This is a genomic window from Halanaerobium polyolivorans (assembly GCF_020711195.1).
GTDB lineage: Bacteria > Bacillota > Halanaerobiia > Halanaerobiales > Halanaerobiaceae > Halanaerobium > Halanaerobium polyolivorans.
Genome location: NZ_JAJFAT010000017.1, coordinates 1 through 47,543, shown reverse-complemented (window position 1 = coordinate 47,543; position 47,543 = coordinate 1). Strand labels below are relative to the sequence as shown.

The 47,543-nt window shown below is 27.6% G+C and carries 41 protein-coding genes and 1 riboswitch; of the genes, 33 read left to right on the top strand and 8 right to left on the bottom strand.

Annotated elements, in window-relative coordinates; all coding sequences use genetic code 11:
- The first annotated feature begins 72 nt into the window (after positions 1–72).
- The 5 genes from LJ207_RS10725 (at position 73) to LJ207_RS10705 (ending at position 10,031) form a co-directional block, all read left to right on the top strand.
- Positions 73–1,320: a DNA methyltransferase gene (locus tag LJ207_RS10725; RefSeq protein ID WP_369414186.1), complete on the top strand. Its 1,248-nt coding sequence runs from the start codon at positions 73–75 to the stop codon at positions 1,318–1,320.
- A gap of 15 nt (positions 1,321–1,335) precedes the next feature.
- A complete protein-coding gene (locus tag LJ207_RS10720; protein WP_229346501.1) occupies positions 1,336–4,707 on the top strand; it encodes a DEAD/DEAH box helicase family protein in 3,372 nt (1,123 codons plus the stop codon).
- A 20-nt stretch (positions 4,708–4,727) separates the two neighbouring features.
- Positions 4,728–7,562, top strand: a complete 2,835-nt coding sequence (locus tag LJ207_RS10715; RefSeq protein ID WP_229346500.1) for an ATP-dependent DNA helicase — start codon at positions 4,728–4,730, stop codon at positions 7,560–7,562.
- 221 nt (positions 7,563–7,783) lie between these two features.
- Positions 7,784–8,920 carry a DUF6765 family protein gene (locus tag LJ207_RS10710; protein ID WP_229346499.1) on the top strand — a complete coding sequence of 379 codons (1,137 nt, stop codon included), beginning with the start codon at positions 7,784–7,786 and terminating at the stop codon, positions 8,918–8,920.
- Positions 8,921–9,140: 220 nt separating this feature from the next.
- Entirely contained in the window at positions 9,141–10,031 is an 891-nt protein-coding gene (locus LJ207_RS10705) for a type IV toxin-antitoxin system AbiEi family antitoxin domain-containing protein (protein WP_229346498.1), read from the top strand.
- Here LJ207_RS10705 and LJ207_RS10700 read toward each other — a convergent pair.
- Both LJ207_RS10700 and LJ207_RS10695 read right to left on the bottom strand, forming a co-directional pair.
- A complete protein-coding gene (locus LJ207_RS10700; RefSeq protein WP_229346497.1) occupies positions 10,026–10,934 on the bottom strand; it encodes a nucleotidyl transferase AbiEii/AbiGii toxin family protein in 909 nt (302 codons plus the stop codon). The genes LJ207_RS10705 and LJ207_RS10700 overlap by 6 nt on opposite strands.
- Positions 10,935–11,148: 214 nt before the next feature.
- Positions 11,149–12,387: a MurR/RpiR family transcriptional regulator gene (locus LJ207_RS10695; RefSeq protein ID WP_229346496.1), complete on the bottom strand. Its 1,239-nt coding sequence runs from the start codon at positions 12,385–12,387 to the stop codon at positions 11,149–11,151.
- 719 nt (positions 12,388–13,106) lie between these two features.
- Here LJ207_RS10695 and LJ207_RS10690 point away from each other — a divergent pair.
- The 4 genes from LJ207_RS10690 to LJ207_RS10675 all read left to right on the top strand — a co-directional run bounded on the left by LJ207_RS10690 (position 13,107) and on the right by LJ207_RS10675 (position 16,220).
- Complete coding sequence (locus tag LJ207_RS10690; RefSeq protein WP_229346495.1) at positions 13,107–14,540, top strand: DNA primase family protein; 1,434 nt, start codon at positions 13,107–13,109, stop codon at positions 14,538–14,540.
- A gap of 271 nt (positions 14,541–14,811) precedes the next feature.
- Complete coding sequence (locus tag LJ207_RS10685) at positions 14,812–15,276, top strand: hypothetical protein (protein WP_229346494.1); 465 nt, start codon at positions 14,812–14,814, stop codon at positions 15,274–15,276.
- Complete coding sequence (locus LJ207_RS10680; RefSeq protein ID WP_229346493.1) at positions 15,277–15,939, top strand: hypothetical protein; 663 nt, start codon at positions 15,277–15,279, stop codon at positions 15,937–15,939.
- Positions 15,936–16,220, top strand: coding sequence for a hypothetical protein (locus LJ207_RS10675; RefSeq protein WP_229346492.1), 285 nt, complete (start codon positions 15,936–15,938; stop codon positions 16,218–16,220). Before LJ207_RS10680 ends, LJ207_RS10675 begins: the two co-directional genes overlap by 4 nt.
- Positions 16,221–16,590: 370 nt before the next feature.
- Here LJ207_RS10675 and LJ207_RS10670 read toward each other — a convergent pair whose 3' ends face one another.
- Positions 16,591–16,809, bottom strand: a complete 219-nt coding sequence (locus LJ207_RS10670) for a DnaB-like helicase C-terminal domain-containing protein (protein ID WP_229346491.1) — start codon at positions 16,807–16,809, stop codon at positions 16,591–16,593.
- A 156-nt stretch (positions 16,810–16,965) separates the two neighbouring features.
- A riboswitch (SAM riboswitch) is annotated at positions 16,966–17,066 on the top strand.
- 86 nt (positions 17,067–17,152) lie between these two features.
- Between LJ207_RS10670 and LJ207_RS10665 the strand changes: the two genes are divergently transcribed.
- From LJ207_RS10665 to LJ207_RS10655, 3 genes are all read left to right on the top strand, one after another.
- On the top strand, positions 17,153–17,584 hold the full coding sequence (locus LJ207_RS10665) for a hypothetical protein (protein WP_229346490.1): 432 nt from the start codon (positions 17,153–17,155) through the stop codon (positions 17,582–17,584).
- A 336-nt stretch (positions 17,585–17,920) separates the two neighbouring features.
- Entirely contained in the window at positions 17,921–18,652 is a 732-nt protein-coding gene (locus tag LJ207_RS10660; RefSeq protein WP_229346489.1) for an FtsX-like permease family protein, read from the top strand.
- A 1-nt stretch (position 18,653) separates the two neighbouring features.
- Positions 18,654–19,310: an ATP-binding cassette domain-containing protein gene (locus tag LJ207_RS10655; protein WP_229346488.1), complete on the top strand. Its 657-nt coding sequence runs from the start codon at positions 18,654–18,656 to the stop codon at positions 19,308–19,310.
- 147 nt (positions 19,311–19,457) lie between these two features.
- On the opposite strand, the gene LJ207_RS10650 is transcribed toward LJ207_RS10655, so the two are convergent.
- From LJ207_RS10650 to LJ207_RS10630, 5 genes are all read right to left on the bottom strand, one after another.
- The gene (locus LJ207_RS10650) at positions 19,458–19,949 is read right to left on the bottom strand and encodes a hypothetical protein (protein ID WP_229346487.1); all 492 of its coding nucleotides are present in this window, start codon (positions 19,947–19,949) and stop codon (positions 19,458–19,460) included.
- Between the two features lie 296 nt (positions 19,950–20,245).
- Positions 20,246–21,472, bottom strand: a complete 1,227-nt coding sequence (locus tag LJ207_RS10645) for a HEAT repeat domain-containing protein (RefSeq protein WP_229346486.1) — start codon at positions 21,470–21,472, stop codon at positions 20,246–20,248.
- 280 nt (positions 21,473–21,752) lie between these two features.
- Entirely contained in the window at positions 21,753–22,013 is a 261-nt protein-coding gene (locus LJ207_RS10640; RefSeq protein WP_229346485.1) for a hypothetical protein, read from the bottom strand.
- A 67-nt stretch (positions 22,014–22,080) separates the two neighbouring features.
- On the bottom strand, positions 22,081–22,686 hold the full coding sequence (locus LJ207_RS10635) for a recombinase family protein (protein WP_229346484.1): 606 nt from the start codon (positions 22,684–22,686) through the stop codon (positions 22,081–22,083).
- A 625-nt stretch (positions 22,687–23,311) separates the two neighbouring features.
- Positions 23,312–24,421: a GntR family transcriptional regulator gene (locus tag LJ207_RS10630; protein WP_229346483.1), complete on the bottom strand. Its 1,110-nt coding sequence runs from the start codon at positions 24,419–24,421 to the stop codon at positions 23,312–23,314.
- A 480-nt stretch (positions 24,422–24,901) separates the two neighbouring features.
- On the opposite strand from LJ207_RS10630, the gene LJ207_RS10625 reads away from it, so the two are divergent.
- The 21 genes from LJ207_RS10625 to LJ207_RS10535 all read left to right on the top strand — a co-directional run.
- Positions 24,902–26,161 (top strand): PTS transporter subunit IIC, encoded by a 1,260-nt coding sequence (locus tag LJ207_RS10625; RefSeq protein WP_229346482.1) that lies wholly within the window; start codon positions 24,902–24,904, stop codon positions 26,159–26,161.
- A gap of 204 nt (positions 26,162–26,365) precedes the next feature.
- Complete coding sequence (locus LJ207_RS10620; RefSeq protein ID WP_229346481.1) at positions 26,366–28,309, top strand: alkaline phosphatase family protein; 1,944 nt, start codon at positions 26,366–26,368, stop codon at positions 28,307–28,309.
- A 120-nt stretch (positions 28,310–28,429) separates the two neighbouring features.
- The gene (locus LJ207_RS10615; protein WP_229346480.1) at positions 28,430–29,482 is read left to right on the top strand and encodes a TRAP transporter substrate-binding protein; all 1,053 of its coding nucleotides are present in this window, start codon (positions 28,430–28,432) and stop codon (positions 29,480–29,482) included.
- 220 nt (positions 29,483–29,702) lie between these two features.
- Complete coding sequence (locus LJ207_RS12535; RefSeq protein ID WP_369414185.1) at positions 29,703–30,182, top strand: TRAP transporter small permease; 480 nt, start codon at positions 29,703–29,705, stop codon at positions 30,180–30,182.
- On the top strand, positions 30,183–31,472 hold the full coding sequence (locus tag LJ207_RS10610; protein ID WP_229346479.1) for a TRAP transporter large permease: 1,290 nt from the start codon (positions 30,183–30,185) through the stop codon (positions 31,470–31,472).
- 39 nt (positions 31,473–31,511) lie between these two features.
- Positions 31,512–32,393, top strand: a complete 882-nt coding sequence (locus tag LJ207_RS10605; protein WP_229346478.1) for an NAD(P)-dependent oxidoreductase — start codon at positions 31,512–31,514, stop codon at positions 32,391–32,393.
- A gap of 41 nt (positions 32,394–32,434) precedes the next feature.
- Complete coding sequence (locus LJ207_RS10600) at positions 32,435–33,877, top strand: lactate racemase domain-containing protein (protein ID WP_229346477.1); 1,443 nt, start codon at positions 32,435–32,437, stop codon at positions 33,875–33,877.
- A 167-nt stretch (positions 33,878–34,044) separates the two neighbouring features.
- Complete coding sequence (locus LJ207_RS10595) at positions 34,045–34,842, top strand: HAD-IIA family hydrolase (RefSeq protein ID WP_229346476.1); 798 nt, start codon at positions 34,045–34,047, stop codon at positions 34,840–34,842.
- Positions 34,843–34,960: 118 nt separating this feature from the next.
- A complete protein-coding gene (locus tag LJ207_RS10590) occupies positions 34,961–36,628 on the top strand; it encodes a SulP family inorganic anion transporter (protein WP_229346475.1) in 1,668 nt (555 codons plus the stop codon).
- A 91-nt stretch (positions 36,629–36,719) separates the two neighbouring features.
- The gene (gene larB, locus LJ207_RS10585) at positions 36,720–37,484 is read left to right on the top strand and encodes a nickel pincer cofactor biosynthesis protein LarB (RefSeq protein WP_229346474.1); all 765 of its coding nucleotides are present in this window, start codon (positions 36,720–36,722) and stop codon (positions 37,482–37,484) included.
- Between the two features lie 104 nt (positions 37,485–37,588).
- The gene (gene larC / locus LJ207_RS10580) at positions 37,589–38,356 is read left to right on the top strand and encodes a nickel pincer cofactor biosynthesis protein LarC (RefSeq protein WP_229346473.1); all 768 of its coding nucleotides are present in this window, start codon (positions 37,589–37,591) and stop codon (positions 38,354–38,356) included.
- A 106-nt stretch (positions 38,357–38,462) separates the two neighbouring features.
- Entirely contained in the window at positions 38,463–39,020 is a 558-nt protein-coding gene (locus tag LJ207_RS10575; protein ID WP_229346472.1) for an ECF transporter S component, read from the top strand.
- A gap of 25 nt (positions 39,021–39,045) precedes the next feature.
- On the top strand, positions 39,046–39,465 hold the full coding sequence (locus LJ207_RS10570; RefSeq protein ID WP_229346471.1) for a DUF1893 domain-containing protein: 420 nt from the start codon (positions 39,046–39,048) through the stop codon (positions 39,463–39,465).
- Between the two features lie 916 nt (positions 39,466–40,381).
- On the top strand, positions 40,382–40,624 hold the full coding sequence (locus LJ207_RS10565) for an AbrB/MazE/SpoVT family DNA-binding domain-containing protein (protein ID WP_229346470.1): 243 nt from the start codon (positions 40,382–40,384) through the stop codon (positions 40,622–40,624).
- Between the two features lie 180 nt (positions 40,625–40,804).
- Positions 40,805–41,404 carry a GIY-YIG nuclease family protein gene (locus tag LJ207_RS10560; RefSeq protein ID WP_229346469.1) on the top strand — a complete coding sequence of 200 codons (600 nt, stop codon included), beginning with the start codon at positions 40,805–40,807 and terminating at the stop codon, positions 41,402–41,404.
- A gap of 397 nt (positions 41,405–41,801) precedes the next feature.
- Positions 41,802–41,930 (top strand): hypothetical protein, encoded by a 129-nt coding sequence (locus LJ207_RS12375; RefSeq protein WP_255666874.1) that lies wholly within the window; start codon positions 41,802–41,804, stop codon positions 41,928–41,930.
- A gap of 1,200 nt (positions 41,931–43,130) precedes the next feature.
- Complete coding sequence (locus tag LJ207_RS10555; protein ID WP_229346468.1) at positions 43,131–43,304, top strand: helix-turn-helix domain-containing protein; 174 nt, start codon at positions 43,131–43,133, stop codon at positions 43,302–43,304.
- A gap of 24 nt (positions 43,305–43,328) precedes the next feature.
- Entirely contained in the window at positions 43,329–44,093 is a 765-nt protein-coding gene (locus LJ207_RS10550) for a ParA family protein (protein ID WP_229346467.1), read from the top strand.
- Positions 44,086–44,571 carry a hypothetical protein gene (locus tag LJ207_RS10545; RefSeq protein WP_229346466.1) on the top strand — a complete coding sequence of 162 codons (486 nt, stop codon included), beginning with the start codon at positions 44,086–44,088 and terminating at the stop codon, positions 44,569–44,571. Before LJ207_RS10550 ends, LJ207_RS10545 begins: the two co-directional genes overlap by 8 nt.
- Positions 44,572–44,636: 65 nt before the next feature.
- Positions 44,637–45,602 (top strand): hypothetical protein, encoded by a 966-nt coding sequence (locus tag LJ207_RS10540; RefSeq protein WP_229346465.1) that lies wholly within the window; start codon positions 44,637–44,639, stop codon positions 45,600–45,602.
- A gap of 287 nt (positions 45,603–45,889) precedes the next feature.
- Positions 45,890–47,543: DNA methyltransferase (locus LJ207_RS10535; RefSeq protein ID WP_229346464.1), on the top strand; the 1,654-nt coding region annotated here is incomplete at its 3' end.

The following is a 47,543-nucleotide window of genomic DNA, read 5'->3' as shown; positions in this document are numbered from 1 at the left end:
TTCCTCCAATTTAGTTTGGTATTATCTTATTATATCATGTCCGAGAAAAAACTGTTTAATTAATTATACCCGATCCATGAGTTATCAAATCTAATTCAATTATGTAATAATATTTATGGTGAGGATAACTTTGTTAATAGCATTGTTTGGAAGAAAACAAATAGTCCTAAGTCTCAAGCATCTAATTTAGGTAATCAACATGAATTTGTTTTAGTTTATGCTAAAAATATAGAAAATATTAATTTTAATAAAAATATTGGTGTTATTGGTGAAGATTATAAAAAAGCATTTAGACATAACGATAATGATGGTAGAGGTCCATATCAAACTGTAGCTTTAATTGCAGGTGGGGCACAAAGATCGGAAAACAGAAGTCAATTTGAATTTAAAGGAGTAACGGAACAATGGCTTTATAAAAAAGAACAATTAGAAAAATGGTGGGATGAAAATAAAATATATGAAACTAATAATGGTAATTATAGACTAAAAAAATATTTGAAAAATGTAGAAGGGAAGTTAATATCAGATATATGGATCGATAATGAAATAAAACCTTTACAGGGAGGTACTTCTGAGTATTTAGGGTTTGACACTCAGAAACCAAGGTCTCTTATTAAAAGGATAATTAAATTAATAGATAAAAAAGATATAACTATATTAGATTTTTTTGCTGGATCAGGGACTACAATTGATGCAACAATTTCTCAAAATAAAGAAGATGGTGGTAATCGAAAATATTTAGCTGTTGAGATGGGGAATCATTTTGAGAGTATTATGATTCCAAGAATTAAAAAGAAATTAAGTAATTCTTTATTTAAATATCAAAAATTAGAACAGTATGAAGACACTCTAGAAAATATAAAGTTTGAGTCTAATAATCTAAGATTAATCAATGATTATGATGATTATATAATTAAATACATGCTTGATTATGAAACTAAGTCATCAGTCCTGAATATTGATAAATTTGATGACCCCTTTAACTATAAAATAACTATAACAGAAAATAAGGAAAAGATTGATAAAAAAGTAAATTTAATGGAAACTTTCAATTATTTAATTGGACTCAAAGTGAAAACATTTGATGTATATAATCAATTTAATAGAAAATATAAAGTTATAAGTGGGAAGAAAGATGATGAAAGTGTATTAGTTATCTGGAGAAAAACTATTGATTTAGATTTAAGGGCAGATAAAGAATTTATTGAAAACGAACTAAATATTGATGATTATAAAAAAGTTTATATTAATGGAGATAACTATGTAGAAAATTCTTTACTAATAGAGGAAAGCTTTAGGAAGTTGATGCTTAATGATTAAAGGATTGGTGAGATAATGCAATTACAAGACAGAGAAATTCTAAACAAATATCTTTTGTCATTATTTGGAGTTGAAGAATTTATAAGTAATGAGGGTAACTTTAAAACATTGAGGCAAGCTGCACAACCAGATTTAATAGATGATGGTTTTGATGAAGAAGGAAAAAGTTATATACTTCAAAATTTATTGATGGTTAATTTTGAAATTGAAGATGAATTATTTAATAAATTAGAAACTTATGATAGCAATATTAAAGAATATGTCGAGCATATTAGTGAAAATAGAGAAAACCTGATAGACTTAAAATATTTTCAGTATTTTGCTGTTTTATTCACTGAAATATTTTTGGATAGATATTTTAACAGTAAAGAAAAATTACTAATTGATATAAACAAATTTGTAGATAAAGAAAATAAAAAAATAAAAAAAGACAAAAGAAAATATTCATATTTTGAAGAAGACGATTTAAATAAATTAGCATATTATATGGCTACTGGTTCAGGAAAGACTCTTATAATGCATATAAATTTTCTTCAGTTTTTAAAGTATAATAAAACTAAATTAGATAATATTATACTCATCACTCCAAATGAGAGATTAACTAAACAACATATAGAGGAATTTAAAGTAAGTAACATTGATGTTGATCATCTAAATAATATGGGTGGAGGATTAATTGGAGATAAAGATATTTATGTAATAGAAATACAAAAATTAAAAGAAAATAAAACTGGTGAAGGTGAAAGTGTAGAAATAAGTACTCTGGAAGGTAATAATTTAGTATTTGTTGATGAAGGACATAAAGGAATGCAGGGGGTAGAATGGAAATCTAACAGAGAAGCATTGGCTAGAGATGGCTTTTTGTTTGAATATAGTGCTACTTTTGGCCAGGCTATTGATGATAAAATAGATAGATCAGAAAAGATTAAAAATGAATATCCCAGATATAATGAAAAAGTTGAGCTTTTAGGGCTTGATAAAGAAATTAAAGAAGAAATATTTAATATAAATAAAAATAATACTTATATAAACATGTCAAAATATCAGCTAGATAAAAAGTTAGATAGTATGGAAATATCTGATTATAAGAAAAGTCAGATCAAGGAGTTCCATGTAAATTTATTAGAAGAGTATTCTAAAGCTGTTATTTTTGATTATTCATATAGATATTTTTATCATGATGGTTATGGTAAAGATTATAATATTTTAAATTTAAAAGATTCGCAGCTTAAAGAATATAACTTTAGATATATGCTGGCAAACTTATTATCATTTTATGAGCAGAAGAAATATTATATTGAAAACAAAAAAACAATCAAAAAATATAATTTAGAAAATCCACTGTTAGTTTTTGTTGGTGATACTGTATTAGCTCCAAGTGGAAGTATGGCCAATATTGATAAAAGAAGTGTTAGTGATATAGAATTTGTTATTGAATTTATTAAAAATCTAGTTGATAACAAAGAAGAGATAATAGCCAATATAAATAATATTTTAAATAAGAAAAGTGGATTTGAAGATGAAAATGATAGAGATATTTTTGATGATAAGTTTAGATATTTGAAATCAAAAAATACTGATGTAAGAAAAATTTATAATGAAATCTTAGAATTAATTTTTAATACATCTAGTATAACTGGAGAATTAGAAATATATAATATTCAGGGCGGAGATGGTGAGATTGGTCTAAAATTAAAGGGGTCAAAAGATTATTTTGGATTGATCAATATTGGTAACTCATCTAAATTAATTGATAAATTTGAAGATAATAATTACAGAGTAAAAGAAGATGAGTTTTCTGATTCTCTTTTTACTGACTTAAATGAATCTACTTCAAAAGTAAATTTATTGATTGGGTCAAAGAAATTTACTGAAGGCTGGAATAGTTATCGTGTTTCAAATATTGGAATTCTTAATCTTGGTCGTAGCAGAGGATCACAAATAATCCAGTTATTTGGCCGAGGAGTCCGTATAAAAGGATTAAATGGTTCATTAAAGAGAAGTGAAGCTTTTAATGATGTATTTCATCCTGATTATATTAATCTTCTAGAAACGCTTAATATATTTGGTATAAGAGCTGATTATATGGAGGAGTTTAAAAAATATTTAGAAGAAGAAGGAATAGAGGATAAAGACGATAAAGAGATTGTTCTTCCTATTAAAGAAAATAATGAGTTTTTAAATAAAAAACTTTATACGATAAAGGTAAAAAAAGATGCTAATTTTGTTGAAGAAGAATTAATTGAATTAGAGATAAATAATAATATCTCTATAGAAGTGGATCTAAGACCTAAAACTGAAATAGTTTCAAGTTTAGATTCAGATATTGATTTTAAAGAAAAAAGTCAATATGATTATTACTATTTCAATCAAGAACAGTTAGATTTAATGGATTGGGATGAAATTTATTTAGATTTAATTAGACATAAGAAAAAGAAAAATTATAAGAATCTATTAATAAAAAAAGAAAAACTAAAAGAGATTTTAGATAGTAAAAATTATAAAGTTCATTGTGAAGAAGACACTTTAAAAATGAATAAGTTTGCTGACTTAGAAGAATTACAAGATATAGTCGAAAAAATATTGAGGAAATATGTTACTAAATTTTATAAAACATCTCATAAGCACTATCAAGATGAAAAATTAATTTATGAAACACTAACCAAAGAAGATTCTAATTTTCAAGATTATGTGGTAAAAATAGACAGAAAAAATTACAATTTAATAGATGAAATTGAAGATTTAATTCAAAAAGAAAAAGAAATTTTTTATTCAACTGACTTAAATAATAATAACCAATTTAATAATATTTATTTTGATAGACATCTTTTCCAGCCGTTATTATGTAAAAGTGGTGAAATCAAAACCACACCACAAGGTTTAGAAGAAAGTGAGGAAGTATTTATAAATCTTCTAAAAGAATATTTGGAGAGTGATGGAGCAAGAGATATCATAGAAAACAAAGAAATATTTTTATTAAGAAATCTAACTAGAAGCAAAGGTGTTTGCTTTATGGATGATGTTGATAGGTATTATCCAGACTTTATGCTTTGGATAAAAGATAATCAAAAACAGTATTTAAGTTTCATTGATCCTAAAGGGATTCATAATTTAGGTGAGATAAGAGAGCATCCTAAAGTACAATTAGCAAAAACCATAAAAGAACAAGAAACTAAAATTGCAGCTAATTCGATTACTGAAGATGATATAATTTTAAATTCATATATTATGGCCTACAGTGAATTTGAGAGTTCAAATAAACATTATAATCTCACTAGAGAAGAATTTAATGCTTTAAATATATTCTTTATAGATAACCAATCATTAAATAAATATAATTCCAGACCTATTGATAAATTATTTAGATCAATACTAGAAGTAAATTAATTTCAGGGAGGAATAAAACCATGAATGATATTTATAATTTACTAGATTTTAAACCAAATAAGGAGCAGCAAAAAGCAATTGAGACTACAGAAGGACCTTTATTAATGATTGCAGGTCCTGGTTCAGGAAAAACTCAAAGTTTGATTTTAAGAACTGTAAATTTATTAGCTAATAAAAAGGTACCAGCCAAAGATATTTTAGTATGTACTTTTACAGAAAAAGCTGCTCTTCAACTAAAAACTAGAATAGCTAATATGATTGATAATTTGGATTATAAAATTGATACTAGTGATATAATGATTAATACCATTCATGGTTTTTGCAATGAGATTTTAAGAGAATTTACAGATGTTCATCCACATTTGGATAGAGGATTCGAAGTTTTAGATGAAGTAATGCAGAAGTTTTTCATTAATGATAACTTTAAAAAAATATTGAGAGATTCAACTGATGAATCAAGAAGAAAAAAATATCTTAATAAGTGGAAATATAAATGGAGAACTATAGAAGGATTAATTAAATATTTCAATAAATTGACCCAAGAGTTAATATCGCCTGAAGAGTTAGTATTTAGTGGTGATAAATTTTTTGAAGAATTGGGTTATGCGTATCAAAATTATCGAGATTTACTATCTGAAAAAAATTATGTTGATTTTGCTTTTTTACAATATTATCTCAATGATTTATTGGAAAATAAAAAAACAGAGGAAGAATTAAAAAATAGATTTAAATATATAATGGTAGATGAATTTCAAGATACTAATTATATACAAGAAAAAATAATCTATAAATTGATTGAGAAAACCAACAATATTTGTGTTGTTGGTGATGAAGATCAGTCATTATATAGATTTAGAGGTGCTACTGTTAGAAATTTATTAGAATTCCCTAAACATTTTCCAGAAGCTGAAAAAGTTAATTTAACTATAAATTATCGTTCACACCAACAAATTATAGATATTTATAATCGTTTTATGAAATCACTTAAATGGGGTAATGCAAGGTTTAATAAAACAATAAAGCCCTGCAGACAAAATAGGATGCCCTTGTATAATAGTGTATTTAAAATTGACGAGTTTGATAAAGAAAGACAAGCAAAAAAAGTAGCTAATTTTATAGAAGATTTAAAAACAAGAGAAGTTATCAATGATTATAGTGAAGTTGCAATTTTAATTGATTCAGTTAAAGGTAAATACTCTGATTCTTTTATAAATGCACTAGGCAATAAAGGAATAAGAAGTAATTGTCCTAGAGCTAAAAACTATTTCAATTACGAGGAAATAAGATATATCTTGGCTTCATTTATTTATATATTTAAATTTGATAAAGAAACTGTTTCATATGCAAATGATTGGAGATTATATTTAGAAGAAATAAAAGCTGAACTTACTGAATTACTAAAAAAAGATAAATATTCAAACTTTTCAAATTGGCTTGAACAAAAGAAAGCATATTACAAAGAAATTGTTGAGAAGAAAGAAACAACAGATGAAAATTTATTAGATTTAATGTACCAGATGTTTGAGTTTGAACCATTTAAAAGATATTTAGATGATAATAGTTTATCTAAATACAATTTAGGAATAATGTCAGATTTACTAGCTAAATTCAATAAATTTTACTTAAAAGAATCACAAATCATTACTTTTAGGAATGCTGAATATATACCACAAAGATTATTTCAGAGTTTCTTTTATGTACTTCATCGTACAGGATTAAATGAATATGAAGATCGGGAAAAGATATTAATAAAAAATCATGTTTCAATAATGACAATCCATCAAGCAAAGGGATTAGAATTCCCTGTAGTTATTGTTAGTAACTTGGGTAAAAGGACTATGCAAAGTGGTAAGCTTGACAAAAAGTTAAAAGAATTTAAACACAGAGATAGTTTTGAAGCTGAACATAAAATCAACGATTTTGACTATATGAGAAAATATTATGTGGCTTTTTCAAGAGCAGAAAACTTTTTAGTTTTAAGCAAATATAGAAAGAATGCTAATCCGAAGGTGCGGCCAGTATATAATATGGTGAAAAATTTAGAGGAAATAGAAAAAAATGATTGGAATCAAGTAAAAATACATGCAAAAGAAAACAGCAAGCTGAAGAAGCAATATAGTTTAACTACTGATGTATTAGTATATGATACATGCCCCAGGCAGTATAATTTTTATAAAGAATCTGGTTTTACTTCAAGTCGTAGAGGTGGAGCTTTATTTGGTAGTTTAGTGCATGAAACAATTGAAGATGTAAACAAATATTATCTTAAAGATAATAGTGAAGAACTCAGTGATGATAAGGTTCAAGGTTGGTTTGAAAATAATTATGATAATTTAAGAGAACATATGCAGCAAAGCTTAGCTCCTAATATAAAAAAAGAAGCATTAAATCAAATTATTAGATATTATAAAAATAATCAAGACTTAATAGGGAAAATTAGTGAGTCTGAATTGAATATTAGTATAGAAAAACCAGATTATTTTATAAGTGGTAAAATAGATATAATTATTGATGATGATGGGAAATATAAACTGGTTGATCTTAAAGCAACTAAACCAGAGGAATCTGAAGAGAAGTTAGAACAATATAGGCTGCAGCTTGCAACTTATGCTAATTTATTAAAAGACAAACATGGAATCGATATTGAAAATGCAATGATATATTATACTGGAGCTAAAAATCAGAAAGAAGCAAAAATGAATATTTCAATAGAGGATAAAGATTTTCAAAAAGCTAATGATAAATTTGATAATATAGTTCGGAAAATAAAAAATGAAGAGTTTATTCTTAAAAATTTACCACCAAAGAAAATTTGCAGCGAATGTGATTTCAGATTTTTTTGTAATCAATATTAATATCAAAATATATTTGTTATATGATAATTACTCCAAGTAATTTTGGGATACTGTAGGTTCTATTATTCCTGATCTGCAGGATAAAAGGGAATGGCTTAAGATTAATGGTAGAAGGCTTGAGTTTTAGTTTTTCAATCGGGTTGTTTAATGTATGAAATTTAGTGAGTATTTTAATGTACAGTTTTTTTAAAACTATTTTCATAGAAAAGGAGTGTTTTAAAATGCAAATTGATGCTCATTATTATGCAGTTTTAGCATTAAGTAGATTTATTGGTTTTAGAAAGGATATCGCTCACAAGATATCTTACGCGTCGCAATTTGTTGATGATGCTCGAGTTAATTTAGTTACTCTATCTGATCATAATGATCCTTCGCTATTAAAGAAATTAAGCGAGACTCCACCTCTTTTTAACGCAGCTACTGCTCATAGTTATTTTGAAGTTAATACTTTAAGTTATGCTGCAATGGTCAATAATACTGCAGCGTTTCATTTTGTTCCAGGTTGTGAAGGAGAAAGCTTTGTTAAAAAGATGCGTTGTAAAAAAGAATCCCCAATTATTCTTGATATTTTAAAAGAAGCAAAAAATGATGATGACCCTGTTAAGTTTGGCTTAACATTACATGCCTATGCAGATACTTTTACTCATCAAGGATTTTCTGGCATAATAAGTAAAGTCAATGATGTAGATAAAGATAGAGCTTTTAATCAAGTCCATTTAGAATATATATATTTAATAAAGAATCGAATGATAAAAGAATTTTTGATAAAAATAAAAGATGTATTCTCTAAAGAAAAGCAAGATAAATTCATTCCTGCCTATGGACATGGACAGGTTTATTCTTATCCTGATATACCATATTTAGAATGGAAATATCGCTTTGATGCATCTGTTGATTTTTCTAAGAAATTTGAAGAAACTAGAATACATAATGTTGATAGATACAAAAAAGCATTTATGAAAATAAAAATTAATTTAGAAGACTTTTTGGAAAACAACCCAAAATTTAAAGATGATAATGTCTCTGGAGAATTTAACTTTGAAGATTTTTTTGAGGTATTATTAAACAAAGATATATTAGAGCAAAGAATAGAAGTCTGGCAGGAATACTTATTAGATGAAAATTTATTATCAGCAGATGATAAAAAAATTATAGAATATGATGAAGATTTATGGTTAAGAGATGCTTTTGAAGATTTTATAAGTCAAGATTATAAAAAAAGGGTAGTTTATGATGCATATTTAGCTGATAATTTTTTTGAAACAGATTGGTATAATTATTATAAAGGGATACATTGGTACAAAAATTTATTTTTTAAATCAGCCCAAAAACATGGTTTAGCTATACCTAATAAATAAATACTTTTGGATAGATGTAAATTAAAATCATGAACGAATATTTAATTCTAAATTTTTTCATTATATATAGTATATATACTATATATAACCTATAGTAATTAAAGTATAATATATTCAATTAAGCTTGTCAAATAAGTAATAACATGGTATAATTTAACCAATACAACCTAAGTATCTATAAGTATATATACTTATAGATACAATAAATGAGGTGAAAAACATGTCTAGAAGTAGATTTGAAACGATGAAGATTATAAAAAAAGAGATAATTAATGAGTTTGATGAAAAATTTAATAGGGGAGATATTGTTTTATTTAAAGACATCAATGATATGCTTAAATATAATAAAATTTTTTCTATCCTACCTAAAGCCACCAGGGTAAAAGACCTGATAAATTTTTTAGCTGAAAATAATATCCTGATTCCCTTCAAACATCAGATATCTAAAAATCAATCAACAACCAAATATGCTTTTAGAGAGATTTATAAATATAAAACACCGCTAAATTTAAGAAAAAACTCATTTTTAAGTCATTATACTACCATGTATCTTCACAACTTAACTGAAAATATACCAAAGAATAGTTACACTAATCAAGAACAATCAAAAAAACCTTCAAATAAGAATTATGATCTGCAGCAGAAAAATATTGATAAAGCATTTTCTAAACCAATGAGGAAAACAAATCACATAGCTTTTTTTGGTGATTTTAAGGCATATATGCTGAATGGAAAGAATACAGAAAGATTAGGAATAACTGAAATAGAAGTTGATGGAGATAATTTAGCAATAACAGATATAGAAAGAACTTTACTTGATATAAGTATCAGGCCTGGCTACGGTGGAGGAGTAGAAGAAATATTAAAAGCATATATTAATGCTAAAGGACAAATATCAATTAATAGACTTTTAGCTTATTTAAGAAAAATGGATTATATTTATCCTTATCATCAGGTTCTGGGGTTTTATTTAGAACGAGCTGGATATAAAGAAAGCCAGTTAAAGCTTTTAGAAAGCATGGATATTGAATATGATTTTTATTTAAATTATAATATGAAAAATCCATCTTTCTCAGAAAGATGGAAATTATACTATCCTCAGCATTTATAAATTTTTAGTTATTAATTCAACTTTATTTAAGACATAATCGAAATAGAAATCATAATTTTTTAGTTGATCTGAATTAAAAACTGTATCAATAACGGCTGTAAAACTGTCTTTATGAAATTCCCTATAATTTTCTAAATTATCCAGTATTGAAAGAGGAACTTTTTTAATTTTAAAAATTTCTTTTAGAGCACTGATGCTTTTTTTAGAAGTTAAGTTTATTTCAGAGAAATTTTCTAAAATAATATAGATATCAAAGAAATCCTGGGCACGGCCTCTTGGTTTGTGAGTTTCGATTATTTCAGTATATTCTTCAGTCTGCTGACAGATTGCTCTTAATTTCTCTAAGACTATCATTAGTGGAGAATAGACATATATGTGGTAATCATCTAAAATTTTGAGTTCTCTTTCCTTAACATATTCATGTCTGCTAATATCTACCGTGAATTTACGCTTAAATTCCCTGTTAAAGGGGATAGCCTGCCTGCTCATATTATTTGTAGTTGTATCATTATCTTCTTTAAGATCCTGCCATTTATCGAGCTCTAGAGCCTTAAAAGATAGTTGGTATCCTCCCCAAAAACCTTCCTTATCTGAATCCATTTCTTGAGGTTTTTTCTCTAACTTAATATCAAAAGCTTTCAGATCATTTTCTTTAAAAGTCCTTTCAAAAGATTTTGCTAAAATACTTTCTACTTCTTCTAATTTAAAATCCAGTCCTTCAAATGAATTTTCCATAGAAATATCAATATCGATAGAAGATCTCTGATTTAAATTATAAATATAATTTAGTGCATTACCACCTTTGAGAGCAAAAAGCTCCATTAAGACATCAGAGGCAGCAAACATTGATATTATGGTCAATCGTCTTATTTTATCAACTTTATCTTGATCGAAGTTTGGCATAATTATATTACTCCTAATTAATTATAGTTTTCTTCTGAGATAATTATATAAAGTTGGGTCTTGAAATAAAAAATAAAAACATATATTACTTCATTAACATTCTTTTTTGCTAATACTGCTCTTAAGAAGGAAAACCCTGAAGTATGTTAAATCCCCTTGTAATAGACAGAATCTGGTTTATTATAAAGGGATTTTTTTATTTAACAAAAACTGTTCAGACCAAATTCAAGCCTTTTTCTCTGAGCATTTTTTGGATTTGAAAGTTGAGCAGTTCAAAAAACATCATTTCATTGACTACAGCTTCAGTTCCTCCAAATTCATCCCCGATATTAATTTTCAAGTCAACACCTTCCAGTTGAACTATTTCTTCTTGACATTCCTTTATTTTTAAGATAGCGATATCAAAGTTGAATCCTTTTGCTTTCTTAATGATCCGAATTAAGCTTTGATCGCAGCTAGTTGAGCAAACAATAATAAGTAGATTGCTATATTTAGAAAGTTTCGATGCTAAAGCACTATTGAAGTTAGAAACACTATGCTCTTTAATCATCTGCAACAGTTTGCTTTTTCGGAGTTCAGACCTCTTTCTTATTCCGTCAATATTATCTAAGCATATTTTTTGGGAATTACAGTAGGAATTCACAAATCCCATGGTATTAAGTCTACGATGTAGAATATATTCTGTCATTTTATTATCATCGTAGATTAAAATATTATCTGCCGCATAAAGATATTCAAAAAAACTTTCAGCAGCAGATTTAAAAACCTCCCATTTTTCCAGGTTTTTTTTGAAAGCTTCATATTGGTTTCCCCAAGATTCAATGTTTTCGCTTGGAAAAGTTAAGTTACTTATATTCTTGGCGATATTTTTTTCAGAATAGCTATCCTTGGGCAGTTCGATATCAAATTCTTCTGTTTTGGCTTGGGCATCTTGGCTTAACTCGTTACTCAAAATTTTTTTAAAATCAGAAAAACCATCGAGATGCAGCTGGTTTTGCACAAATCTAATTAATGTGCTGCTGCTAATAGAAAGATTATCCGCGATATCATCTGCAGTAGAGTTAATAACTTTTTCTGGGTTATTTTTTATATAGGCCGCTATATTTTTTTGGATATCTGTTAGAAGATCTTTGTTAAGGTATGTATTGATGATGTCCATAATGGTGTAATTTTTAGAATAAGCAGAATCCGTTTTTTGAAGAGAAGCTAATTCAGCTTTCAGACGATCCTGAAAATCTTTAAACCCTTCTAGATTAAGTTCATCCACCAACCTAACAACCGTGCTCTGACCAGATTTAGTTTCTTCTGCTAGTTGCTTAATAGTAATAATAGAAGCTGAGTATGGATATTTCAAAATATAATCAGCTATCTTAGTTTGCGTCTTCGTCAATGAACCATTTTCGAGAACATTTTCTATCCTGGCGAAAACACCAGTAGTATTATAATCCGTCATAACGATCCCTCCTGCTAAAAATATATCATAAAATAGCTTATAAAGCAATAAACACACTAAAAAGAATATCAATTGAATTATTTTAAGCAACAAGGCTTGACATTTTTACCATATAATGCTACAATAAACTCATTACGAATCAAATAATCCTTAATTTATTTCAAAAACCAGGAATTAGAATAGTTAAAAATTCTAAAGATGTTTTAAATGAATCAAAAAGAGGTTCATGGTTCAACTACAGCAGAAAAAGCTAAATCACGGTTATAAATAGCAAAATTTAAATAATAAGGGGGATCCTGAGAAGTTAAGCATTGATAAGAGATATGACGAAAGAATAGCAATTTGAGTCAGTTTAATTTAAGAGTGCAAGATTAAGGGTTCATGATTAATACGGTTTAAAAGTATTGTTAATTAAGAGATTAAGAACTGGTTACTAAATTTTTTAAATTATAATTTAGACTGATAATCAGTAGATTACAGAATTACAGTTATAATCTGTATTAGTGATAATCAATTGATTATTTAAATGGTTTAGATGATTTAAATTAAAAGAAGTTACAGAATTACAGGTAAATAGACGGTTTTAGTTTGGTTATTGGATTAAGAAGTATATTTTTTAAGTTACTAACTTCTTTAAAAACTGTAAAACTGTAATTTTAACCAACAACCCAGTAATTTAGGCTTCTTTAAAAAATTAATATTTGGAGGTAATTAAAAAAATGAGTAAAAGTACAGCTATTAAAGGTAAGAGTTTCGACTACAGAAGTAAATTGATTAATGAAATTAAGAGTGTTAAGAAGTTAACGTTTAATCCCAGGGATATAGGCTTAAAAGTATTAAAATACCTGTCTGAAGATAAGGGCATAAAATATAAATATGTAACAAAGAAACAGTTATTTATGAGATATGAGAACGGAGTTTGGAAAGAGGAGTATGTCAAAAAGAAAGGTTGCTATTTAAGGAAGGTAGTAACAGATTTTTTAGCTGATATATCTTACAGGTTCAACCGAAGGAGCAAGGTTAATGAGGTAGTAAGAAATATCATGCATGAAGTAAGCGATGTTAGTAAAAATGATGATGTGTTTGATCCAGCAAATCAACCTAAAAGACTGATAAATTTTAAAAACCTGATATTCGATGCTGTGAATCAAAAAAAGCTACCCCATGACTCTAAACATCATTTGATATATCAGTTACCAGTTGATTATTCAGACAAGGCAGAATGTCCTTTGTGGGAGAAAACTCTTAAGGAATGGATTAATGATGAAGATACAATACTATTTCTTCAAGAGTTTATCGGCTATATGATGACCACTTATAACTGCACCCACAAATTTGTGATATTTTATGGTGGTGGATCTAATGGAAAAAGTGTATTTCTTAATATTGTAGAAAGTTTGTTGGGGGATAGTTATCATAGTATGGGATTAAAGAGATTCACAGAAAGAACTCGATGGACTGCACACGATTTGGTTGGAAAACTTGCAAATATTTGTTCCGATATCGATTATGTAAAATTCAAATATACAGGCCTGATTAAAAAATTGAGTGGTGGAGATTCAGTTGAAGCAGAAATCAAAGGCGGGGAAACATACAATTACGAACCAATCATCAAATTGTTGTTTTCTGCAAACAAGCTACCAGAAGCTAAAAATTTGACCCATGGCTTTTACAGAAGGTTGGAGATAGTCAATTTTCCTAACAAGTTTTCACCTAACATGGAAAATTATGATCCCCAATTAACCAGCAAATTAAAAACTGAATTACCTGGGATAGCAAGATGGGCTATTAATGGCTTGATTAGATTTTTAGAAAATGGGAAGCAATTTACCATTTCTGATACTATGAGAATAGACCTATTGAATTATATGGATCAAAAAAATGTATTCAGTGAGTTTTTAGAAGAATTTGTTGTAGAGACTGATGATCCAGATGATTATATTGTCAGCAGAAACCTATACAATATTTATAAGGATTGGGCAGAGAGAAACAATCTTGATGTGAAAACCATAGGAAAGTTAACCAGCTATATTAAAGACAACAAAATAGGTTTAAGTGAACAAGACAGCAGTAATTATGGTGCTAAAGTTAAAAATATTGATGGTAAATCGAAAAGATGCTATATAGGAATAAAGTTAAAGAAACAGAAATAAGTTTGAAAGCCTCCAGGATAAAATTCTGGAGGCTTCTTGTCGTAATCAGAGATTATGGTTGAAATTAACCTGGAGGTCATTGGTGGGTCAATCTGCCCTGCTTTTAATTATTCAATTTGTTTAAGCATAGCAATTATAAAACTGATTCCGATTAGAACCAGCAATGGAGTGCAGCAAATCAGCAGTTTCATTTTGACTTATTAAGCTTTATTCTATTAATAGAGAGCATATATACAGGTTGTTAAAGCATAAAGGGGGGTTAGTAAAAGTTATGAAGAAAAATAAGATGGGACTTAATATAGATAACGGAGTGTATTACCAATTCAAGGCAGCCTGTAATCTATATAATCTCTCAATTAGCGATGGAGTTGTATATTCCCTGGTTTTATTTCTACTAGAAAACGGACTGCCACTTAATCCAGATAAATTAGATAATAAGCTGCAGAATATGGAAGATGTGTTCTTGCATGTGGAGATCAGCCCCAGGGAAAAACTGTTTCAGAAGCAGAGTAATGTGGTTCAGATGGATAGGTGGGCAGAAAATGTTATTGATATTATTTCGAAGTATAATAGGATTCCCAAAAAAACGGTAACTGAAGAATATGCATGTCATTATATTTCACAGAAGTTGATAAATAAATTTCTTGAAGATAAGTATTCTAACTGGGAAAAGGCTAAGAAAGAAATTAAAGAAAAGATTAATTTAATAAAAAACAAAAATAAGGAGCTGGTTTAAGTGAAAATTAAAAATTATGTTGAATGGTTTAGAAATTTAGAAGAAGGTAAGAAAGAGTACTCTTTGAACTATCTATTAGGAAAAGAAAAAACACATAGAGATTTATCTCATGAAGAAGGCAGTAAACTCTATCACCTGCAGGCGGGAACAAAGAATCTGATTGATCAGGGTTATAGCAAAAGTGAAGTATTAAATAAATTGGTGTCCTACGGTTTAAATGATGAAATAGCTGAGATCATCTATGGTAACGCCGTAGAACACAGATCGATGCTGGCCAATGCTCAATTAATTAATAATATTGACAGCCAATTATTTTCTGATTTTGTTGCTTTTATCATAGATGATTATTTAATGCCTGGTTATTATAATTATATGAATCCTGATTCTTTTAGTGATTTGGATAAATTTAAGACCGTAGAACATGCCGAGAGAATAATGATAGTTGTAAGATATAAAGCACTGGAAGTTCTAAGAAGAGAAATTATTCTGCCAGAGTTATGGGAAGAATTAATTGATCATTTTCAGCTTGAGGAACCAAAAGCAAATATCTTTGTAAACCTGATTGACCAGCATTTAGATGAACTGGAAAAGACATTTATGGTAAGAATGCTTTTGAATATAGAAAGAGAATTAAATAAAAATAATGAGGAGGAAGTTGCGTGAAATCTGTAATAGATGGTAAACTGTATGATACTGAAAAAGCAGAATATATTGCTGGATGGGATAATGGTAAGCTTAACTCTAATCTGGATATGGTAACTGAAAAACTATACCAAACAAAAAAAGGAAACTTTTTTCTCCATAGAGAAGGAGGAGCCCGATCTATTTATGATGGAGAACCCGCTATAAAACTTTTGTATGAGGAAGAAGAAGTCAAAGAGTGGTTGGAGAACAGAAGACAGGCAGAAGCATATATAGAACTCTTTGATCCAGAAGAGGCATAAAATTAATTTATAAAAATATACAAAATTACCATATTTTTCTTGACAAAGGTAAGCGGAAGTGGTATAATATATTTAGAGTTAAAGATTAAGTGTTTTTATATCCACCGCAAAGGGGTTTGAAATCAGTCTAGTTATTAAGATTTCAAAAATATATCCATCATAAAAAGGGTTGAACTAAATTTTAGTTCATTGAAGCTTAAAGTTTAAATTATATATCCATTAATAAGAAGGATTTAACTCAAGAAAAAAGTGTTTAAACTTTAATGTTTTAACTATATATCCACTACAATAAGGATTCAACTAAAATTATTAGTTCAAAATTTAATCTTTAATTAGAAAGCCTCCTGAGTGATTGGGAGGCTCTTTTGCTTTATAAAGACTCAACACCAGGCAGTAGCTCTTCCTCCAGTGATTTTTTGGAGAAGATGCTATTGGTTTTATCTTTAATTTTATCCTTAGCTTTTTCTTCAACTTGATTTTTGGATTTATCAGTTTCTTCCCAACCACGAATATAAGTCTTTTCAAAATCAAAGTATAATTTTACTGATCCCGTCTCGCCATGCCTGTTCTTATCTATGATTAGCTCCATTTGGTCATTATCTTGGAGATTCTTTTTTTAAGCTGATGATTATTCAAAGATGATTACTAAAGTATTTGAAGAAGCAGAAAAGAGAGAAGATGATTGAATTATTATTTTGTAAATCTTATTATTCATGATAAGATGTAACTATAAATAAATATTTTATTCTTATTAAGAGTGGTGGAGGGAACAGACCCTGTGAAACCCAGCAACCCCTATTAAGGAAGGTGCTAATTTCTGCAGCAGTATATGCTGGAAGATAAGAAAAGATGCTAATGAATGACTAATGAGCTCTTCTCTTATATGAGAAGGGTTTTTATTTTTTTAAACTTTAAAATTAGGAGATGATAAAATGTTTTTAGATATAAAAGAAGATATTTTTAATTTAAATGAGGAATATTCAAATTTAAAACTTTATGAGGTTGAAATCAGATTAATTGAAATTGAAAAGAAAATAGTAAGGATATTAAATGAAGAAAATTTATTAATAAAGCCTTTAGTAAAAAATTTTAAAATTTATGTTAAGGAAACTAAAGATGATATATATCAGGAAAGGGAAAAACTAAGAGTGAAATCACTAATTGAACTTAAAAATAAAATTACTGATGTTATTGAAGAACATAAAAGAAGTAAAAATTATCATAGAAACCTTATAAGGTCATTAAAGCAAAAGAATTTAGAGGGTTCAACAAGAAAAGAAAAGTATTCTACTAATTTAAAAATAACTTTATTAGAAGAAGGATATTCAGAAGAGGAGATAGAAGGATTTTTCAGAAGAAGTTAGTGCTAATATAGATATTTAATTAATTATAAAAAGATATTTAATAATTAAAAACTTGTGAAACCTCCAGGATAATAATTTGGAGGCTCTTATCGTCAAAAGTTTTTTTCTCTTTGGGATTTATACATACTTTTTATTTTAAATGGCTGTTTATGTATTATATTAAGTATTATTTTGAATTATATATTTTTAAATTAAAATAAAATGTAGAGAATTGTTTTTATATAATTATTTAATATAAAAGGGATAATAACAGAATATAGACCTGTTTTGGCTTTAAAAAATAGTGATTTTAACATATTTATGGAACAATTAAATTTAAATTTAATTTCTGGAGAAATGCCTGAGTCAAATACTAGAGATATTATAATAAGTGATAATATTGCTCAAAAGAAAGGGCTAGAGGTAAGTGATTATGTTGGTAATGCAATAGATAGTGAAGAATTTCTTTGGGGGAGATTTAAAATTTCAGGTATATTTGAAGGTAATTTAGATATAGCTGTAACTTCTTTGGAGTATTTTGAAAGAAGGTTAGGTAGAGAATCTTCCCTTTTAGTTTTGCCAAAAAATAATTTGTCAGAAATGAATAATTCATTGATAAATTTAAGAGATAATAATTACAACATTGAAACTAAAAAAACCTTAATAAAAAATAATAATAAAAAGAATAGAGATTTATTAAATTTAATTTATATACTTATAGCTATTTTAACAGTTTCTTTAACTATTATTGTTGGTCTCTATATTTCATTATATTTGAAAACTAGATTAAGAGAGTTTGCCTTATATTATTCTAGGGGTATATCTAAATCTAATATAGTAAAGTTTGTCTTAAAAGAATTATTTTTAATAACATTTATGAGTCAAATTTTAGGTGTTATAGTTTCTTATTCTATTTTATTTATTTTGAAGGAGATAGTTTTCAGTGAATTGATATTTTTAGCTCAAATTTCTATGTTTGATATATATCTTATTCTACCATTATTTATTTCTATAATTTTAGTATCGTTTATTTTAACATTTAATAATCTTAAAACTGAAAAACTTGAAAACATAATAATGGGAGGGTAATATGAATAGAATTTTGATAGAATCGCTCTCTTATAAGAGAGAAATCAACGACAAATATGTTTTTGAAGATCTTAACTTAGAAATAAAAAAAGAAAAAGGAATAATCTTGATTTTGGGTCCATCTGGTGTTGGTAAAAGTACATTTTTACATCTACTTAATGGACTTTTAAAAGCAAATAAAGGCTATATTGAAATAAATGAAGTAAATATAACAGATTCTAGTTCTTTTGATTCCAATAAATTTTGGTCTGAAATATGTAATTTGATGTATCAAAATTTTCCATTAATTAATTGGCTAACTTGTAAAGAAAATTTGGATTTGGTTACAGGTAAAAAAAATATAAAAAAGATGTTAAGAGAATTAAACATAAAAGAAATATATAATAAATATCCCAACGAAATTTCTTTTGGTCAAAGACAGAGAATAGCATTAATCCAATGTTTTTTGATGAAACCTAAGATAAAATTATTAGATGAACCAACTTCTGCTTTGGGATATGATGACAAAATAAAAGTTATTAAATTGATTAAAAATATTACTGATAAGTACAATGAGTTATTTATTATTGCTACTCATGATAGAGATTTAATTAAATATGCAGATGAAGTATATGAAATTCGAAATCAAACATTAAAAACAAATAAAGTATCTTTTTAAACTTTTAGCCTGCAAAATAAATTTTATTTTGCAGGCTTTTTCTAATTTTAGTATAAGATTAATCTGCTCCTAACCCTACTTTTGTGAAGATTATAAACTTATTATAATTAATTATTCCGTAAGTATTTACTTTGGTTTTTATTCAAATCAAAAACTATTTGCTTTATGAAACTCGTTAATAAAAGCCTCAATATTTTTTTCAATAGCTGACATAATAAAACTTCTATCTCCTTCACCAACAGTTCCATCATCCCAAGCGGTACTATCCACTACATAAAAGCCTTCTTCTTTAGGTTTTTGAAAAAATGTACTTCTGTAAAAAGAAACTTTTGTATGAAAGATAGGAGCTGCATTATCTCTTATTGTTTGAACATATACAGAAATATAATATTTTCCATTATACTGATTTAAAGGGTCTATATTATTTCTTCTCAACATGTTTTCAGCTTTATTTCTTAAATTTTTTTCAGTTATGTTGACTTTTTCATTAACCTCATTAACAATATGAACATATACTTGAGGTTTTTCTACTTCAAGACCATATTCTGATTTAGTAATATTTTGAGCTTTTACTGAATTTAATCCCATCAAAATTGTTATTAATAATATACAAATAAATAATTTTTTTAAATATTTCATATTTTCCTCCTCTTAAATTTCATAAAACATAGATTTTGTATAATTAAAAATTTTATTGATAAATTAAAGTTAATTGAATAAATCTAATAAACAATTATGCCTTAATCTTTTACTCATTCGAGTTTTTGTATAAAGAATTGAATAATTTTTTTAAAATAATTTTTGGTATTTCAGCATTAATATCCTTTAATTACCCTTTTATATCTTTAAAATTTTTTGATCACATTGAGACTAGGATAAATTTTATAGTCTATTAATAAGAATAATTTATCCCTATATCTATCATAATATTATTTTTATCCCCTTTTAAAATTAGAATTTATTGAAACTGCTTTTCTGATAATTTCATCTTCATCATTAGATAATTTTTCTAAAGTTTCAACAGAAGTTTTATGGCTTCTAGCGACACTAACTCTAACATATTCATTTTTATCATCAGCAAGATAATCTAAAGTTTCTATTGCAGTATTAAAATTTCTAGCAACATTTTTTCTAACTTCATAATTCTCATCATCAGCTAATTCATCTAGAAGAGGATAAAGAGTTCTAGGATTTATAGCAACACTTGCTCTAACATTATAATCTTCATCATGAGCTAGTTTTTGTAAAATATCAAAAGAAGTTTTGGGATTCCCAGCAACTCCTTCTCTAACAAGTTTTTTATCATCAACAAGTTGTTTAAGTAATTCAACAGGAGTATTGGGATTAAAAGCAACACCACCTCTAACTATACACTTTTCATCATTAGTAAGTTTCTTTAAAATAAGATAAGGAGTATTAGGATTTTCAGCTATTTTTGCTCTAACATTTTTTTTATCAACAGTTAATTTCTCTAAAATATCATTATAATAAGGAATATTAAGATTTCTAGCAACTCCTTCTCTAACCCTATCTTCATCATCTTCAGCAAGTTCACTTAAAATATTATAAGGTGTGTTCGGATTTCTAGCAACTTTTTCCCTAACCCTATTTTCAGCATCTTTAGCAAGTTTACTTAAAATATTATAGGGAGTATTAGGATTAAAAGCAACTCCTTCTCTAACCCTATTTTCATCATCTTTAGCTAACTTCTCTAAAATAATATCAAGAGCTTTAGGATTTCTAGCAACTTGAATTCTCACCTTCTTTTCCCTATCATAAATAAGTTGTCCAAGCACTTCAAAGGGACAATTAGGATTTTTAGCAATCCTTTTTCTAACATTATCACTTTCGTCATTAGCAAGTTTCTTTAAAGTATAATTAGTAACATTCAAATTCTCAGCAATTTTCTCTCTAACCTTAAGATCTTCATCGTAAGTTAACCCTTCTAAAACAACAACAGGAGTGTATTGGTTTTTAGCGAGTTCCCAATGAAAATTTGCAATATCACCAGATGTTTGATCACTTTTTTGATAATTAATTAAAGTAATAATAAAGGCTTTTATACCAGTAAATAAATTATTTATATTTCCTAGGTTATTATTAGCTAATGAACGCTTAATAATATTATAAAGTTCTATCATAACAACAAAATTAATTTTCATAATATCACCTTTTTTATAAATTTAATACGAATTATTATATTGTTTCAATAAAAAGAAAAATATACCTTTATATTTATTTTTAAAAAATAAATATCTCTACCCATTAACACAACACAATATTAATTAAGGTGTGCTAATTAAAAATTTTGTTATCTCAATTCTATAAAATGAAATCAGTATTTTTATAGAAGTTAATATATAATGATATTTTTAAAATTATTGTTTGATAAATAATAACGGATTATAAAATGAAAGTTATTTTACAAAAATATAAAATATATTAATCCAATAATGGTTTTAATAAAGCTTTTAAAAAGAATAACAAAAATGATAAAAATAACAAAATAAAAGATAACACAGGAGTAATTATACTTATAATAAAAATTATTACTATTATATTTAAAATAATATCAGAGAAAGACGGGAATATACTAGATAGCAAAATATATAATATATATGCGACAACTAACCCAGTAAAAACATTAACAACAGTAGCAAAAAATCTGGACAATAATTCTAAAAACCTTTCTTTTAAGCTCACTGTTGGAACCTCCTATTTATAAAGTGTTCTCATAAAATTTCATAAGTTGTCAAATACTATTGTCCAATTATGAATTTTTTTCATACTCACTCTTTCTTCTATAAAATGTCGACTTACTAACATCCAGTTCTTCCATAGCTTCGACAGCAGTCATTTCTTCTTTGTTGTAAACCTGATCATAATAATATTCAAAATCATCTACTTCAATCTTAGGCCTGCCAAGATGGATTCCATTTTGGCGAGCTTTTTTTATTCCTTCAGCCTGTCTTTTATTAATTTTTTCTCTTTCTTTTTCAGCCATATACGAGAGCAGCTCCAAAACAATATTAGAAATTAATTCTTCCATCCCATTTTTAAATTTTCTGGTATCTAATAAATCCATATCCAAGACAACTATGTCTGCACCGATATCCATTGTAATCTCTTTCCATTCCTCTTTAATCATTCTATGATTTCTTCCCAGGCGATCTAAATCTTTAATAAATAAAACATCATCTTCTTTGAGTAATCTTTTTACCAGTTGATATTCAGGTCTATCAAAATCTTTTCCACTCATCTTATCCATAAAAATATAATCTTTTACAACGCCTGCTTTTAGCAAAGCATCTTCCTGTCTGGCTGGATTTTGTTCTTTGCTGGAAACTCTAATGTATCCATATTTTCTACCACTCATATTATTTCACCTCTATTTCCAATTATTAGTTATAGTATATCATAAAAGTTTCAAAAGGTATATAGCTATTATGGGAGATATCAAAATTAAATTTAGCACCTTTTGATACGAATTTAATAAAGAGAAAATAGCAGCTTAGATTAACTGCTATCACTGAGCTTGTTAATGATTTAAAGTTCTACTAATAAAAGAGTGTCTAAAGGTATAGCTTTTGAAAATACAAAAAGGCTGTTTTATAATTCAAAGTGAAATATTGACCTGTTGATTTAAATGAATAATTTGTTTTGCAGAAATAAGTTTTGATGATACTTGCTGAAATTATCGAGTCTTAGGTATTAATGCTCAATAGATTCGAACCTGTCTTTCAATTAATCTGCTATATATTCAAAGCAAAAAATTTAAAGATATGCTATTTTACAGTGCTTATCCAATTATTTAATTCCAAGTATTAATTTAGACTATATAGAAGTTAATCAAGATGTTCTGGATCAAGCGATGAAGAACTTCTCATTATAAGTAAACTTAATGCTTTTATATAAAAAAACCCAGCTAATATAAACTGGGTTTAAATGCTTTTACGCCTGTTTATTTGAGAAAACATAATTGAAATAATTTTAAAGAAAAATTAATTTTTTTTAAAAGTAGATTCTCTTTGAACTAAATTTACAGGCAGAGTTTTTTTAATGTTTTTATTAGATTTGTTTTCGATTGAATTAATTAATTCTCGAGTGGCAGTAACTCCAACATCATATTGAGACCAGTTAATCGTTGTTAAAGGAGGTTCTGATTTTTCTGAAAGAATGACATTATCAAATCCAACTATAGAAATTTCATTTGGTACTTTCATACCAACTTGTTTAGCAGCAATAATTGTTTCTCTTGCAAGAAAATCATTAATTGCAAAAATAGCTGTTAAATTATCTTTATTGTCAATTAGGAATCTTTTAATAATATCTAGAATTTGATCCTTTTTTTCTGGTTTAGAGGCATATAATCTACAAGGATCCTCTAAATTATCTATTATTATTTTTTTATTTACAAGTAAGTTATTAGAATTTAAAGCTTCTTTATAGCCTTCAATTCTTTCTTGAACTGAAGTCCTAAAGTTAGGTGTGTCAGAAATTAATCCGATATTTTTATGCCCAAGTTCAATTAAATGATTAACTGCTTTAAATGCTCCTTGAAAATTATTAGGTACTACATAATTACAATCTATATATTTATAATATCTTGCTGTCATAATCAAAGGCTTTTTCCCAATTAATTTGATGACCTCAGGATTATAATATTTTGAATTTGTTGGATGCAAAATTACACCAACACTATCATTATGTTTAGATTGGTTCAAATACGCTGTTTCTTTTTCAATAGAATTGTTTGTTATACATAAATTCATACTATATCCTTTTTGATTGGCTACTTCTTGTATGCCAGTTATTATATTGCTTATAAAGTCTTGAGAGATAACTGGAACAATAACCATTAAATTTTTGTTGTTTTGAGATTCTAATTTATAACTGTCTTTCACAAAAGTTCCTTTCCCTAGTAGTCTTTCAATTAAATTAGATTCTTCTAATTCTTCTAAAGCTCTACGAATAGTAGATCTACTAACATCATATATATCGCAAAGTTCTTTTTCTGTTCCTATTTTATCCCCAGGTTTATACTCACCATTTTCAATGTCTTCAATAATATTTAATTTTATTTGTTGATAAAGATGTTTATTTTTTTTCATGTTTATTAACTCCTTATTCATTATATTTTTAATATATTAATAACAAAGCAATACTTTAGTATTATAATTATATCTAAAAGCAATACAAATTACAAATTATATAATTAAACCCAATCATAGAACACTGATTTAGAGTATATTTTAAAGTAAAATTAAATATATAATAAAATATTTGGATTCGAAATTTCTTTATTAGTAAAAAATTTAACTTTTTGCTATACAAGTTATAATAAATAACAATATTAAAACATTGTATGTTTTTGTATACTATGTTATACTATTTAAAATAATATTTTAAGCTGGTCCTTCTAATTTTGGACAAACCTTAATATGATTTAGGCATTTATTTTTTATCCCCTTTAATTATTATTAAGATGTTTAATTGGTATCTGTTCAATATTTTTAGAGGGCGTTACAATGTATTTAAAGTTATTTTATAGGCAGATACTTGAGAGATAATACTATTTTCAGGAGAAAAAAATGAGTATATTAATAGAAATATTGAAAATACCTGGCTTTATAATTGGCGTAATAACAATGCTTGGGTTAATTATGTTAAAAAAACCTATTAACAAAATATTATATGGCACTCTAAAAACCATACTAGGGTTTTTTATCTTAACATTAGGTGTGGAAATCATCTCAAAAGGATTCCAATCTTTCGAAACATTATTTATACAGGCGTTTCAAATTCAAGGTATTTATTTAGATGATAATATTGTTATTGGTACAATGATGTCTGATAAGGGAGATACAATTGGAATAATAATGGTTATAGGCTTTTTATTTCATTTATTAATTGCACGTTTTACGCCAATGAAATTGATTTATTTAACGGGACATAAGATTTGGCATTTATCTGGGGCAATAATCTTAGCATTTTACTCTGTTAACATTCATGGATTAAGATTAATTATTTATGGTTCAATCATTTTAGGTATATTCATGTCATTACAGCCTTTTATTCTTCAGCCATGGATAGAAAAAATAACTGGTAATAATAAATTTGGCATGGGACATACTATTTCTTTATTAGTGATTTTTGCTTCAATAGTAGGTAAATATTTAGGCAGCTCTCAACCGAAAATTGAATATGATCAAAATTTTAATTATAAAAAAATTATTGAAGAGCTTTCGATATCATTAACATTTATAATATTTATTATGTTTTTGCTTCCTGTTTTTATATTAGATACTCCTACCTTAAATGAAATAGCAAAAAACAATAATCCAATAGTATATGTTATTGGTGAATCTTTAAAAGTAGCATCAGGAATGATTATTGTATTAAAAGGAGTTGAAATGTTTTTGAAAGAACTTATTCCTGCTTTTGAAGGAATTGCAAAAAAAATAGTTCCAAATGCTAAACCAGCTTTAGATGTACCAGTTTTTTTTTCATATGCCCCACAGGGAGTAAGCATTGGATTAATAGCTAGTTTCATAGGATGGGTTTTATCTACTTATGTATGTAGATTATTACAATTACCAATAATACCAGTTCCTTCAATGATGGGAATAATGTTTGGAGGAACAATCTTAGGGGTATTCGGCTTTTGTACTGGAGCTAAGAGAGGAGCTATAATGGCAAGCTTTTTAGGTGGATTTTTTTGGCCAGTTTTTGTATCTTTTTTGTTTCCTCTGATTAATCTTCAAGATTATGGAGCTGCTAGCATGGGTATCTTAACACCTGATTTATATATTATAGCAGTTATAGTGAGATTTATTACTAGATTTATATAGTTATTCTATTATCTTAGTTAATTTTAAAACATAATGTATTTATTGTTATTATTTTAAATATATAAATAACAATACAATACATTAAATTCTTTTATTCACAACTTGTATTGTTAATTATGCTGTGTTATAATAATCTAAGAATTCAAAATATTTATTTAATCAAAATATTTAATTAAATGTTTAAATTAAATAAGGAGTGAAAAAATGGATAAAAAAACAAAACTTTTAATGCTTGGTGTTGATGCGGCTTTACCTGACTTAATTAAAAAATTTTCATCTGAAGGAATTTTACCAAACATATCAAAATTGATGAATATTGGATATTTTTCAAGAACAATAACTACTTTTCCACCACTGACTGCTGCAGCATGGGGAGCAATAGTGTCTGGAGCAGGACCAGGAACATGTGGTATACCTAGTTTAATGGTTAGAGAACCAGGAGAAGAATTAGACGAATGGCATACCTCATTTGACAAAAGAAAAATGAAAGCCGAAACATTATGGGAAGCTGAAAAAAAAGCAGATAGAACCTCTGCACTAATAAATTGGCCTGTTACATGGCCAATGGAAGATGGTATAGAAAATGGTATTCAAATTGCAGCTTCATTAAACCCACCATTTAGATTTTTCTATATGCCGCTTTGGGATATTGCAAACAGTTCTTTGTTTGCATCAAAAAAATATAGATGCAACCAAGTACCAGGACGAGCAGTTGTTAAAGAACTAAATGATGCGAAAGGCTGGGATAATTTACCTGAAAGCTATTTGCTACCAAAAGAATTTGAAATAAATGTTCCTCCTGTTTATGCAGAAGGACCCAAGTATCAGGTGGTTATAATTAGTGATGAAAAAGATTTAGGTTATAATCAAATGATAATCTCTTCAGATAAAAATGCAGATAATGCAGTAGCCTGTTTAAAAGAAAACGAGTGGAGCGACTGGATAGAGGAAGACTTTATTGATAATAGCAAAGAATCAAAAAGCGGAACATTTAGATTTTATGTGCCAAAATTATCACAAGATGCTCAAGAATTTAGCCTTTTTGCTAGTGCAATTAATACAAAAGAATCTTATACGGCCCCATCTTCTCTACAAAAAGAAATAGAGGAAGTTGCTGGTCCATATATGGAAGTTGATGATCCTTGGGCATTTATGGATGGATGGGTTGAACTAGATCAATATTTAAATCAGTTAAATGATCATGTTAATTGGTGGTCTAAAACTACTAAATATGTTATTGAAAATAAAGATGTTGATTCAATATATACATGGGTTGGGACTGTAGATCATGCTCAGCATGTTCTTTATGGAGGAATAGATCCGAAGAGTAAATTTTATGATCCTGAAGAATCAGAAAAATGGATGGATCATATGAGAACAGTTTATAAACAAATTGATAGGGGAATAGGAGAGATATTGGAAAATGTAAATTTAGATGAAACATTGGTTACATTAGTTTCTGATCATGGTTTTTCTACTTTAGAATGGAATCCTTATTTAAAATATTATTTAAGAGAAGCGGATTTGTTATCTTATGAAATTGATCCAGAAAGTGGAGAAATGATTATTGATTGGTCTAAAACTAAATGTTTCCCTCTTGAGCCCTGCCATGCTCACTTGTTTATAAATTTAAAAGGTAGAGATCCTCAAGGGATAGTTGAACCTGAAGATTATCATAAAGTCCAAAGAGAAATTATTGATGCATTATTAGATATGAAAAATCCAATTAATGGCGAGAGGATGGTAGAATTAGCACTTCCAAAAGAAGAAGCAGGGCAATTAGGAAATTATGAATTTCAAGGTTTTGATAAAATAGGAGATGTTTTATTTGCTTTGAAAACAAATTATATGGCTAATCCATTTGCTTATCAATCTAAAGTCCAGTATCCAGATGGAACTGAAAGAATTGTTGAAAATACTGAAAAAATTGAACCAGCAGAGTTCACTAAAAACTTCAGTGGAGTACATTTAGCATTACCTTGGAATAAAGAAATGCATGCTTCACTTATATTAGCAGGCAAAGGAATAGATCATAATGAAAGTAATAAGCCATTAAATATTATAGATGTTGCTCCTACTATATCAAAAATACTAGATATTCCAAAACCTAAGCATGCTGAAGGAAATTTCATAGATGAATTAATGTAAAAATGTATGTCACAAAAATACAGTTATCTTAAAAGGAGGTGATTAATTTCTATTGAATAAAGAAGTTTTAAAAATCGGGTATTATTTTAACAGGACTTAATTTAACAGGGAGGAATAAAGATGAAAAAAAGTATAGTTTTTTTAGTCTTAATATTATTACTTTCAATAACGGGTGTTCACGCAGAAGATGGTTATAATATTGATGAAGAATATAGTTTGAGAATGGCAAATGTTATCCCTGAAAGAGATCATATTGGGCAAGCATGTAATAAATTTGCTGAATTAGTAGAAGAAAAAACAAATGGTAAAATAGATGTTACTGTATTTCATGGTGGTCAACTAGGTTCTGGCAGAGAAACTTATGAGGCGGTTCAGCAGAGCTTTATTGATATAGCAGGAGATTCATATGCTAATCTTTATACTTTATCTCCTATTTTTGAAGCTTTTCATTTGCCTTACATGTTTGAATCGCGAGAACAACAATTAGAAGCTTATCAAAATGAAGAAATTAGAGAATATATTGATAATGAATTAAGCAAGAAAAACTTGAAATGGTTAATGACTCTAGAATTTGGGCCAAGGCAGATTGGTACAATTAATGATCCTGTTAAATCAGTTAGTGATTTAGATGGTATGCAAATGCGAGCCTCAAGATCTCCTACAGAAATTTCGACATATGAAGCATGGGGAGCATCTGCAGTAACAATAGATTGGCCAGAAGTTCCAGAAAGTCTTCGATTAGGGATGGTAGATGGTGAGGCTGTTAGTTATGATGCTTTTTGGTCTGCTAATCATCATGAAGGGCTAATCAATTATATAACAGAAACCAACTTTCAATCATATGGATATGCTTTAGTTGTAAATTATGATTGGTGGGAAAGTCTACCAGAAAATGTTCAAAAAGCATTAGATTCATCGGCTAGAGAGGCAGAGAAATGGCATGTAAATATGTTAACTGAACATGTAAACATGAACATAAGAGAAATGAGAGAAGAAGGAGTAGAAATTCGTCAACTACCTGAAGAAGAATATTTAAGATTCAAGGATAAGGCAAGAGACCAAGTATGGGATAAGTTTATAGGAGATACTGTTAATCAGGAATTTTTAGATTTAATACAATCAGAAATTGGAGAGCCTGGACCTTATGAAGATAGATGGTATTTTGAACATTAAAATATAATACTCTACTCTCCAATTCAGTGCTGAATTGGAGAGTAGTCTTTATAATTATTCGAATCATATTCCTTCATAAAATAATCAAAATTATAGCTTGAGAATAATATTAATATAAAATTAGCATTAAATTAAACCATCAATTAAGGAGGGGACAAAAATTTATAATAGGAAAAAAATACTCAAAATTTGTGAAAATATAGATGGCTTTATAACCAAATTGTTAAATGTTATTTGCTCTATAATATTGAGTATTCTAGTTATTGTTATTTTTGCAGCAGTAATGTCTAGATATGTGTTTTTTACTCCACTAAATTTTGCTAATATGCTTTCAAAATATTTAGTTATGTGGTTGACATTTTTAGGAGCGAGTATAGCTATACGAGAAGGTGAACATATAGCTGTTAATTTTTTTGTAAATTTTTTATCAAATAAAAAAAAGAAACTAATTCTTATTGTGTCGAATTTAATCGTAAGTTTATTTTGTATAACTATAATATATTACGGGATACTTTTTTCTATTAATGGAATTACTTCAACTGATCCATTATTGTTTGGTATGAGAATGATATATCCATATTTATCTGTTCCAGTGGGTTTTTCATTTATTCTAATACAATATAATTTATTTACTATTATTCAATTGTTTTCAAATGAAATTAAGTCGAACGAAAAAAAACATATGCAGGAGGTGGTTTAGTTGCCAATAATTATATTTTTTTCTGTTATTTTTATTAGTTTGGTTTTATTAAGTATACCTGTAGCATTTTCTTTGGGTACAGCTAGTATTTTTGTATATTATTTAAGTGGTCAACCATTAGGTAATATACCAATGAGAATTTGGACTGGTCTTGATAAGTTTTCTTTAATCGCAATACCATTTTTTATATTAGCTGGGGAACTAATGTCTACTTCAGGAATATTGGAGAGATTAATGGATTTTGCTAGATTAATAATTGGAAGATTAAAAGGCGGTCTGTTATATATAAATATTTTAGTAAGTATGATTTTTGGAGGAATTAATGGTTCTGCAGTCGCTGACAGTAGTGCAGTAGGTTGCTTGTTGATTCCTTCTTCAATAGATGAGTATGGAGATAAAGAATTAGCTGCATCTGTTACTGCTAGCTCATCAGTTGTAGGCCCAATAATTCCACCAAGTTTACCTATGTTAATATACGCCTTTGCGGCTGGAAATGTTTCTGTAGCTGGATTATTTTTATCAGGTATAGTTCCTGGTATTTTATTAGGAGTAGGCATGATGATATCTACATATTTTATGATTAAAAATAAAAATTATCCTAGAATAGATGTAGATTATTCTACAAAAGAAATCTTAAGAATTATCAGACGGTTTATTTTAGCTGCTGTTTTGCCAATAATTATTGTAGGCGGGATTGTAGGTGGTATTTTTACTCCTACAGAAGCAGGATGCATTGCAGTATTTTATGCTTTGTTTATAGGGTTTTTTATAACAAAAGAACTTACATTTAAAAAAGTATATAAAAATTTAATTCGTTCTACTATAGTATCTTCTATAGTATTAATAATGATTGCGGTTGCTAATGTTGTTACATGGTGGCTAAGTATACAAGGAGTTCCCCAAATAATAAGCAACTTTTTTCAGCAAATAACTAGTTCTACAAATATATTTTTATTTTTGATGATCATTTTATATCTATTTGTTGGGTTATTTATTGAAGCAGCTGCAGCTATAATAATGTTAGTACCAGTTTTTTTACCAGTGGCTATGACATATGGAGTTCATCCGCTACAATTTGGTATTTTAACAGTTTTAGGTTTGTTAATTGGGTTAGTTACTCCTCCAGTAGGTTTATGTTTATCTATAGCTAGTAGTATTGCTAAAACAGAAATTGAAAAAGTATTTATAAAAAATTTACCTCTTTTAGCAGTCCAATTTGGAGTTTTATTAATAGTTGCATATTTTCCAGAATTATACTTGTGGGTACCAAGGTTGTTTGGTTTCGGTTAAGTTAAATTTAATATGTTAAATGATTAAGGAGTGGTATTAATGGTTAAAGTCGGAATTGTTGGTATTGGTTCAATGGGAATAGTAATGTTAAAAAAATTTGTTGAAGTTGGATATGAAGTTTTTGTTAATGATATCAATATAAAATCAGTAGAAAAAGCTGTTGAATTAGGTGCCAAAAGTAGTGCTACACCTAAAGAACTAGCAAAAAAAGCTGATGTGATAATAATAATTTTGCCAGGCCCTTCACAAGTTTTGTCAGTCTTTAAGGGCGAAAATGGTCTTTTAGAGGGAGGTGAAGCTGGAAAAGTATTCATAGATATGAGTACAGTTGATCCATTTACAACACAAAAAAATAAAAAACAAGCTAAGAATAAAAATATTGGGTATTTAGATGCACCCATTTTAGGGAGACCTCAAATGTGTGGAAAATGGACTTTGCCCGTTGGTGGAACTAAAAAAGATCTTGAAAAAGTCAAAACAGTATTTGATGTTGTAGCTGACGAAATTATTCATGTAGGCTCTTCTGGAAGTGGAAACATTATCAAGGTATTAAATAATTTAATGTTTGGAGCTATAAATTCAATAACAGCTGAAATTATGGCGTTTTCACAAGAATTAGGTATGGAAGCTGAAACTCTATATAACACTATAGCTGATAGTGGAGCCGCATCAATAAGTGGTTTATTCCAAGAATTAGGCCCAAAAATTATAAATAGAGATTTTCAACCTACAGTAACTACTGATGTTATTCATGAAAATTTAAAATTAGGAATAGATATGGCTAAAGAAATTGATTTTCCAATGCTTGTTACTGAGTCTAATCAAAAAGTTAATGAAATTGCTAGGGCTAAAGGCTGGGGTAAACTTGACAGTTCGAGTACTATAAAGGTTTATGAAAATCTAATAAAAAAAGAAAATTAAATTTTAATATTACATAATACTTATATTAGGAGGAAAAATTTATGTTAGAAATTGAGTTTGAATATGGAGAAGGAACCATGAAAGCAGAACTGCCTGAAGATAGAACTGAGGTCTTTGTACCTGGAGAAACAGTTGAAGATCCTGATCATTTAGATAATCCAATAGAGGCGACTAGAGAATCAATTGAAAATCCTATTGGTATGCCTACTATACCAGAATTAGTTGGTGAAGGATCAAAAGTTAGCATCATATTTCCTGATAGAGTAAAAGGTGGGTTTCAAGAAACTGCACATAGGAAAGTTTCTATACCAATTATTGTTGAAAAATGTTTGGAAGCTGGAGTAAATAAAGAAGATATTGTATTTATTTGTTCTAATGGTCTTCACAGAAAAAACACTAAAGAAGAACATAAAGCTATTTTGGGAGAAGAAATATATAATCAATTTGGTCATACAGGACAAATCATTAATCATGACTCAGAAGATTGGGATAATTTAGTTGACTTAGGCGAAGATGAATTAGGAGATAGAGTAATACTAAATAAACATGTCTATGAATCTGATCTTGCTGTATTGATTGGACATACACTTGGAAATCCTTATGGTGGTTATTCTGGAGGATATAAACATAGTGCTACAGGTATTACTACTTGGGAAAGTATAGCTTCTCATCATGTACCAGAAGTTATGCACAGAGATGATTTTACTCCTATTAGTTCTCATAGTTTAATGCGTAAGAAATTTAATGCTATAAGTCAACATATGGAAAAGAAAATGGGGAATAAGTTTTTCTGCTGTGATGCAGTTCTTGATACCGAAGAGAGACAAATAGCAGTATTTTCTGGATACGGTAAGGAACTCCAAAAACAGTCATGGGAAGTTGCAGATAAAAGGAATTATGTCCCTTGGGCTGAAGAAAAGTTTGACGTTGTTATGTTTGGAATGCCTCAAAACTTTCATTATGGAAATGGGCATGGAACAAACCCTCTTTTAATTCTACAGGCAATAGCCGCTAACGTAATTAGACATAAAAGAGTTTTAAATGATAATTTTGTAATTATTGTTTCATCTATATGCAATGGTTATTTTCATGATGAAGAATTCCCCTCCTATCGAGAAGTTTATGAATTATTTCAAAAAGATTATAATTATACTTTGCCAGATCTTAATAAATATGGAGAATATGTTGCTAAAAAACAAGAGTATATAGACAAATATAGGTTTAACTTTGGTTATCACCCATTTCATGCTTTTTCAATGATTTCTTGTGGACATATTGCTAAAATGCATGCTTCTGAGATATATATGGTAGGTGCATATGAGCCTGGTTATGCTAGAGGTATGGGCATGAATCCACTAGCAACATTTGAAGATGCACTTAAAGATGCAGAAAAGCATGTAGGAAAAAATCCTAATATTTTAGCATTACCGAAAGCCTTCAAAAGAAAACCTGTACATCTTATGATGAAAGAAGAAGAAAAATAAACTGATAAATTTAAACTTAGAGAGGAGTTTTCTCCTCTCTTTTCCCTCCTCCTTTATTATATCAAAAAATTATTTAGAAAAGTAGAGAGAAGAATTGATAGAAAACTGGAAGCTAAACCTTAAAATTTTTAAGTTTTAAAAATTAAACTTGCAAAGGAATGATTTAAATGATAAAACTTGGAGAAATAGAATGTTATTTGCTTGATATGGATGGGACTATATATTTAAGCGATCAATTAATTGATAAGGCCAACGAATTTATTGATATTTTAGAAGAAAAAGGCAAGGATTATGTGTTTTTCACAAATAACTCTGCTAAAAACAGCAAGGATTATCAAAAAAAACTAGATCGAATGGGTCTTTCAATACCTTTAGAGAGGATTATTAATTCTGGAGAAGTTACCGCGGATTATATCAAAAGTCAAAAAGCAGATGCAAGAGTTTATCCAATTGGTAATCCGTCATTTGAAAAAGAACTCGAAGATGCTGGCCTAGAAGTCGTTAAAGAAAAAAATGATATAGATTTTGTGGCTTTAGCTTTTGACACAACATTAACTTATCAAAAACTTTGGGATGCACATGATTTGATTTTAAATGGGGTAGAATATGTTGCAGCTAATCCAGATTATGTTTGTCCCTTAAAAGATGGTAAAACAATGCCTGATTGTGGCTCAATGATAAGTCTTTTAGAAACTTCAACTGGAAAAAGACCTCTAATTATAGGTAAACCAAATAATTGGATGATTGATTATGCAGCTAAAAAATCAGGGATTAAAAAAACCAAATTAGCTATGGTTGGTGATAGATTATATACTGATATACAGATGGCAATAAATGCTGATATCACTAGTATTTTAGTTTTAAGTGGGGAAACTAATCAGGCAATGTTGGAAGAGGCCAAACAAAATCCAGACTATGTTTTTGAATCAGTTGCAAAAATAAAAAATGAATTGGAAAAAATATAAATATGAATTAAAATATTTAAAATAGAACAATAATAATTAAGCAGACTTTATATTCAACAAGACATTAACTCATATAAAAACACACTCTCTGAAATATAAATAATCAAAGGGGCTTAAAATGATTGTGAATAAATTTTTATTAAACAATTATACATTTAAATATTTTAGAAAAGATTTAAAAGCAGGCTTGTCAGTAGCAGCAATAAGCTTGCCACAGGTTATGGCCTATTCCATGATAGCAGGCTTAAACCCTATATACGGTATTTATACTTTTATTGTTTCAACAATAATATCAACATTTACTGGTGTATCAAGTTATATGATAGTAGGACCAACAAATATTGTTGCAGTTACAATAGCAGGAGCATTGAATAGCCTCAGTATCACTGAGCCAACAAATTATCTTCAGGGAGTCCTGCTAATTACTTTTATTGCTGGTTTTATACAAATATTAATTGGAGTGTTTAAGTTAGGTTATCTTGTTAATTTCGTGTCTAATTCTGTAATCTCAGGTTTAACTTATGGAGTTGCATTAATAATTTTAACAGGGCAAACAATAAAATTTTTGGGTTTAAAAGTGGAAACTGGGAATAATGTAATAATGACTTTTTATAACATATTAACACACATTGGACAAACTAATTGGTATTCTTTTCTGCTCGGAGTTTCTTCAATTATTGTAATTATTTTATCAAAAAAATTTTTCCCCAAGCTGCCCTCTTATTTAGTAGCTGTTGTAATAGCTATTTTATCAGTTTATTTATTTGATTTAACGGGAAAATTAGAAATTGTTGGCTCTATGCAATCATCAATACCTAGATTCAGTTTTTTTGAATTTGATTTAGATTTGATGTTAAAAATATTAAGTTCAGCTTTTTCTCTTGCAATAATAAGTTGTGTGCAAATATTATCAATAGTTAAAATAATGGAGAAAAAAGCAGGTGAAAAAGCTCAAATAAATAAAGAATTTATAGGTCAGGGAATAACTAATATAGTCTGCTCATTCTTTAACAGTTTCGCTATTACAGGTTCGTTTACAAAGTCGTTTGCAAATTATGAAGCAGGTGCAAAGACTAGAAATTCACAACTTATTTCAGGGGTAACCGTTTTATTTCTTATTGTGTTGTTGGCACCAGTAGTAAGATATATTCCTATACCCACGTTGGCAGGAATTGTTATTTATGTTGCATTAAAAATGTTTAATATAAAAGAAATCAAAAAAAATGTCTTGACTACAAAATTTGATGCTATTTTATTTGCAATGACTTTTGTAACAACTATTCTAACACCAAGATTAGATTATGCTGTTTATTTTGGAGCAATGATTTCAGCTATATTAGTTTTAAATAATACAAGCACATTGGAATACTCTCATATCAGTTATAATAAGAATAATGATCAATTTGAAAGCTACCAAAATATAGAAAATATGGAGTCCGAAGACTATACAATAATTAATTTAACTGGTACTATGCACTTCAATTCAGCCAATTACCTAAAAGAAAAACTGATTAAATCGTATGAAAAAGACCAGAATTTCATAATAAGAATGAGAAGGATAAATAATATAGATTTAACAGTAATTGAAGAGTTGGATAAATTCATTGATAAAGTACAAAAAGAAAATGGAAGAGTAATATTATGTGGTATGTATGATCAGCTTTATGATTCGTTAAAGGCATATGGAATCATAGATAAAATTAATGAAGAGGATGTTAAGTTTTATAATGAAAAACTTTTTCATTCAACCAAAAAAGCAATAAAAGAGGTTACTGATACTAGGTAAAAATGCTATATTAAGAATGAAAATTATCACTTTTTATACTTATCTATATCAAACTGGCAGAGTATGTATAAAACGATCTTGGAGGCTAATTATGAATAAAAAAAATATAAGAATCCTATTAGAAAAAGTTAAAAATGGAAAAATAGATATAAATAAGGCAACATCAACATTGAAAGATTTACCATATAAAGATTTAGGATATGCTAGGGTTGATAATCATCGTAGTATTAGAAATGGATTTCCAGAAGTTATTTATTGCGAAGATAAATCATTAGATGAAATAGAAGGAATAATTAATGAAATGTTAAAGCATGATAATAATATTTTGGCAACGAGAGCAAAAAGAAAGGTTTATGATAGAATAAAAACAATTGCTCCAGAAACGATATATCATCAGCGGTCTAAAATCATTTTTATTAAAACACATCCAATTCAAGAAACTGAAAGCAAGGTTTTGGTTGTGAGTGGAGGAACATCAGATATTGCTGTTGCAGAAGAAGCTGTTGTTACTGCAAGAGCTTTGGGATCTCAAGTCGACACTCTTTATGATGTTGGTGTTGCGGGTTTGCATAGACTTTTAGATAGTCTAGAAAAATTAGATGAAGCTGAAGTTATCATAGTTGTAGCAGGAATGGAAGGAGCATTAGCGAGTGTTGTAGGAGGTTTAGTTGATAAACCTGTAATTGCAGTACCCACTAGTGTAGGTTATGGAGCTAATTTTGAGGGGTTATCTGCCCTTTTGACTATGATTAACAGCTGTGCAAGTGGAATCGGGGTAGTTAATATTGATAATGGATTTGGAGCTGCTCATTTAGCAAGCACAATTATATTACAGATCGAAAAAGCACGTACTTAATTTTCATTATATTAATAAATGATTCAAGTTGTTGATAAAGTGGATATATTTTAGTTAAAAATATTTTTTTAATAATAAAATATAGTTTAGAAGGGAAATATAAAATGCCGACAAAAGAGATGTTGTATTTTGATACTAATTCTGGAATTAGTGGGGATATGACAATTGCTGCTTTGCTTGATTTAGGTTTAAATAAAAATAAGTTTTTTAATGAATTACAAAAATTAAATATCAACGGTTATAAATTAGAAGTTTCAACTGTGAAAAAAAATGGTATTAAAGCAACAGATTTTAAAGTTATTTTAAAAAATAGCAACTTGCCAGATGAAAATAAAAGTTGTGCTCAAAAAAAAGAACCTCTTCTTCGCAATTTAAATGACATTAATAATTTAATTGATAAAAGCAAATTAAAAGAAGAAGTTAAAAAATTAAGCAAAGAGATCTTTGTTAAAATTGCTGTAACAGAATCTAAAGTTCACGATAAAAAAATTAATGAAATTTTTTTTCATGAAGTAGGTGCTGTAGATTCTATTATTGATATTGTAGGGGCTGCTATTTTAATTGAAATGATTTCTCCAGATAAAATTTATTCTTCTCCAATACCTTTAGGAAATGGTTTTAGAAACTCTAAGCATGGTATATTACCTATTCCATCTCCAGCGACAATTGAAATCTTAAAAGAAACTTCAGTTTATTCTATGAATATTAAATCTGAACTTGTTACGCCGACAGGAGCTGCGATAATTAAAACTATAGCTGAAAAATTTATTCCATTACCAGAATCAGAAATTACTCAAATCGGTTACGGAGCGGGGAAAAGACAACTTCCAACAACTAAAACTTTAAGAATATACAAAGCAAAAATAAAATAGCTATAATAAACTTTTTCTTTTAAATTAAACTTATTATAAGTAATCATTTTTAATAGTAACAAAATTTTAACATCAATAATTATATTAACTGAAAAGGAGAATAATAATGAAAATAAAAAGACTAATTTATATAAGTATTTTCATAACTTTGGGAATAATATTGCCAATGATTTTTCACTTTACAGGTGGAGCAAATATGGGATCTATTTTCTTGCCTATGCATATACCAGTTTTTATAGGAGGTTCTCTTTTGGGGCCTATTTCTGGATTTCTAATCGGCTTAATAACACCAATTATGAGCAGCTTTTTAACTGGTATGCCACCATTATTACCAATTTTGCCAATTATGATTGTTGAATTATCTATTTATGGTATTGCAATAGGATTTTTAGTAAAAAAAATGAATTTAAATATATATATTAGCCTAATTTTTTCTATGGTTTTAGGCAGGATAGGAAGTGGGATATCTGTATGGATATTGGTAACAGTCTTTGAATACGCAAGATTGCCAAATAATCCTTTTATATATATTTGGGGAGCAGTTACAATGGGTTTTTTAGGTATCTTAATTCAACTTATAATGGTTCCTTCAGTTCACAATTATTTAGATAATTATGATACAAATAGAATAGCTAATAATCGCATAAATGAAGTAAATAACTAGTCTAAAGACTTTAAGGATGATAAATATGTTGAAAAATATTAGGTTAGCAAAAAAAGAAATGTTTGAAAAAAATTATAAATTAGTTATTGTACAAAATAATAGAATTATTTACAAAAGTAAAGCATCAGGTATAAAAAAGATTTTAGAGATTTATAATGAAACTCCAAACTTATTAAAAAATGCTTTTGTTGCTGATAAAGTAATAGGTAAAGCTGCAGCTACTATTTATTATACAAGCTTTATAAAAGAGTGCTTTGCTTCAGTAATGAGTAAAGATGCTCAAGAAGTTCTCAAAAAATCAGATATAGATTTCAGTGCTAATAAATTTGTAAACAAAATTAAAAACAGAAATAATTCTGGAATGTGCCCTTTAGAAAAATTGACTTTAAAAACAAAAAGCAATAAAGAGGCTTTAGCTAATATAAAAGAATTTTATAATAATTAAAGGAGAAAAACATAATTTGAAAATCAAACCTTATCTCTGCGAATAATTTTTAAATTCTACCTAAAACCCCAAGATTCCCACCCAAAAGCATGAACACAAGTTCATGCCTGATGTCTCGAGCATCTCTCCGCTTTTCAAAATTAATTGAACACAGCAGAATTTAATTTCTGATTTGTCATACAAATCGCCAAAAAAACCCTAAAAAACCTTAAATTATCGCAATAAGTGGACACAAGTTCATGCCTTGGCCTTCAAGTGATCATCGGGATCTAGATTTAATATTGAACACAGCTTAAAATTTGTGTTCACATCATCGATTATCGCAAATCCCAAGCTAACCATGGCTTTTCGGCAATTCAAACTAAAAAAATCTCCCAAAAAACCCATTTTGAAATATCAATTATCCGAATATATTTTTCTTTTCTTTCTGCAAAAATGTACATACCTAGCCAGAGCAGCTGCAAATATAGACTCTGGCATTTCAGATCGTATTCTTCCCCCATGAGAGCAAAAGTGAGCATCGATATGGATATGGAGAGCATACTGGTGGAAGATAGCAGCATACATGCTTCATATACAATAATTAGACCCCTATTTCCTCATTTTACCCCTCTTTTCCTTAAATAAACCCCTTATATTCTAAGATTCGGCAAAATACAAGCTGAAAAAATATCAAATAGAAAAATAAAATAAATATTTTTTTGGAAATACTTGTATTAAAATATAATATATGGTAGCATGAGATTAAGGTTAAAATACAAGACAAAGAGTTGGAAAAACAAAAAAAGAGAGCAGCTGAATCGAGATGAATCAACAGAACCCAAAAAAATTAAAAAAAAAGAAACTCTTTAATTTTAATGTGATTTGGGTCAAAATAAATCAAAAGAAAAACCAAAAAACCAAGGAGGCAAAAATCATGAAAGCAACTGGTATTACTAGGAGGATGGATCAGCTCGGACGTGTCGTTATCCCTATAGAATTGCGAAAAAATCTCAACATTGAAAAAAGAGATTCACTAGAGATTTTTGTGGAAGGAAATCGGATTATTTTCCAAAAATATCAACCAAGTTGTGTTTTCTGTGATGAGATTTCAGAGACGTTTGAGTTCGAAGGACTTAGCATTTGTCGTAATTGTCAAGAAAAATTAGCAAAAAAATAAACTGGAAAAGGCTCTCTTTTATGCTGCACTCGGAAAGAGTGCAGCATTTTTTCAAAAAGATCAAAAGTAACAAAAAACCCATAATCAAACCAGAAAAAACCCCAGATGAACTTGAATGAATCGCTAATCAAGTTTTTTGGGGTTTTCCTATTATTATAAGACCGTCAAGGAGGAGTGAAAATGCAAAAGTATTCGGTATATAGAATTTTAAATTTCAAAGAAATGGGAATATACTACGGCTGCACGAAAAATTTTGAGCAACGGAAAAAAGATCATCAAAAAAATATCAAAGAAAAAATCAATCTGAATGATACATTTGAAGCTGCTGTAGAAAAACATCACTGGACAGATTTTAGAATTGAGGAAATAGAAAAATTCAACTGTTATATTGACGCAAAATTAAAAGAAGAGGAACTGATATTGAAATCGAAAAAAAACATTAATCATCTACTATACAACGAGAAAATACCAAAAAAAAATGCAGAAAACATCATGATGGTAATAGCTCGTGAATTAGCAGAAAAATTCACTGAATACAAAAAAAACCATAATCTCAACAAAAGCGAATTAACTAGAATGATACTAGAAGATTACTTTGCAGAAAATACCCAAAAAATCATTTGGTCGCTCGAGGAGATAGAAAGAGCAAAAAAAAGCTATATTGGGGTAAGAATCAAAAACCATCTATTGCTTCAGATGCGGAATTTTTCTCACAAGTACAAGATTCAAAAAACACTAATTTATCACTCGGCGATGGATCTTTTTTTCCAAAAAAACTAAAAAAACACAAGACAAAAACCCCTCCCTCCTACTTGTGGGGTAGGGTTAGCCTTCACTAACCTTTATGTAAGGTGTAAATACCCCCCTCTCCCTGCTTTTTGTGGGGTAGGGGGGTATAGGTTTTTTTTGCTTTATTCTTCTTTTCATTTTGGTTTAATGAATATGAGAGGAAATGAAAACAAAAGTTCTTTTGGATTGAGAACTTTTCCCTTATCTAGAACGTTGGATCGACTGATCTGTTTTTTTGGTTTAAAAAATGTTTTAAATTATCTGGCAAAAATCATAATCTGCCTCTTTTACGAATGTTTAACAGTTATTTAAAATCATACTCAAAGGTTAAATATATTTATTATAGAAATATAAATTAGCAAAGATAGTATTGAAAGAGGTTATTAAATTGGTAATAAGAAATAGTGATTTTCATGATAAAATCCATGAATTTAAAGATGTTTTATCTTCTACAAAAGTTAAACATGAAAACTGGAAAAAAAAGACACCATTATTTCACTTCTTGCTTCTAAATTAGACAACATCAATGAAATATTAAATGATCAACATTTTGAGTATGATGTTAAAGAAAATGATGATATAATAATCGAAATGAAATTTAGATATTTACAGGTCAAACTTAAATATAATCAACTTTTTAACGGTAAAATTAAAGTAAGTTTAATACATCCTAAAATTAAGGATGATAACAACGAAGTCAAAGTAGAATGTATTAGCTTATATAAAGAAACAGATAAAATTGGTGAAGTGGAAGTAAATAAAGATCTCCATACTTCATTCAATAATATGAAACATATATTTTAAAAAAATATATATCCCTGCTATAAATTTTATTCCCCTTCTTTATCTTTTAAAAAATTAGCTATTTCCTAATAAATTTCAATCTTTCTTATCTTTAGCTTCTTTGTATTCATCTAAAATTCTTTTTCTTTCATTTTCACTCTCCATTTTTAATTATTCAATTCATCCAACAATATTTATATATTTATTTCATATAAAACATTGACATTAGTGTTATTATAAAATTACAAATATTTTCGATATGTTATTTTGGTCTTCATTAACATTACCACCAGTGTTAATGTTTTAAGTAATAATTTCGACATTAAAAATTATAAATATAAAATATAATTGTTTAATTATAACACTGACATTAGTGATAATGTTAAAGTTATGATTTAAGATTTTATACTATTTATAAAAATAATCTTTACCATTGACACTAATGTCAATGGCTTACAATCAAAATTCAATTGTTAGTTATTAATACCATTAACACTAATACTAGTGTTAATGGTATTAATCTCTGGATTATATAGATTAAATTTATTTTTTAGCTTTTAATAAAAGAACCTCCATTTGCTTATAAAATATAATTTAATACTATACAACTGTTAACACTAACACTGGTGTCAAAGTTTTAAAACTTTGAATTGTATAATTAACATTTAATCATAAGTATTAAAAAACATTAACACTGATGTTAGTGGTTAAATTAAAGACTTTATTCTATTTATAAAACTTAATATCAAAATAAATACCACTGGCACTAGTGTTAATGTTAAAATTACTAGCTTTTTTAATTATTATTTAATTTTTAAATTTAAAGATCACTAACAAGTAAAAAAATATATTGATATATATATTAAGTTGTATTATAATAACAAATAATAAGATATAACATAAAAGATGATTAAAATTTAAAGGAGGAAGAAAAATGGCTGAAATATATACCCCTGATGAAATAGCAGAAAAACTCAAAATAAGTGAACAAACTGTCAGAAGATATTTAAGAGAAGAAAAAATTAAAGGATTTAAGCTTGGTAATAGTTGGCGTGTAAAAGAAAAAGATTTATTAGAATTTATAGATGGACAAATTGCTTCAAAATAAATAGTATATTGAAGGAGAGGAATAATGGATCCTAAAAAAATTGCTATAATGTCGAATAAAGGTGGGGTCGGAAAATCTACTTTGGCTTCAAATATTGGAGCGGGATTAGCAAAGTTAAATTATAAAGTATTATTAATAGATCTTGATGGACAAAATGATTCAAGTTTGTTTTTAGGAATAGATGAAAATGATTACGAAAATACTTTTTTTGATTTAATTGATAACCGTTATCCTGAAAAATTGGAAAATTGTATTATTGAAGCTAGAAAAAATTTAGATCTATTGCCTAATGATAATATGGAAAAGATCAATGCCGAATTTCATAGAAGGTCTAGAATAGATATTATTATGAGTGAATTATTATCTGATCTTGACTACATGGATTATGACTTTGTGATATTTGATTGTGGACCTCAAAGAACAAAAGTTAATGATGCTGTTCTTTGTTATATAGACAATATCATTATGCCAGTTCAAGTGGAATCTGCTTCTGTTAGATCAATTGGTTATATATATGAATATCTGGATGATCTGAGACTAAGTAGGAATCTTATTACTTTAGTGGTACCCAATATGTATGATGCTAGAACTAATGAGTCCCAAGAAATTTTAAATTTATTAAAAGAAATTTTTTCAGAAGAACCTGATATTTTAACCGAACCTATTATGCGTAGAATAAAAATTACTGAAGCAGGTAGAGCAGGAAAAACAATTTATGAATATGATGAAAAAAATGCTGCAAAAATGTTTGACAGGATTGTGAACAAGGTGGTCGATAAAATTGACTAAGAAAAAGTCAGAAGGAACAGATCGTATATTGAATTCTGTTACCAAAAAAAAGAACAAAAAAAATGATGGGAATAAGCCTAAAAAAAATATCGAAAAAAAATACGAGAATGTAATTGAAGTAAACGAAGATGTTGACAAATTAGATCTTTCTAAAGAAAGAAAAAAGCCTGAAAAAATGCAGAGAACTTATTATATATCTTCTAAAGAAGATAAATTACTTCGTGATCTAGCTATAGAAAATGAACGAGATAAGTCAGAATTAGTTAGAATAGCTATTGATTTTTTTGATCAGAATGCAAAAATAAAGCAAAACGATAAAAAAACACAAGAAAATCCAACCCTAAATAAAGTAAAAAGAAGTTTTTATATTTATCCAAAAGAAAGTAATTTGATTGATGAATTATCTAAAAAAAATAACAGATCAAAATCAGAAATAGTAAGTATGGCCATAAATATTTTATATAAATATTCAAAATAGCTATTAAATAAATTTATGGTAAATCTAATAATAATATTATTAAATTAAAAGAAGGTGGTAGCAAAATGAAAAAAAATCAACAACCACTAAAAAGAGCTGTGATAAAAGAAGAATTGGTGGAATTAACAGGTGATTTTTTATCTGCTGTTATTATTAATCAATTCATTTATTGGTCAGAAAGAGTTAGGGATTATGATCAAATGCTAAAAGAAGAAAAAGAAAGACTTCAAATTTTAGGTGAAAACAATGATAAATACGATTTTAAAAATGGTTGGATTTTCAAAACAGCATCTGAACTAAATGAAGAAATAATGACTGGGAAGTCGGATGCTACAATAAGGAGAAGAATAGATAAACTTGTTGAAAATGAATGGATTAAGAGAAGAAGAAATCCAAAAAATAAACAAGATAGAACTTATCAATATAGAGTAGATATTATAAAAATACAAAAAGATCTTTTAGAATTAGGATATTCTCTAGACAAATACCCCTTATTAGTAGATGAAATTTCCAATTTGCAAAATGCAGATTCCAACCTGCATGATGAATCTTCCAATTTGCAAAATGCAGATTCAAGTCTACAAAATGCAGATTCAAGTCTACAAAATGCAGGAACAGTACCAGAGATTACTACAGAGACTACTTCAAATAACAATAATAACAATAAAATAAAAATTTCAAAAAAAATTTCAAATAACTTCAAAAAAGCATTTGGTCAATCATTAAATGAAATTCAAAAACAGTCCTTAATTCAAAAACAAGAATCTGGTCTTACCGAAGAACTTTTAATTAAAGTAATTGAAATGTGTGGGATGGGTGGTCATAACCAAACTTACTTTTTCCGAAAACTAAGTATGCTTGTTAGAGATAACATAAAAACTATTCAACAACTAGAAAAAACTATAAAAAAACCTTCATTAAAAAGAGCATCTGGTCAGCATAGTAATTCTCAAGATAATGAATATAAAAATAATAGTAATGATTATAAATGGGCTGATTTCTTTATAGATTATGATAAATATAAGGAATAAATTAATATTCATCTTTAATTATGCATTTATTCTCTTTTTAAAAGCTTCAAATTAGCTATATAAAGAGTTTTAAATTTCATCATGCTTTTATACTCCAAATACAATTAAACTTAATTAAGAGGGCTAATTTGAGCTTAAAATCACTTTAAAGAGATTAATACTTTGTTTGCTAACCAATACAATTTTTATAACAAGGATTTGTATTGGTATAAAATTTAAAAGAAGTTATTGTAAAAATAAAAAATGCTAAGGAAAAAATATAATTAAAATACCAGGAGGAATTTTTAATGAATGATAGAGATAGATTAATATCCTTGCTAAAAGAATTATTTCGTTTTGATAAAGCAGAATTAGACTTTGGAATATATAGAATTATGAATCAAAAGAAAGATGAAATTGAAAATTTTATTAATAATGACTTAGTACAAACTATTGATGAAGAAATGGATCAACTTGTTAGTAAGGATAAAGAATTATTAGAAGAAAAAATTGAAAAAATTAAGAATGAAGCTGAAGACTTAGGTGTAAATTATAAAGAGTCAAAAAAATATCAAAGAGTAAAAGAGGAATTAGATTCTTTATCTAAATCCAAAAATATTGATACTAATGTTTATAATGATATTTACAGATTTTTTAAAAGATATTATGATAATGGAGATTTTTTATCAAAAAGAAGATATTCTAAAGACGAAAAATATGCTATTCCATATAATGGTGAAGAAGTACATTTGCACTGGGCTAACAATGATCAATACTATGTAAAAACTACTGAAGAATTTGATAATTATAGTTTTAAAAAGAATTGGGTAACCGTCAATTTTAAAGTTGTACAAGCCGAAGAAGAAAAAAACAATAATAAATCTGATGAAGACCAATATTTTTTACTTAAAGATAAAGATTATTTTGATTATGACAGTGAAAATAAAGAAGTTAATATTTATTTTGAATATAGAAGTTTAACTAAAAATGAAAATAAAAAGTATAAAAAAAGAAACACCCAAGCGGATATTAGAGATAAAATTTTTGATAAATTAAAGAATGAAATAAAATCTCAAACCGAAGAGATTTATGATTTAGGTTGGTTAATTAACTCAGATAAAAAAGCTAATCCGCCTTTGAAATCTCATCTCTATAAATATACTACAAAAAATAAATCAGATTATTTTATACATAAAGATTTGGAAGAATTTTTAAATAGGGAATTAAACTTTTTTATTAAAAATGAAATTATGGATATTGATTATATAGGAACAGAAGAAGAAAAAAGTGTAGAAACATACTTGAGTAAAGTCAGAGTGATAAAAAATGTTTCTAAAAAAATAATTTCATTTTTAGCTCAAATAGAAGATTTTCAAAAAAAGTTATTTGAAAAGAAAAAGTTTGTTATTGATGATGAATATTGTTTAACTCTAGATAAAGTACCAGAAAGAATACAAGATGAGGTATTTGAAGAAATATTAAATAATAAAAATCAATTAAATGAATGGAATGACTTATTTGAAGAAGAAGTTAAAAACAAAAGTGATTTATATAAAAATGATAAATTAAAGAATTTAGTTATTGATACTAAACATTTTAATGAAGTATTTAAAGAAAATTTAATAGATATTTCAAATAATTTGGCAAATAGTTCAATAATAAAAAGTGAAAACTATCAAGCTTTAAATATTATTGCTAATAGATATAAAAGTGAAATTGATTGTATATATATAGATCCTCCCTATAATACGGGGAATGATGGGTTTGCTTATAAAGATAAGTATAAACATTCGAGTTGGTTACAGCTTATGAAAGATAGATTGATTTATTCTAAAAAATTACTAAATAAATCAGGTGTAATATTTATTTCTATTGATTATAATGATGGATTGTCAACCCTTTTTACAACAATTTTTTATCGAACATTAAATATCTATATTCAACAGGTGTTAGGTAATCTAA

Bases quoted from the DNA above. Each gene is read 5' to 3' on its own strand.
- LJ207_RS10720 (WP_229346501.1), top strand. From the start codon at position 1,336: ATGCAATTACAAGACAGAGAAATTCTAAACAAATATCTTTTGTCATTA.
- LJ207_RS10715 (WP_229346500.1), top strand. From the start codon at position 4,728: ATGAATGATATTTATAATTTACTAGATTTTAAACCAAATAAGGAGCAG.
- LJ207_RS10710 (WP_229346499.1), top strand. From the start codon at position 7,784: ATGCAAATTGATGCTCATTATTATGCAGTTTTAGCATTAAGTAGATTT.
- LJ207_RS10705 (WP_229346498.1), top strand. From the start codon at position 9,141: ATGTCTAGAAGTAGATTTGAAACGATGAAGATTATAAAAAAAGAGATA.
- LJ207_RS10700 (WP_229346497.1), bottom strand. From the start codon at position 10,934: ATGCCAAACTTCGATCAAGATAAAGTTGATAAAATAAGACGATTGACC.
- LJ207_RS10695 (WP_229346496.1), bottom strand. From the start codon at position 12,387: ATGACGGATTATAATACTACTGGTGTTTTCGCCAGGATAGAAAATGTT.
- LJ207_RS10690 (WP_229346495.1), top strand. From the start codon at position 13,107: ATGAGTAAAAGTACAGCTATTAAAGGTAAGAGTTTCGACTACAGAAGT.
- LJ207_RS10685 (WP_229346494.1), top strand. From the start codon at position 14,812: ATGAAGAAAAATAAGATGGGACTTAATATAGATAACGGAGTGTATTAC.
- LJ207_RS10670 (WP_229346491.1), bottom strand. From the start codon at position 16,809: ATGGAGCTAATCATAGATAAGAACAGGCATGGCGAGACGGGATCAGTA.
- LJ207_RS10665 (WP_229346490.1), top strand. From the start codon at position 17,153: ATGTTTTTAGATATAAAAGAAGATATTTTTAATTTAAATGAGGAATAT.
- LJ207_RS10660 (WP_229346489.1), top strand. From the start codon at position 17,921: ATGCCTGAGTCAAATACTAGAGATATTATAATAAGTGATAATATTGCT.
- LJ207_RS10655 (WP_229346488.1), top strand. From the start codon at position 18,654: ATGAATAGAATTTTGATAGAATCGCTCTCTTATAAGAGAGAAATCAAC.
- LJ207_RS10650 (WP_229346487.1), bottom strand. From the start codon at position 19,949: ATGAAATATTTAAAAAAATTATTTATTTGTATATTATTAATAACAATT.
- LJ207_RS10645 (WP_229346486.1), bottom strand. From the start codon at position 21,472: ATGAAAATTAATTTTGTTGTTATGATAGAACTTTATAATATTATTAAG.
- LJ207_RS10635 (WP_229346484.1), bottom strand. From the start codon at position 22,686: ATGAGTGGTAGAAAATATGGATACATTAGAGTTTCCAGCAAAGAACAA.
- LJ207_RS10630 (WP_229346483.1), bottom strand. From the start codon at position 24,421: ATGAAAAAAAATAAACATCTTTATCAACAAATAAAATTAAATATTATT.
- LJ207_RS10625 (WP_229346482.1), top strand. From the start codon at position 24,902: ATGAGTATATTAATAGAAATATTGAAAATACCTGGCTTTATAATTGGC.
- LJ207_RS10620 (WP_229346481.1), top strand. From the start codon at position 26,366: ATGGATAAAAAAACAAAACTTTTAATGCTTGGTGTTGATGCGGCTTTA.
- LJ207_RS10615 (WP_229346480.1), top strand. From the start codon at position 28,430: ATGAAAAAAAGTATAGTTTTTTTAGTCTTAATATTATTACTTTCAATA.
- LJ207_RS10605 (WP_229346478.1), top strand. From the start codon at position 31,512: ATGGTTAAAGTCGGAATTGTTGGTATTGGTTCAATGGGAATAGTAATG.
- LJ207_RS10600 (WP_229346477.1), top strand. From the start codon at position 32,435: ATGTTAGAAATTGAGTTTGAATATGGAGAAGGAACCATGAAAGCAGAA.
- LJ207_RS10595 (WP_229346476.1), top strand. From the start codon at position 34,045: ATGATAAAACTTGGAGAAATAGAATGTTATTTGCTTGATATGGATGGG.
- LJ207_RS10590 (WP_229346475.1), top strand. From the start codon at position 34,961: ATGATTGTGAATAAATTTTTATTAAACAATTATACATTTAAATATTTT.
- larB (WP_229346474.1), top strand. From the start codon at position 36,720: ATGAATAAAAAAAATATAAGAATCCTATTAGAAAAAGTTAAAAATGGA.
- larC (WP_229346473.1), top strand. From the start codon at position 37,589: ATGCCGACAAAAGAGATGTTGTATTTTGATACTAATTCTGGAATTAGT.
- LJ207_RS10575 (WP_229346472.1), top strand. From the start codon at position 38,463: ATGAAAATAAAAAGACTAATTTATATAAGTATTTTCATAACTTTGGGA.
- LJ207_RS10570 (WP_229346471.1), top strand. From the start codon at position 39,046: ATGTTGAAAAATATTAGGTTAGCAAAAAAAGAAATGTTTGAAAAAAAT.
- LJ207_RS10565 (WP_229346470.1), top strand. From the start codon at position 40,382: ATGAAAGCAACTGGTATTACTAGGAGGATGGATCAGCTCGGACGTGTC.
- LJ207_RS10560 (WP_229346469.1), top strand. From the start codon at position 40,805: ATGCAAAAGTATTCGGTATATAGAATTTTAAATTTCAAAGAAATGGGA.
- LJ207_RS10555 (WP_229346468.1), top strand. From the start codon at position 43,131: ATGGCTGAAATATATACCCCTGATGAAATAGCAGAAAAACTCAAAATA.
- LJ207_RS10550 (WP_229346467.1), top strand. From the start codon at position 43,329: ATGGATCCTAAAAAAATTGCTATAATGTCGAATAAAGGTGGGGTCGGA.
- LJ207_RS10540 (WP_229346465.1), top strand. From the start codon at position 44,637: ATGAAAAAAAATCAACAACCACTAAAAAGAGCTGTGATAAAAGAAGAA.